We start from the raw sequence: 53,945 nt of genomic DNA, 5'->3' as shown, positions 1-53,945 counted from the left end.
TGGTGCGGTCCTCCTGTCCTGACGTGGCTGGCGGGCCGGCCGGTCTTCCCGGCCACGGCGCTAGATGCCGAGGATCCTGCTGCTCGGGCCGGCGTCCGGCGGGCCCTCGCCCGACAGCTCCCGTGCCTCGGCGGCGACGTCCACCGACTGCTGGGCCTTGCGCAGGCGCTGGAGCGTGTCCAGCTCCTGCGCCGTGAACCCGTCGCGGCTGAACCGGACGGCCTGTTCGAGGACGGCGAGGATCTCCCGGACGCGCACGGCGTCCTCGGCGACCCTGCGGTGCACCGCGCGGTACGCGGTGGCGGCCTCGCTCCTCCACCGGGCCTCGGCCCGGTCGACGAGCGCGTCCATCCGCCGGACCTGACCGTCCAGGTGCTGCTGCATCGCGTCCAGTTCGCCCGCGAGCCGGTCGAGGTCCTCGCCGGACACGTCGAGGTCGGCGCCGGTCACCATGTCGTTGCCTCCGTTCCGTCCCCGTGCGCTTCGGCGAAGTGGTCGAGGACCGCCCGCAGCAGCACCGTGAGGGTGTCGTGGGTCGCCCAGGGGATGGAGAACCCCAGGTTGGCGTCGAGCTCCGCCGGGGTGCGGTAGGCGAGCAGGGCCCGCTGGATCTCACCGGCCAGGGCGGCCGTCAGGGTGTGGCACTCGTCGGGGTGGCGGCCCGCGACCGAGATCCGCGCGGCCTCGGCCACCGTGTGCTCGCCCGACATGAACCGGGACGAGAACATGTTGATCGTCGCGTAGCGGACCCAGATCTCCCAGGAGGACTCGGGCAGGCGGGACGGATCCGGCGACGGCTCGGCGTCCTCGTCCCGGGTGTAGTCGGCCAGGAAGCGCAGCAGGTCCACCACCGGCCAGTCGTCGCCCGCGGCGCGGGTCAGCCTCTCGCGCGCGAAGGCCGGGAGGGAGGCCGTCCCCCTCTCGGCCACCAGGTCGGCGAGCTGGTCGAGCAGCGCGGACACGGCGGCCAGCGGCATGACCCAGGACGCCACGGAGGAGTCGCGGACGACCCGGCAGAAGCGGTCCAACTGGTCTTCGAGGCGGGGGCCGTCGGGTGCCTGCGCCCGGATCGCCAGGTCGAGCACCCTGCCGATCGGCCCGGCGTCGAAGAGCGCTTCGCTGTGATCGGTCACCTGCCGCATCCTACGTACGCTCCTTGGCAGGGTACGAGCTCAGCACGACGAACTGCTGGGTGGTCGGGTCGAACCTGAGGGTGAAGTGGATGCCCTTGACCTCCTGGGGCGCGCTGTCACCGGCGGCGACCGAGAGCCCGGTGACCTCCGGGAAGTCGAAGTTGTCGTCGAAGGTCCTGTTGGCCGGGTCGTAGTTCGAGGGTTCCCCCTTCTTCAGCTTCTCCTCGTGCTCCGCCCACTTCTCCCGCTGGTTCTTGAGCCACGCGTTGATCTTCCTGCCCATCTGGGTGTCGTCGAGAGCGGCCTGGGTGAACCTCTGCGCCGAATAGAGGTTCTCGAAGGACGAGGCCGGCGGCTGGGGGCCGCCTCCGGGCTTCGCCTGGTCCCGCAGCCGTGCCGCGAGCTGGTCGGGGGTCAGACCGACGTGCTTGTCGATGGTGTGGGCGTCGCTGACCCCCTCCATGGACGCCAGCTCGATCGGATAGCGGCGGATCGTCGTCTGCGCGTTCTCGTCGATCGGCAGGAACTTCGGGCTGAACTCGAACAGGGCGCGGGCGCCGAACGCCTCGGCGCGGGCCATCTGCGACTGGAAGGTGGGGACGGAGCGGCGCGCCTCCTCCAGGGCCTCGCGCTGGGCGCCGACGATCACCTTCTGGTTCCGGATCGCGAACTCGTAGTCGTCGACGGCGGCGTTGACCTTGGAGACGTCGATGTTGGCCAGGATCTGGGCGAGGACCTGCACGCCGAGCGTCCCCAGTGCCGAGGCCACCTTCTTGATGTTGTCCCAGATGCTCTTGTCGGGGTCGACGATCTGCAGGGCGTCCGTGATCGCCTTGTGGAGGATGTTCCGCAGGGTGGTGCGTACCGTCTCCGCGGCCCTGGCGTACTCCACGAGCGCGCTGTCGAGGGTCGACGCGGTCTTCGTCAGGACGCCGAGCACGGGATGGTTCATGCCGCCGCTGGTCGAGGTGTCGTGTGCCCACGAGTTCCCGAACCGGGTCTGCCCCCAGCTCGTGGTCCCCCAGAGCGAACTGCAGAACCAGCGCATCGCGTCGTACCAGGGCCCCTGCGAGGTGTCCGTGACGGAGGCGATGGTCTGGATCAGCTGCCCGTCGACGCTGCCCGCGGTGAAGACGTAGCCGCGCCAGAGATGGGCGACCTCCCGGACGTGGTGGTAGTTCGGCAGCGGCAGGATCTCCAGCGCCCGGCCGGCCCGGAGGGCGTGCTCGACGGCCGCGCGGACGACGTCCCCGGCGACCGTGCCGTCCAGCACGTCGAGGAAGTCCTCGACGGGGTTCGCGCCGCTGTCGCCGAGGGGGGTGGCCGGCCCGTACTGGGGCTCCGAGAACATCACCGGGGGCTGCCCGCGGGGGGTGAAGGGCGGCGCCTGCGGGTGGGTGGCGGCGTCCGCGGCGCCGAAGTTGTTGGCCGTCTCGTTGAAACCGACGGCGGCTCCGCCGATCGCGACCACCGTCTTCGCGTGCGTCTCCAGGAAGATCCCGACCACCGCCAGGTACTCCTGGGAGAACTCCACCGCCGCGCTCCCCTTGCCGCCCACCCGCGTGTAGGAGGCGAGCTCCCGCACCAGCCGGCCGGCCACGTCGTGGAACGAGTGCTGCTCGACGGCGAGCGCGTCCGTGACCTGGTACAGGTGGAGGGGCGTGACGTCGAGGACGCCGTTCACCACGATGGGGCCCACGGGCGGGGCGGGCGGGGGCATCGGCGGTGGCGCCTGCGTGCCCGTCGGCGGGGCCGCCGTCGCGCCGGGAGCGGCCGGCGACTGCTGCGCCGCCGGGGCCGGGACGGCCGGTGTGCCCGGACTCCGTCCCTGGGGCGGCAGCTGGGTGGCGCCGGGCGTGGGCGTACTCATCTCCCGGGCCCGACGGTCAGCTGCGTCGAGCGTGCTCCGGATGGTTCGGCGTACCTCGGCATGCGTCCCGCCCCCTGCTGTCCGCGTTGCGAGCGAACGTAGCAACTGGGCATGGATGGAAGGGAGTTACCTCAGGGAACATGGCCGGAATCGAGCTGCCGCCGAACCCCGGCGGGCGCGTTCCCGCCCTCGATGGGCCGGCCCCGCCGGGAGGGAGCGTGCCCGCAACGGGGGACCTGAAGGGGCGGAACCGTCCGAACCTTCGTATAAAGGGCAAGGGGTGCCCGCCCGGCGCCCCCGTGCGCTCAGGAGGTACGGGACATGCGGCAGACGGCTCCGGAAGGCCGTGGCCCGGTGCGCTACGGACCTCCCGCACCCGACACCGGCCTTCCCGTCCTGCCCGGACTCGCCGCGCTCGCCGCCGCCGCCGTCACCCGGACCGCCCCCGAGCCGCCCGGCGGCGGACCCGTGCTGCGCGAGGCCGCAGCCGGCTACTGGTGGCGCCGCGGCCTGCGCACCCACCCCGAGGACGTCGTGGCCGCCCCCGGCGCCCCGGTCCTCCTCCTCGCCCTGCTCGCCGCCCACGGCGGCGACCTCCTGCTGCCCCGCCCCTGCCCCGCCTGGTGGACCCCGCAGGCCCGGCTCCTCGGTCGCCCCGCCTACCACGTGCCCACCCCCGCGGAGGCGGGCGGCGTCCCCGACCCGTACGCCCTCCTGGAGACCGTGCGGCGGGTCCGCGCCGAGGGCGGCGACCCCCGCGTCCTGCTCCTCTCGGTCGCCGACGACCCCACCGCCACCGTCGCCCCGCCCGAACTCCTCCGCGAGGCCTGCGAGGCGGCCGTCGCCGAGGGCCTCCACGTCATCAGCGACGAGACCTGGCGCGACACCCTCCACGACCCGCACGACACGGTGCTCCTCAGCCCCGCCCAGATGTGCCCCGACGACGTCACCGTCCTCGCCGACCTCGGCGGCGCCCTCACCCCCGCCGCCTGGCCCTGCGCCGTCGCCCGCTTCCCGCCCACCGACCCGTCCCGCGCCGACCGCTGGGCCGACCGCAGGGCGCGGGTCCTCGACGTGCTCACCGCCCTCGGCGCCCTCGTTCCCGGACCCCTGGCCCCGGCCGTGGCCCACGCCCTCGACGAACCCGAGGACCTCACCGGACCCGCCCGCCGCGCCGCCGCCGTCCACGGCCGCCTCGCCGCCGCCGCGCACCGCGCCGTCCTCGGCGCGGGAGCGCTCGCCCGGCCCCCGCGCGCCGGCCGCCACCTCTACGCCGACCTCGGCCCGCTGCGCGCCGGGCTCGCCGCCCGGGGCGTCGCCGACTCCCTGGAGCTGGAGAGCCACCTCACCGCGCGGCTCGGCGCCCCGACGACCGGCGGCCACCGGTTCGGCGACGAACTCGGCGCGCTGCGCGTCAGGTTCGGCACCGGCATGTTCCTCGGCGCCGACGAGGAACGGCGCGCCGAGACCCTCGCGGCCGAGGACCCGGTGGAACTGCCCCACGTGGCCCGCGCGCTGGAGGAGTTCGGGGGAGCCCTGGAGGAACTCCGATGAAGACGGCCACCGGATCCCGCAGACCTGCCACGAACGAGCGGAACGGAGTCCGCAGATGACCGAACGGACGGCACCCCCCGCCCGGCCCGGACAGGCCCCGGACCACCCCGGCCAGGTCGCCCCCGCCCCCGTCCTGCAGCCCCTCGGCCGGCTGCGGCACGACTGGCCCCGCACCTTCGCCGACCGGCTCACCGCACCCCTCCCCGGTGTCCGCGCGCTGGCCCGTCTCGCCCGCGAGGGAGCCGTACGCCCCCGTCCCGAGGGTCTCCGCGACATCCCCCTGCTGCCCTTCGAGCCCGGCCCGCTGCCGCCCGCCGGGCCCGACACGCTCGCCGTCACCTGGGCCGGGCACGCCAGCTGGGTCCTGCGCGTCGGCGGACTCACCGTCCTCACCGATCCCGTCTGGTCCCGGCGCATCCTGGGCACGCCGGCCCGGCTCACCCCCGTCGGGGTCCGCTGGGAGGACCTCCCGCGCGTCGACGCCGTCGTCATCAGCCACAACCACTTCGACCACCTCGACGGCCCCACGCTCAAGCGGCTGCCCCGGCACACCCCGGTCCTCGTCCCGGCCGGACTCGGCCGCTGGTTCACCCGCCGCCGCTTCACCCGCGTCACCGAGCTCGACTGGTGGGAGGCCGCCGAACTCGACGGCGTCCGCTTCGACTTCGTCCCCGCGCACCACTGGTCCAAGCGCACCCTCCTGGACACCTGCCGCTCCCTGTGGGGCGGCTGGGTGCTCACCGACCGCGCCGGACGCCGGGTCCACTTCGCCGGGGACACCGGATACGGCCACTGGTTCGGCGAGATCGGCCGCCGCTACCCCGGGATCGATCTGGCGCTGCTCCCGATCGGCGCCTACGACCCCCGCTGGTGGCTCAGCGACGTCCACACCGACCCCGAGGAGGCGGTCCGCGCCCACCAGGACCTCGGCGCCCGGCGCATGGCGCCCATGCACTGGGCCACGTTCGTGCTGTCCTCCGAGCCCGTCCTCGAACCCCTCACCCGCGTCCGCGCCGCCTGGGAGAAGGCCGGTCTGCGGCGGGAGGACCTGTGGGACCTGCCGGTCGGCGGCTCACGGGTGCTCGTGCCCTGACGGCGCCTCGGGGCCCGCCTTCCGGGGCGTGCCCCGGACCCGCCGCCACAGCGCCGGGGCCGCGCTGACGAGCACCGTGAGGCCCACCGCCGCGACCACGCCCTGCCACGGCTCGGGGAAGAGGGAACCGCCCAGGATCCCGATCAGCTGGTACGTCGCCGCCCACGCCAGGCACGCGGCCGCGTCCCCCCGGACGAAGCGGCGCAGCGGCATCTCCGCGAGCAGGCACGCCAGCATCACGGGGATCCGTCCCGCCGGGACGAGCCGGGACAGCACGAGCACCGACACCTGGTGCGTGTCGAGCCGTTCCTGCGCGTGCGCGAGCCGCTCCGGCGTCACGCGGGACCGCAGCGCCGCCAGCCACCTCGAACCGTTGCGGGAGCGGACCCCGCGCTGCCCGAGCCAGTAGAGGGCCGTGTCGCCGAGCAGCGCGGCGGACGCCGCCACCAGGAACACGTACAGCAGCGCGAACGGCGCGGACTGGTGGAAGGCGACCACCGCCGCGGAACTGACGATCGCGCCCGTCGGCACGACCGGCACGAGCGCGCCGAGCGCGACGAGCAGGAACAGCGAGGGATATCCGACCGCCTGCTGCGTCGACTCCGGCGGCAGCTCGCGGACCGCCGTGACCATCCCGGTGAGCCCACCGATCACCGGGCGCCCTCCCGCGGCTCCGCCGTCATCGCGCGACCTCCGGCCGGACCCGGTCGCCCTGGGCGAGGAGGTGCACCGCCACCTTCGGTGCGAGCCGGGCCGCGTGGCGGACGAACTCGTCGCCCGGCGCGTGGAACTCGTGCGGCCGGACCCCGTCGAGGCCGATCGGCCAGTACGTGCCGTAGTGCACCGGCACCGCCGCCGCCGGGGAGAGCGCGGCGAGCGCCTCCGCCGCACGGCCCGCGTCCAGGTGACCGTGGCCCAGGTACGGTCCCCAGCCGCCGACCGGCAGCAGGGCCACGTCCACCGGGCCCACCGCGTCCGCCATGCCGTCGAACAGTCCGGTGTCCCCGGCGAAGTACGTCCGCGCCTCGCCCTCGACGACGTACCCGAGCGCGGGGGCGCGGTGCGGCCCGACCGGCAGCCGCCGCCCGTCGTGGAGCGCCGGGACGGCCCGTACCGTCACGCCCTCCACCGTCACCGCGTCGCCCGGCTCCACCTCGGTCAGCCGCAGTCCGCCCCGGTCGAGCCTGCGCAGTCCCGGTACGGCGGCGGGCGCGCCGCGCGGCACGAGGACCCGTGTCCCGGGCGGCAGCCGGGCCAGCGAGGGGAGGTGGAGGTGGTCGGCGTGCAGGTGCGAGACGAGCACGGCCTCGGCGCGGGCGGCCTCCGGCGGCGGCAGGGCGCCCCGGCGCCGGCGCAGATGGGCGAGCCGCCGCGCGAACAGCGGATCGGTGAGGAACCGGACCCCGGAGTCCTCGACCGTGCAGGTCGCGTGCCCCCACCAGGTGACCTCCACCGGCATGCCGCCCTTCCGTTCTCGGCCGTCCGTGCTCGTTCCGTAACGAGAGTAAATGTCCGGAGCGTGCTCCGGAGGATGTTCGGGCGTCACCTTCCGGCAGTAGGGTCGGCCCATGGACGACGTTCGGGTGGCGGCGATCGCCAGCCTCACCCCGCTCGAAGAGCTGGACAGCGACCCCTTCCTTGTCGACACGCGCGGTCAGCACGCGGTGTGCGCCCGCTGGGCGCGGGACAAGGGGTACGTGCTCGCCCGCCAGCTGCTCTGTTACGGGATCCGCCCGGACCACGCGGAGCTCTGGGCCGATGTGGAGGCCGGGACGGTGGACCTCTTCGTGGCGCCCAGCGAGCGGGTCCTCGCCCGCGCGCTGACGTCCGTGCCCGGCTTCCGCGCCGAGTGCGAGCGGCGCGGCGTGCGGGTGGAGACCGTCGGACTTGACGAACCCCCGTACGACACGGCGGCGAAGGCGGGGGTCCACCGCCGGCTCTCGATGCCGACGGCCGGATACGACGGCACCTGAGGCACGGCGTTCGCCGACGGCTCCTGACGCACGGCGTTCGCCGACGGCTCCTGACGCCCCGCCTTCGCCGACGGCTCCTGAGGCTCTGCCCGAAGGGTCCGAACTCCTTCCACCCCACCCGATCGCGGGCGTTGTGCCACGCTTGAGGCAGGAAACGGGCGAAAGGTGTGGCGGGCGTGGGTGACGGGCGATGGGGTGGCGCCGAACGCTGGCGGTCCGCGGGCAGAACGGTGTGGCGGATGGCCGTCGTGTGGGCGGTGTCCACCCTCACCCTGCTCCTCCTCGCCGGAATCCTCCCCGACTTCCAGCTCCAGTCCGCCGACGGCGACAGCTTCACCAGGACCGCGCTCACCGCCGCCTGGGCCGCGGGCGCGTTCGGCCTCCTCGGCGCGCTCGTGTGGCCGCTGCTCGTGCGGGCCCTGCTCCTCGTCCCGGCGCTCGTCCTCGGCCTGCTCGGGTTCTTCCTCAACGGCTCGTTGCTGCTCGTCGCCCTGTGGCTGATCCCCGACGGCCGGGGCGCCGCCGACCCTGAGACGGCGGTCGTGGTCGCCGCCGTGATGTCCGCCGTCGCCTCCGCGACCTCCACCGCGCTCGCCGTCCGCGACGACGACGCGTACCGGCGCCGGCTCTACCGGCTGACCGGACGCACCCGCCCCCGCGACCCCGGCTCCACGGCGGACGCCGTGCCCGGCACGGTCTTCCTCCAGCTCGACGGCGTGGGCCACCACGTGCTGCGCGGAGCCGTCGCCGACGGCCTGATGCCGACCGTCGCGGGCTGGCTGGACGCCGGCCACCGGCTCACCCCGTGGCGCACCGACTGGTCCAGCCAGACCGGCGCCAGCCAGCTCGGCATCCTGCACGGCTCCAACGAGGACGTGCCCGCCTTCCGCTGGTACGAGAAGGACACCGGCCGGCTCATGGTGTCGAACCGCCCGGCGAGCGCCGTCGAGCTCCAGCGCCGGGCCGTGCGCCGCACCGGCGACGGCGGTCTCCTCACCGTCGACGGGGCCTCCCGGGGCAATCTCTTCAGCGGCGGCGCCGACCAGCTCGCCCTGGTCCTGTCCATGGCGGCCCGGCGCGGCCGCCGCAACCGCTCCCGGGCCGGCTACTTCGCGTACTTCTCCGACCCGGCGAACGCCGTGCGCACCGCCGGCTCGCTCGTCGCCGAGTGCGTCCGGGAGGTGTACCAGTCGACGCGGGCGCGGCTGCGCCGCGAGACCCCGAGGGTGTCGCGCGGCGGCACGTACCCCTTCGTCCGCGCCTTCGCGACGGTCGTCGAGCGGGACGTCGTGGTCTCGGCCGTGATGGGCGACATGCTGGCCGGGCGGACCGCGGTCTACGCCGACCTCGTCGCCTACGACGAGGTGGCGCACCACTCGGGGCCGCACGGCCGTGACACGGACCAGGTCCTGAAGCGGCTCGACCGGGCGATCGCGCTCATCGCGACCGTCGCCGAGCACGCCCCGCGTCCGTACCGGATCGTGCTCCTGTCCGACCACGGGCAGAGCCCCGGCGAGACCTTCGCGTCGGCGTACGGGCTGACCCTGAAGGAGCTGGTACGGGCCGGGTGCGGGCTCCCGGTGCCGCGCCGGGTGCGGCGCACCCGGTGGGGGCGCCCCCGGGTGGAGTCCGGGGGAGGCTCGGAGGCGCGGGACGCGGCCAGGGACGCGCTGCGCAGCGCGCTGCACCGGCCGGTGGACGAGAGCGGCGAGTCGGCGCGGGAGCTGCCCGCCCGGCTGTCCGAGCCGGTGGTCCTCGCCTCGGGGAACCTGGGGCTCGTCTCCTTCCCCGACGTGCCGCACCGGATGACCCGGGAGGAGATCGACCGCCGTCATCCGGGGCTGCTCCGGACCCTGGCGCACCATCCGGGCATCGGCTTCGTGCTGGTGGCGAGCGCGGAGCACGGCTCGGTGGTGCTCGCCCGCGACGGGGTGGAGGTGCCGGTGGCGGAGCTCGCCGACGACGGGCCGCTGGCGGTCTTCGGGCGGGGCGCGGCGCGGGCGGTGCGGCGCACGGACGGGTTCCCGCACGTCGCGGACATCATGGTCAACTCGATGTACGACCCGGCGACCGGGACCGTGCACGCCTTCGAGGAACAGATCGGTTCGCACGGCGGGCTCGGCGGCGAGCAGTCGCACGCGTTCCTGCTGTCGCCGCCGGACCTCTCGCCGCCGGTCGGCGCGGGGGAGGAGCTGCTGGGGGCGGAGCAGGTGCACCGGGTGCTGCGGCGCTGGCTGCGGGAGTCCTCGGGGCCGCAGGTGCCGCTCGGTCCGCTGGAGATTTCCTCGTCACGAGCCGCTTCGGAATCACATCTTCCGGTTGACGGCCCGGTCGCGCAGGACAAAAACCACTGATTTGGACGCCTGTTCGCCGTTACCGGACGATGGCCCGGATTTGCACGACGGAAGGCGCACCACCCCATGAGCACGGCCACCACAACTCCACAGCGGGAAGCGGCACCACAGGAGGGCACCCAGCACGCCCGCCGCTTCGGGCTCCCGATCGCGACCGCCCTGGTCATGGGCAACATCATCGGCGGCGGAATCTTCCTCCTGCCCGCCTCCGTCGCCCCCCACGGCACCATCAGCCTCATCGCCTTCGGCGTCCTCACGCTCGGCGCGATCGCCCTCGCCCTCGTCTTCGGCCGGCTCGCCCACCGCCTGCCGCAGACGGGCGGACCCTACGTCTACGCCCGCGCCGCCTTCGGCGACTTCGCCGGCTTCCTCGCCGCCTGGTCGTACTGGATCACCGCCTGGGTCTCCAACGCCGCCCTCGCCGTCGCCGCCGTCGGCTACCTCGACGTCCTCGTGCCCGTCCACGAGTCCACGGCCGCCACCATCGCCGCCGCCCTGCTCTTCCAGTGGCTGCCCGCGCTGGCCAACCTGGCCGGCACGCGCTACGTCGGCGCCGTGCAGATCGTCGCGACCGTCCTCAAGTTCGTCCCGCTGATCCTCGTCGCCGTCGGCGGTCTGTTCTTCTTCGACAGCGCCAACCTCGGGCCGTTCCACCCCGGCGGGGGGAGCGCACTCGGCGCCGTGTCCGCCTCCGCCGCGATCCTGCTCTTCAGCTACCTCGGCGTCGAGTCCGCCGCCGTCAGCGCGGGCGAGGTCCGCGACCCCCGCCGCAACGTCGGCCGCGCCACCGTCCTCGGCACCCTCGGCGCGGCCGCGGTCTACCTGCTCGGCACCCTCTCCGTCTTCGGCACCGTCCCCCACGAGGCGCTGGTCACCTCCACCGCGCCCTTCTCCGACGCCACGGACATCATGTTCGGCGGCTCCTGGGGCGGCACGGTCGTGGCCTGCATGGCCATGGTCAGCATCCTCGGCGCGCTCAACGGCTGGACCCTGCTGAGCGCCCAGGCCCCCTACGCCGCCGCCCGCGACGGGCTCTTCCCGCGGGTCTTCACGGTCAAGCGGCGCGGTGTGCCGACGGCCGGCGTCCTCGTCACCGTCGTCCTCGCCTCGCTCCTGACGGTCTACAACTACACGGCGGGCACGCAGGGCGTCTTCGAGATGCTCGTCCTCGTCACCACCTTCACCGCCACCGTGCCCTACCTGCTGTCCACCGCGGCCCAGATCCACTTCCTGCTGTCCGGACAGTCCGAGAAGGTCTCCCGGGCCCGGCTCGCCCGCGACGGCGTCCTCGCCCTCGCCGCGTTCGGCTTCTCCCTCTGGCTGGTCGCGGGCTCCGGCTACGCAGCCGTCTACCAGGGCGTCCTGTTCCTCTTCGGCGGGGTGCTCGTGTACGCGTGGATGGCCGCCCGCAAGCAGCGCGCTGCCGCCCAGGGGGTGAATCCGGGGGCCGACGCGTAGGCCGCCCGAGCGGAACTCCGGCCCGGGCCGGAGGGTCCGCCGCCCGGCGGGGCAGTACGGATCTCCGTGAGCCCCGCGCGCCAGACGCCCGCCGTGCCCGCCACCCCGGCGGGGCGCCGGGCACGCCCGGACCGGGGCCGGCACGGGTGGATCGCGCTCCTCCTGGTCCTCGCCGCGCTGTTCGGCACCGGGGCCGCCGCCGCGCTCCCGACCGCCGAGACGCGCGCCGCGGCCGCCGCCGCCCCGGCCTCCGACCCGGGCGGCGAGATCCACGACCCGGCCGGCACCGAGGCCGGACTCCCCGGCCGGACCCGACGCCACGGCACGGGCCTGCGCCCCGTCGGGCGCGGGCGCCGCGCCCACGGGCTCCCGGCCCGGCGCCGGAAGCCGGCCCCCGCCCCCGTACCCGCCCCGCGCGGCGACGCGCTCCGGTGCGTGGTGATGCGCTGCTGAGAGGCCCTCGCCTCCCCGCAGTCACCCGACATCACCCCCGCACCACGAGGAGTTCCGTCATGCCCGTCGACCCCTACGCCGTCCTGCAGGCCCTGCTGCGCGCCGAGGCCGCCCGCGGCCGGCGCACCGACCGCACCGCCTCCGAACCGGCGGCCCCGGCGCCGGCGCCCCAGCGGCCCGCCCGCCGGGAGGACCGTCCCCGCCGCGAGGACCCCCTGGCCTGAACCGGCAGCGGCCTCCCGGGGCCCGTCCCCGGGAGGCCCGCCGCATCCGCCGACGTCAGGTCAGCACCGTGAACGCATGGGCCGTCAAGGTGCGTTCGAGGCGCACCCGCAGCCGCAGCGCCGTCGCCTCCAGGCGGTCCGCCTCGTCCGCCGGCAGCGAGAAGCCCACCGCCGCGTGGACCCCGCCGACCGCGATCGGCACGGCCCCGCAGACCGTGCCGGGCGCGTACTCCTCCCGCTCGACCACCGCCGCGCCCCGGCGGATCCCGGCGAGCCTGCGCATCAGCGCCTCCTCGTCCCGGACGGTCCTCGCCGTCAGCCGGGTCACGGGCCGTCGCGCCAGATACGCCCGGCGGGCCTCCGGGTCCAGCTGGGCGAGGAGGCACTGCCCGAGCGCGTGCGCGTGCGCCGTCGTGCGGAACTCCGCCCACTCCTCGGCGGCCGGACGCCCGGGGGAGTCGACGGTGACGACGGGCTCGACCTCGCCCCCGGCGAAGACCGCGTAATAGACGGGGGCGTCGAGCTCATCGCCCAGGGTGCGCAGCCACTCGCGCAACCGGGCCCCGTTCCCCGGCCCCTGTCCGGCGAGCCGGGGCGCGGCCGGCCCGAGCCGGAACGCCCCGCGCTCGTGCCGCAGATGCCCCTCGTGCACGAGCGTGCGGAGCAGGTGGTACGTGGTGGGCAGGGGCAGTCCGGCCATCCGCGAGAGGCGCTTGGCGGTGAGCTCGTCGTGGTCGGCGACGAGTTCGAGCAGAGCCAGCGCTCGACGGACGGAACCTATGAGAGTGGGGGTGGTGGGGGCCATGGGGCCAGTGTGACTTCGCCGCCGGGACGACGTGGCATTCTGATGGATCTTGTACGAATGTCCCGGAGCGCCACCACGAAGCCCCACGATCGTCCAACCCGCGCCCGGACGGCCAGGCCGTCCCGGCCCCCGCCCCCGGGCTCAGGCCGCCTCGACCGCCGCCAGGGTCCGTCCGCTCCGCCGGCTGTGCACGCCCACCAGGACCGCCGCCGCCGCCGCGAGGACCGTGAGGGCCACCAGGGCCGGGACGAGACCGACCAGCGGGCCCGCCGCCAGACAGCAGACCCCGCCCAGGGCCAGGGCGGTCGGCCGCCGCCCCGAGGTCCGCAGCACGATCGCGGCGGCGCCGAGCAGATAGACGCCGACACCCCCGGTCAGCGACCAGGCGACCACCCCGTGCAGCGGCTCCGCGAGGCCGTAGTGCCCCGTGTCGGCGACCTGTTGGAGGACCTTCTTCATCCCGAGCGCGCAGAGCACGACGCCCGCGACCAGCGGCAGGTGCAGGAAGGTGTAGACGTCCCGGGCGAAGCGCGTGCGCTCGTCGCCGTCGAGCGCGCCGAGACGGTGCTCGGCGGCCTCGCCGAGCTGCCGGAAGTACAGCCGCCACAGCCCGGCCGAGAGCAGCAGTCCGGCCGCCGAGGCACCGAGCACGGCGTACGAGAGCGGGAAGCCGCCCACGCCGACGCCCATCGCCACGATGGACTCGCCCAGCGCGATGATCACGATCAGACCGTGCCGTTCGGCGAAGTGCCCCGGGGAGTTGACCCGCCAGCCGGAGGAGCCGGTGACGTAGATCCCGCCGTAGTCGACGGCCACCGCGCCCAGCCACCACAGGAGCTGGATCCGGCCGTCGTACGCGCAGCCGATCAGGAGCAGCGCCAGCGGCGGCAGCACGGACGCCATGGCCGTACGCCGCAGGGTGACCCGCAGCGCGACGTCACCGGGGCTGGAGAGCCAGTACGAGGTCAGGTGCAGGACGCGCACCGCGCCGTAGCAGAGCACGAACACCAGCGGCGCCGACAGCCCGCCCGGAGCGTCCGCGAAGACCTCGGGCACGGCGAGGGACACGATGAGGACGACGGCCATGACGGTGACGAGGACGCCGAACAGGGCCCCGGAATCGGCCCGTACGACATTGCCCAGCCAGGCGAAGGCGCACCAGCACCACCAGAGGAGGGCGAGCACGACCATCGCGCCCACCATCCGCACCGGTGAGGGCGCCGCCGCCATCAAAGCGGTGACCTGGGTGATCGCGTACACGAACACCAGGTCGAAGAAGAGCTCCGCGGGCGTCACCTTGTGATCGTCCCCGGTGGCCACCATGCGGGCCCGTTCCCTGTTCCACGCCATGCGCGTTCTCCCCCTCCGGGGCACCGGTTCCGGCCACCCCGGCGCGAAGACTACTCACACCGGGGGACCGGTGACACGGCTGTCCGGAGACCGCCACGACCTCCCTCATGACCTCCGGCATTACCTCCGGCGTAATCGACCCCCTCCCCGCCGCCCGGCATGCTCGTGGACACCGGAACCCGGGCGGCGCACTCCGCTAGGGCTCCGGGCCCGCCACCAGCACGAACGTCCCCTCTGGAGGGTGATCCGCCATGTCCCGGACCCTGCTCGCCGGCCTCGCCCGCACCACCCGGCCCCAGGCCGCGGTACGCCGCTTCCTCGCTCTCGACGCCGTCGTCACCGGAGCCAACGGGATCGCCTACCTCGCCGCCTCCGGCCCCCTCGGCGAACTCCTCGGCGTCGACGCGGCGCTGCTCCTCGAACTCGGCTTCTTCCTCACCGCGTTCGCCGCGGGCGTGGCCTGGCTCGCGAGCCGGCCGCAGCCCCCGGCCCTCGCCGTGAAGCTCGTCGTCGACGCCAACGTCGTCTGGGCCGTCCTCAGCGTCGTCGCCCTCGTCGCCTGGCTGGAGCCGACCACCGCCGGTCTGCTGTGGACCCCGATGCAGGCGGCGACCGTCGCCGGCTTCGCCGGACTCCAGTGGGCCGCCCTCAGGGCCGCCGCGTCCGCGGCCCGCTGACGCTCAGCCGGCCGCCGGCGCGGCCGCGAGCGACCGCAGATACGCGACCGTCTCCGGGTCGGCCGGGAGGAACGTCTCGATGGCCAGCTCGGCGACGGTCACGTCCATCGGCGTGTTGAACGTCGAGATCGACGACACGAACGACAGCACCCGGCCCTCGTGCTCGATCCGCAGCGGCAGCGCGAAGTACGGGTACGGTTCCGCGTCCGGCCGGTCCTCCGGGTCGATCCGCTCCGGCAGCGGATAGGCCGCCACCTCCTCGTACAGCTCCCGCAGCGGCTCCGAACGGGCCAGCGCGATCTGACGGTCCATCTGGGCGAGGAGGTGGCCCCGCCATTCCCGCAGGTTCCGGATGCGGGGCGCCAGGCCCTCCGGGTGCAGGGTGAGCCGCATCGCGTTCATCGGCGGGGTCAGCAGGTGCTCGGGAAGCCCGCCGAGCAGCAGCTCGATGCCCCGGTTGGCCGCCACCACCGTGTACGTGCCGTCGACGACGAGCGCCGGATACGGCTCGTACCCGTCGAGGAGCTGCTGGATGCCCCAGCGCAGCGTCTCCAGGCGCGGCGCGTCGAGCGGCGACTCCGCGTACCGCGGCGCGTATCCCGCCGCGAGCAGCAGCGCGTTGCGGTCCCGCACCGGCACGTCGAGGTGCTCGGCGAGCTTCAGGACCATCTCCTCGCTCGGCCGGGAGCGGCCGGTCTCCACGAAGGAGATGTGCCGCGCCGAGGAGTCCGCGCGCAGCGCCAGCTCCAGCTGGCTCAGTCGCCGCTGCTCACGCCAACCGCGCAGCAGCGGCCCCACCCCCGTGTCGGTCACGACAGTCGTCATGGCCAGACGGTATCCCAGAGGGGTGCCCCGGGTAGTTTCCCCCCCGGGGCCCCTGACCGTCACCCCGCGCACCACCGACCGGAGGGAGCACCGCCGTGCCCACACAGCCGCTGTCGCAGAAGGAGATCGAGGACCGCCTGCGGGAGCTTCCCGGCTGGTCCGTCGACGCGGACCGGCTCACCCGGACCTACCGTCTGGGCGACCACTTCGCCGCGACCGCGCTCGTCGTCCACGTGGCGCAGATCCAGCAGGAGCTCGACCACCACTCGGACCTCACCCTCGGCTACAACACGGTCGCCGTCGCCGTGAGCACCCACTCCGCCGGCGGCGCCGTCACCGAGAAGGACTTCGAACTCGCCGACCGCGTCGAACGGATCGCCCCCGGCCACGGCGCGAACTGACCCTTCGTTAGGCTCGCGGGCATGGCGGACACCGTGCTCGACTACGAGGCAGAGGCAGCGCGCTACGACCGGACCCGCGGCGGCGTGCCCCGGGCCGAGGCCGCCGCGGAGGCCGTCCTCCGCCTCGTGCCGCCCGGCGCCCGCACCCTGCTCGACGTCGCCTGCGGCACCGGGCTCGTCACCGAGCGACTCACCCGGCCGGGACTCCGGGTCTACGGGGCCGACGCGGCGCACGCCATGGCGCGGGTCGCCGCCGGGCGGGCCCCCGGCCGCGCCGTGCGCGCCGACGCACGGCGGCTGCCGCTGCCCGACGCCTCCGTGGACGCCGTCACCGCCGTGTGGCTGCTGCACCTCGTCCCCTTCGCGGCGGACGTCGTCGGCGAGGCGGCCCGGGTGCTCCGCCCGGGCGGGGTCCTCGTCGTCACGGTCGACAAGGACGCGGCCCACGACGTCGGCAGCGACATCGACGCGATCCTCCGCCCGCACCGCTCCGCCGCGGCGGCCCGGGACCGCGCCGACCTGATCACCGCGTGCGCGGCCGCCCACGGCCTCGACCCCGCCCCCGGCACCCGCTTCACCGGCCACGGCCAGGGCGGTACTCCGCGCGACACCGTCCGGAAGCTGCGCGCCGGCTACTTCGCCTCCTGGTTCGACGGCGGCCCGGAGGCCGTCGACGCCCTCGCCGCCGCCCTGACCGCCCTCCCGGACCAGGACCGCCCCCGAGCCGACCCCCGTTACCGGCTCGCGAGCTTCGTCAGGCGCGGCTGAACTCCCTCACCCGGTTCGTCACCCGCGTCCCGGTGCGGACCCGCCACCGGCCGTCGGGAAGGAGAAACCGTCGTCTCTCACCCGCGGCCTCCCGTCGTGCCCGAGGGCAGCGCGTCGGCGAGGTAGCCCGCCAGGTCCGGTGTCCGCGGAGACAGCATGTGCCGTACCCAGGCCTCGCGTTCGTGGCCGAGCGGCGGCAGCTCCCACACGCAGCCGATCCACGAGCGGTCGACCCGCACGAAGTGCGCCGGGTCGGTGTCGGGGCAGTCCAGGGCGGGCTGCCCGGCGGCCCCGCCGCCGAAGTGGAGCACGTTGTCCCACACCCAGCTGTACGCGTTCAGGTACGCCCCGGTGTCACCGCCCCGGTGCAGCACCACGAAGCCCGCCGCAGGGGTGCCGTCCGGCTCCGGCAGCAGCTCCGGGAGCAGCGCGTACGCCGCCTCCTCCACCTCCGGTTCGATGCCCGCCGAGCCGGAGGAGACGTGGTAGCGCTTGAGGTGCCGCCCGGCGATCTCGACCGGCGGCAGCGCGAGGATGTTCTTCTCTGCGAAAGCCATGGCTGGACTGTAGGAAGCCTTCACTGACACCTTGTGTCAGTGAAGTCCAGCCGTCTTCTCTCGATCCTGCTCCTGCTCCAGACCGGCGGCCGGACGACCGCGGCCCGGCTCGCCGAGGAGCTCGGCGTCTCCGTCCGCACCGTCTACCGCGACGTCGAGGCGCTGCACGCCGCCGGCGTGCCCCTCTACGGCGACGCCGGACACCGCGGCGGGTACCAGCTGCTGCCCGGCAGCCGCAGCCGCCTGACCGGCCTCTTCGCCCAGGAGGCCGAGGCCCTGGTCCTCGCCGGCATGCCGGGGGCCGCCGAAGGACTCGGGCTCGGCCCGCACTTCGCCGACGCCCGCCTGAAACTGCGCGCCGCCCTCCCGGCCGAGCTGCGCGAGCACGTCGACCGGCTCGCCGCCCGCTTCCACATCGACGCCCCCGGCTGGTACGACGAGGGCGACGAGACCCCGTTCCTGCCCGAGGTCGCCGACGCGGTCCGCGCCGGACGCGTCCTGGAGGTCCGCTACCGCCGCTGGAAGGAGCCCACCGACGTCGACCGGCGCCTCGAACCGTACGGACTCGTCCTCAAGGCCGGCCGCTGGTACCTGGTCGCCGGACCCGGACCGCGCACCTACCGCGTCGACCAGATCCTCGCCCTCACCGTCACCGGCGAAGAGGTCACCGTCCCGGAGGACTTCGACCTCGCCGCGCACTGGCGGGCGAGCCGCACCGACTTCCACCGGCGGCTCCACCAGGGCGATGCCCTCGTACGGATCTCCCCGCGCGGCGCCGGCCGCCTCACCGGCGCCGCGGCTCGGGCCCTCGCCGCCACCGGCACCGCCGAACCCGACGGCTGGACGCGCGCCACCCTCCCCGTCGAGTCCGCCGACCACGCCCATGACGCCTTCCTCGCTCTCGGCGCGGAGGTGGAGGTCCTCGCACCCGAGGACCTCCGCGAGCGGATCGCCGCGACCGTACGGACCCTGGCCGCGCGGTACGCCTGAACCTCAGGCCCGCCGTCCGCCCCAGGTCTCCGCCGCGAACGCGGAGAAGGAGCGCGGCTCACGGCCCAGGACCCGCTTCACCCCGTCCGTCGCCGAGGCGTTGTGCCCGTCGAGGAGCGTCGCGAACAGCCCCGCCAGCCACTCCGCCTCCGGAGCCGGCAGCCCGAACCCCGCGAGCAGGCCCGCGTACTCGGCCTCCGACACCGGCGCGTACACGACCGGGCGGCCCGAGGCGCGGGAGATCTCCGCCGCCACCTCCGCGAAGCCCACCGGCCGGGGGCCCGTCACCACGTGCACCCGCCCGGCGTGCCCGTCCGCCGTCAGCGTCTCCACGACGACGTCCGCCAGGTCGTCGGCGTCGACGAACGGCTCGGCCGTGTCCCCTGCGGGGAAGACCACCGCGCCTTCGGCGACACCCTCCGCGAGCAGGCCCTCGGAGAAGTTCTGCGCGAAGAACGAGGCCCGGACCACGGTCAGCTCCACCCCGACCGCCGCCGCCCGCAGGGCCTCCTCGGCCAGGACCGCCTCCGGCTCCCCCCGCCCGGACAGCAGGGTCAGCCGCCGCACCCCACCCTCCGCGGCCAGCCGGCCGAAGGTCTCCATCGCCGCGACCGCCCCGGGGGCGGCCAGGTCCGGGTAGTACGCCACGTACGCGGCGTCCGCGCCCCGCAGCGCGGGCCCCCAGGTTTCCGGGGCCTCCCAGTCGAAGACCGTCGCCCCGCTCCGGGACCCCGCCCGGACCGTCACGCCGCGGGCGGCCAGTCGCTCGGCCACCCGCCGCCCCGTCTTGCCGGTGGCGCTCGTCACCAGGATCGTCGTGTTCAGCGGGTTCTGGGTGTCGTTCGTCTGCGTCGTCATGGCTCAAGACTCCCGCCCCGAGGCCCGCCCGCCCATGCTGCGCCGTCTCACCCGCCTACGCGTACGTCTCGGGAACACCCCGCGGAGGCCCTACCCTTGCCCACCATGGACGCACTCGCCGGACTCCTCGACGGGCCACGCGCCAAGGGCGCCTTCCTGCTCCGCATGGTCATGGAACCGCCGTGGTCCGTACGCATCGAGGACGAGGCCCCGATCTGCCTCATGTGCGTCACCGAGGGCGAGGCCTGGATCGTCCCCGGCACCGGCGCACCCGTCCTGCTGCGCCCCGGGGACATCGCCATCGCCCGCGGCCCCGAGCCGTACACCGTCGCCCACGCCCCCGACGCCCCGCCGCACGCCAGGATCGGCCCCGACGGCCGCTGCACCACCCTCTCCGGCGAGCCGCTCGCCCAGTCCATGCGCCTCGGCGTCCGCACCTGGGGCAACGCCCCCGACGGCGGCACCACGGTCCTCGTCGGCACCTACCTGATGGACGGCGAGGTCGGCCGCAGACTCCTGGACGCCCTCCCGCGCCTGGTGCACCTGCCCGCCGACGTGTGGAACTGCCCCCTCATGCCCTTCCTCGACGAGGAGATCTCCCGCGACGAACCCGGCCAGAGCGTCGTCCTCGACCGGGTCCTCGACCTGCTGCTCATCGCCGCCGTCCGCGCCTGGTTCTCCCGGCCCGGCGCCGAACCGCCCGCCTGGTACCGCGCGATGGGCGACCCGGTGGTCGGCCGGGCCCTCAGGCTGCTCCAGAACGACCCCGCCCACCCGTGGACCGTCGCCTCCCTCGCCGCGAAGTCGGGCGTGTCCCGTGCCGCACTCGCCCGCCGGTTCACCGAACTCGTCGGCGAGCCCCCGATGGCGTACCTCACCGACTGGCGGCTCGCGCTCGCCGCCGACCTGCTCCGCGAGACCGACGCCACCGTCGAGTCCGTCGCCCGGCAGGTCGGCTACAGCGGGGCCTTCGCCCTCAGCGCCGCCTTCAAGCGGGTACGGGGGATCAGCCCGCAGGAGCACCGGGGGCGGGCCTGAGGACGCGCACGTTGTTGCCGTACCGGCAATTTTTCTCGCGCTCCGGGCCGTACCGCCGCACTCTGGAAGCATGAGTCAGCATCACGCCTCCCACCCGGCCCACGCGGGCGACGGGCGCCCCGCACACCAGCCGGGCCCGTCACACCCGTCGGGCGACGGCCACCACTCGGGCGACGGCCCCCACTCGGGCCACGGCCACCAGCAGGGTCACGGCCACCACCACGACGACACGCACCTCGACTGGAGCGAGATGGCGTCGCTCCTGGAGCGGCAGGCCGAGATCGCGAGCCCCGCCTACGCGGAGGCCGCCGCCTGGCTGGGCACGCTCGCGCCGGTGCAGGGCGTCCGCCGGATCCTCGACGTCGGCAGCGGCCCCGGCGTCGTGACCGCCCTGCTCGCCGAGGCGTTCCCGACGGCCGAGACGGTCGCCGTCGACGGCTCCCCCGAGCTCCTCGCCCGGGCCGGCGACCGCGCCGAGGCCCGTGGTCTCGCCGCCCGGGTCTCCACGCTCCACGCCGAACTCCCCGGAGCCATCGGCACCCTGGGGAGCGCCGACCTCATCTGGGCGGGCAACTCCCTGCACCACATGGGCGATCAGGGAGCCGCACTCGCCGCGCTCGCCGCCCGGCTGAACCCCGGCGGTCTCGTCGCCCTCGTCGAGGGCGGCCTGCCCCGGCGCCACCTGCCCCAGCACATCGGGATCGGCCGGCCCGGCCTGGAGGCCCGCCTCGACGCCGTCCACGCCACCTGGTTCGGCGAGATGCGCGCCGAACTCCCGGACGCCAAGGACGAGCCCGACGACTGGCGGGCCCTGCTCACCGCCGCCGGCCTCACCCCCGCCGGCACCCGCACCTTCCTCGTCGACGTCCCCGCACCCGTCTCCCCGGCCGTCCGGGAGCTGGCCCTCGCCCACTACGGGCGCCTGCGGGACGGTCTGGCCGCCCGGCTGGACGCCGACGACAAGGAGACGCTCGACCGGCTGCTCGACCCGGCCGACCCGCTGTCCCTGCACCACCGCACGGACCTGTTCCACCTGACGGCACACACGGTCCACACCGCCCGCAAGGGCTGAGCGCCCCCGTCGTCCGGGTCAGGACACCGGCTCCAACCGCCACCACTGGAAAGGCGAGTCGGTGTCCTCCCACTGCCGGACGTCCCCTCCCTCCTCCATGGACCCGTCCGCCACCTCCAGCAAGAGGCCGCTGACGAAGCTCACCAGGGCCACCGTCCCCGGCGACTGGAGGTCCTGCTCGATGATCCACTCCTGCGCGCCGAAGTTGTTCGCCCGCCACTGCTGGACGGGGGCGCCGTTCTCCGTGGACGCGTTCGCGACGTCGAGCCGCTTGCCGCTCGCCGCGTTCACCAGGTGGTGCAGCCCGCCGCCGTTGGGCACGGGCGTGACGTGCCAGTGCTGCCCGGGCGTGCCGTTCCCGGTGCCCTGCTGCACCTTCGCGCCGCTGCGGCCCGAGCCCTGGTACACCTCCAGGAGCAGGCCGCTGGCCACGTTCCGCACCCGGTACAGGCCCTCCTCCACGGGCTCCGGGGCACCGCTCACGTACCGACTCCTTCTCCTCGCCGGGCAGTTCCGCCGCGCCGCCGACACCTCGCGCGCACCCCTCGTGGGCGGTCTCCGACTCTACGACCCGGGTACGACAACGCCCCCGGGCCGCCACCCTGCCCGGCGCGGCGGCCGGCTCGACGGGTCTTCCGCCGGCGGCGACGCCTCTTCCCGCTCGTCCGGGACCCGGCGTCCTCCGTCCGGTTCCTGGAAGGCGTCCGCCGTCACAGGGGCGCTCGGCGTCGACGGCCACGGAGCCGGCGCGCCGCCGAAGCGGCCCGCCGGCTCCACCCCCCGCGCCTCCTTCAGGCGCCGACGTTGAACTCCGCCGGGTCCGGGCCGAGCCGGCGGCTCTCGTCGAGGGCGGCGATCGCCGCCAGGTCCTCGGCGTCCAGCTCGAAGCCGAAGACGTCGATGTTCTCGCGGATGCGCGAGGGGGTGACCGACTTCGGGATCACCACGTTCCCCAGCTGGAGGTGCCAGCGCAGCACCACCTGGGCCGGCGTCCGCCCGTGCTTGCGGCCGATCGCGACGATCGCCGGGACGTCCAGGAGGCCCTTGCCCTGCCCGAGCGGCGACCAGGCCTCGGTCGCGATGCCGTGCCAGGCGTGCGCCTCGCGCGACCCGGACTGCGCGAGCTGCGGGTGCAGCTCGATCTGGTTGACGGCGGGCACGACCGAGGTCTCGCCGATCAGCCGCTCCAGGTGCTCCGGGAGGAAGTTCGAGACGCCGATCGCGCGGGCGCGCCCGTCCGCGAGGATCTTCTCGAACGCCCGGTACGTGTCGACGTACGCGTCCTTCGCCGGCACCGGCCAGTGGATCAGGTACAGGTCGACGTAGTCGAGCCCCAGCTTCTCCAGCGAGGCGTCGAAGGCGCGCAGCGTCGAGTCGTGGCCCTGCTCGCTGTTCCACAGCTTCGTGGTGACGAACAGCTCCTCGCGGGCGATGCCCGAGTCGGCGACGGCACGTCCGGTACCCCGCTCGTTCTCGTAGATCGCGGCGGTGTCGATCGAGCGGTATCCGGCCTCCAGGGCCGTCGACACGGCAGCCGTCGCCTCGTCGTCCGGCACCTGCCAGACACCGAAGCCGAGCTGCGGCATGCTCACGCCGTTGTTCAGGGTGATCGAGGGGACGGTGCTGTCCGTGCTCACGTGGAAGGGTTCCTTACGTCGTCGAAGGTCGTACGTCCATGGTCAACGGGCGAGCGACCTCTCGCATTCCTGCCGTCAGCCGTACAGGGCCGCGACCTCCACCGCGTACGCCCGCTCGATCGCCTTCCGCTTCAGCTTCAGCGAGGGGGTGAGCAGCCCGTGCTCCTCGCTGAACGGATGCGCCAGGATCCTGAACGTCCGGATCGACTCCGCCTGTGAGACGAGTGTGTTCGCCGCCACCACCCCGCGCCGGATCTCCGTCTCCAGGGCCGGGTCGCGCACCAGCTCGGCGGGGGAGAGCGGCGCCCGCCCCTGCATCGCGAGCCAGTGCTCCACGGCCTCCTGGTCGACCGTCACCAGCGCCGCGATGTACGGCCGGTCGTTGCCGACCACGATGCACTGGGCGATCAGCGGATGCGCCCGCACCCGCTCCTCCAGGGCGGTGGGGGAGACGCTCTTGCCGCCCGAGGTCACCAGGATCTCCTTCTTCCGCCCGGTGATCGTCAGATAGCCGTCCGCGTCGAGGGCGCCGATGTCCCCGGTCGCCAGCCAGCCGTCGTTGAGGACGGCGGCCGTCGCCTCCGGGGCGTTCAGGTAGCCGGAGAAGACCTGGCCGCCGTGCAGCCACACCTCGCCGTCCTCCGCGATGTGCACCGTCGTCCCCGGCACCGGCTGCCCCACCGTGCCGTACTTGGTCCGCCCCGGCGGGTTCGCCGTGGCGGCGGCCGAGGACTCGGTCAGGCCGTACCCCTCGAAGACCGTGACACCGGCGCCCGCGAAGAACAGTCCCTGCCGCCGGTCCATCGCCGAACCGCCCGACATCGCGTGCCGCACCCGCCCGCCCAGGGCCGCGCGCACCTTCCCGTAGACCGTCTTCTCGAAGAACTGGTGCTGCATCCGCAGCGCCGCCGACGGCCCCGGGCCGGTCCCGAAGGCCTTCTGCTCCAGTGCCTCCGCGTACGCGACGGCCACCTCCACGGCCTTGTCGAAGGGGCCGGCCTTCCCGTCCGCCTCCGCCTTGCGGCGGGCCGCGTGGAAGACCTTCTCGAAGACGTACGGCACGGCCAGCACGAACGTCGGCCGGAACGCCGCCAGGTCCGGGAGCAGCTCCGTCGCCGCCATCACCGGCTGGTGCCCCAGCTTCACCCCGCCCCGGACCGCCGCGACCTCCACCATCCGCCCGAAGACGTGCGCCAGCGGCAGGAACAGCAGCGTCGACGCCTGCTCGTCGGGCCGGGAGCGGAACACCGGCTCCCAGCGGCCCATCACCATGTCCGTCTCGAACATCAGGTTGGCGTGGGTGATCACACAGCCCTTGGGGCGGCCGGTCGTCCCCGAGGTGTAGATCACCGTCGCCACCGTCTCCGGGGTGACCGCCCGCCGGTGCCGGTGCACGACCTCCTCGTCGATCTCGGCCCCCGCCGCCGTCAGCTCGCCCACCGCGTCCGCGTCCAGCTGCCACAGCCGCTGGAGCCGGGGCAGCCGGTCGATCACCGAGCCGATCGTCATCGCGTGGTCCTCGTGCTCCACCACGCAGGCCGTGACCTCGGCGTCGTACAGCATCCAGTAGACCTGCTCGGCGGACGACGTCGGGTAGACGGGCACGGGCTGCGCGCCGACCGCCCACAGGGCGAAGTCGAAGAGCGTCCACTCGTACCGGGTGCGGGCCATGACGGCGACCCGGTCGCCGAACCGCACGCCCTCCGCGATCAGCCCCTTCGCGAGGCCCATGACCTCGTCGCGGAACCGCGCGGCGGTCACGTCGTGCCACTGCCCGTCCGGGCCCTTCCGGCCGAAGGCGATCCGGCCCGGATCGGCGAGGGCGTGGTCGAACACGGCGTCCGCCAGGCCGCCGACCTGAGGCGCCGCCTCGACGGGCGGCACGGTGAACTCGCGCACTGACCTGCTCCTCGACGGCTCGATGGCTGGAAAAGCCCGTTGTCGCACTCCGTACGGCGCCGGTGACGGTACCCCACGGGACGGGCCCGTGGGAGGGCCTTCACCAAGCCGGGACATTCCGCGTTCGCACAGGTCAGGACAGGTGAGACGGCCAAGTCGGTGACGTCCCCGGGCCGTTGCAGACCGGACGGTACGTCCTCCGGGGGCGAATCTCCACGGAATCTGTACCGGCCGCTCACGGACCGCCCCCGAGACCGCACCGTGGCGCCTTCTCGCCGTCCGCTCAGCGGGACCTCCCCACCCGGTCACCGCCCACCCACCGCCGGCCGCCGCCGGGACCGGGCCGGCCCGTGGACCCGGTCGGCGCCCGGCCCGTGGAGCGGTCGCCGCCCGGAGTTCAGCGTGGCGCGTCGAGCCGGTCGCCGCCCGGCCGGTGGAGCGCTCGACGCCCGGAGTTCAGCGTGGCCGGTGGAGTCGGTCGCCGCCCGCCAGGATGGCCTCCGCCAGCGCGTCCGCCGCCTCCTGGGTCTCCCCGCCCCGCCGCCCCTTGCGCAGGACGAAACCCACGTCCCCGAGCTCCGGCAGCCCCGCGCGGGCCGGCACCGGGACGAGACCCGGCGGCACCAGGCCCCGCGTGTGCGCCATGACCCCGAGCCCCGCGCGGGCCGCCGCCACGTTCGCGCTCAGGCTGGAACTCGTACAGGCGATCCGCCACGCCCTGCCCTGGGCCTCCAGGGCCTCCAGGGCCCGCGCCCGGGTGATCCCCGGCGGCGGGTACAGGATCAGCGGCACCGGGCGGTCCGGATCGAGCCGCAGCCCCGGCGCCCCGATCCAGACGAGCGCGTCCTCCCACACGAGCCGGCCCTCGCTCTCGGCCCCGCGCCGTTTCGCCAGGATCAGATCCAGCCGGCCGGCCGCCAGCCGGGCCTGCAGCGTGCCGGAGAGTTCGACCGTCAGCTCCAGGTCGACCTCGGGGTGCTCGCGCCGGAAGGACTCCAGGATCTCCGGCAGCCGGGTCGTGACGAAGTCCTCCGACGCGCCGAACCGCAGCCGCCCCCGCAGCCGCGTCCCGCCGAAGAAGGCCGCGGCCCGCTCGTGCGCCTGGAGGATCGTCCGCGCGAAGCCCAGCATCGCCTCGCCGTCCTCCGTCAGCTCCACGCGATGCGTGTCCCGGGCGAACAGCGGACGGCCCGTGGCCTCCTCCAGGCGGCGCACGTGCTGGCTGACGGTCGACTGGCGCAGCCCGAGCCGCTCCGCCGCCCGCGTGAAGCTCAGCGTCTGGGCGACGGCGAGGAAGGTGCGCAACTGCGCGGGCTCGTACATCCCCCGAGGTTATCGCGAAGCGTGATGACAGTCAGAGCACTGTACGGGATTCCCGATCACCGGGCCGTGGAGCAGGATGGACGGGCGCGATCCCCCGTAGGAGTCCTGGAGCCCATGACCCCCCGCACGCCCGGCCGTACCGCCCGCCGCCCGCTTCGCCTGCCGTCCTGGCTGCCCGTCGACGGGTACGTCCTCGCCCTCCTCGGCACGGTCGCCCTCGCCGCGCTCCTCCCCGCCTCCGGGACCGCCGCGCGCGTCACGGAAGGCGCGTCGACCGGGGCCGTCGCCCTGCTCTTCTTCCTCTACGGCGCCCGGCTCTCCACCCGCGAGGCCCTCGACGGCCTCCGGCACTGGCGGCTCCACCTCACCGTCCTCGGCGCCACGTTCCTGCTCTTCCCGCTCCTCGGCCTCGCCGCGCGCGGACTCGTCCCCGGCGTCCTCACCCCGCAGCTCTACAGCGGCCTCCTCTTCCTCTGTCTGGTGCCCTCCACCATCCAGTCCTCGATCGCGTTCACCTCGATCGCCCGGGGCAACGTGCCGGCCGCGATCTGCGCCGGCTCGTTCTCCTCGCTCGCCGGCATCGTCCTCACCCCGCTGCTCGCCGCGCTCCTCCTCGGCCACGACGCGGGGGGCCTCTCCGCCGACGCGCTCCTGAAGATCGTGCTCCAGCTCCTCGTGCCGTTCCTGGCCGGACAGTTCCTGCGCCGCTGGGTCGGAGCGTTCCTCGTCCGGCACAAGAAGGTCCTCGGACACGTCGACCGGGGATCGATCCTCCTCGTCGTCTACACCGCTTTCAGCCAGGGCATGGTCGCCGGCATCTGGCACCTGGTGACCCCCGCGCGACTCGGCGCGCTGCTCGCCGTCGAGGCCGTGCTCCTCGCGGTGATGCTCACGCTGACCTGGTACGGGGCCCGGCGCATGGGCTTCGACCGGGCCGACCGGATCGCGATCCAGTTCGCCGGCTCCAAGAAGAGCCTGGCGGCAGGACTGCCGATGGCGAGCGTGCTCTTCGGCCCCCAGGCCTCGCTCGCCGTGCTGCCGCTGATGCTCTTCCACCAGATGCAGCTGATGGTCTGCGCGGTCCTCGCGAAGCGCCGTTCCCGGGACCCGGAGGCCGCGGGGACGTCCGGAACGGTTCCCGCACCCGTACCCGCGGGCCGCGAGGTCCCGTCGGCCGGCACCTGACCCCGGGCGGTGCCCGGCGGCCGGATCACACCGTGCGCCGACCGCGATGATCATCCGGGCCGCTACGGTGCTCCCATGCCCGCACTCGCACCCGGCAGCACCGCGCTCGTCCTCGTCGACCTGATGGAACGCATCGTCGCGCTGCCCCTCGCCCCCCGCCCCGGCACGGACGTCCTCGCCGCCTCCGCGCGGCTCGCCGACGCCTTCAGGGCCGTCGGCGCGCCCGTCGTCCACATCCGCGTGGAGCGGCCGAACGTCGACGCCCAGCCGCCCGGCAGCGAGCTCGTCCCCGACCTCGTCCACGACGGAGACCCCGTCGTCGTCAAGCGCACGATCGGCGGCTTCCAGGACACCGGACTCCACGAGCTGCTCTCCGGACTCGGCGCCACCACCCTCGTCCTCGGCGGCATCGCCACCAACCTCGGGGTCGAGTCCACCGCCCGCGCCGCCTGCGACCTGGGCTACGAGCTGGTCTTCGCCGAGGACGCCATGGCCGCCCTCACCGCCGACGAGCACCGCGCCTCCGTCGACCTCGACTTCCCGCGCCTCGGCACCGTCGCCCCCGTCTCCGCGATCACCCTGGACGGCCCCGAGTGACCCCGGTGCCGATACGGTACGGGGCCCGCCCCTGCTCCCTGGTCGTCTGCCGCGGCTGCTGCTGCGGCGACGCCCGCAAGAACCCGGGCATGGACCACGCGGGCCAGCTGGCCCGCCTGCGAGCGGCCGCCGCGGCCTCCGGGGGCCGCCTGCTCGTCCGTACGAGCGACTGCCTCGGCCCCTGCGCCCAGGCCAACGTCCTCGTCGTCCAGCCCTCCACCGAGGGACGGCGCCGGGGCGGCCGGGCCGCCTGGATCGGCTGGAGCGCGGACGACGACTGCCTCGACGAGGTCCTCGCGTGGACCGAGGCCGGCGGCCCCGGCGTCAGCCCGCCCCCGGCCACCCTCGCCCTCCAGATGATCGACCCGCCGAAGAACTGACCCGGCGAAGAACCGATCCGCCGAACAACCGACCCGCCGAACAACCGATCCGCTCAAGAACCGACCCGCCCGAGAACCGACCCCTCAGAGCGCGATCCGGTGCTCGCCCGCGTACACGTTCATGTCCGGTCCCCGCAGGAAGCCGACCAGCGTCAGGCCCGTCTCGGCGGCCAGGTCCACGGCGAGCGAGGACGGCGCGGACACCGCGGCGAGCACCGGGATCCCCGCCATCACGGCCTTCTGCGCCAGCTCGAACGACGCCCGCCCCGACACGAGCAGCACCGCGCGCTCCAGCGGCAGCAGCCCCTCGCGCAGGGCCCGCCCGACCAGCTTGTCCACGGCGTTGTGCCGGCCCACGTCCTCCCGTACGTCGAGCAGCTCGCCGTCCTCCGTGAACAGCGCCGCCGCGTGCAGCCCGCCCGTGGAGTCGAAGACCCGCTGGGCCGCCCGCAGCCGCTCCGGGAGGAGGGACAGCAGCTCCGGCGCGATCCGGAGCGGGGGAGCGTCGGCGATGGGGAAGCGCGCCGTGGTGCGGACCGCGTCCAGGCTCGCCTTGCCGCACAGCCCGCACGAGGACGTCGTGTAGACGTTCCGCTCCAGCGAGATGTCCGGGACCACGACACCGGGCGCCAGCTGGACGTCCACCACGTTGTACGTGTTCCGGCCGTCCTCCGTGGCGCCCGCGCAGTACACGATGTTCCGCACGTCCGAGGCCGCCGCCAGGACCCCCTCGCTCACCAGGAAGCCGGCCGCGAGCGCGAAGTCGTCACCCGGCGTGCGCATGGTGATCGCGATCGGCCGTCCGTTCAGCCGGATCTCCAGCGGCTCCTCCGCCACCAGGGTGTCGGGCCGCGTGTTCACCGCACCGCCCCGGATCCGCACGACACGCCGCCGCTCGGTGACCCGTCCCATCGTGACCGCACTCGATTCTCTCCACAGGGAGGCCGGAAGGCCCTGACCGCCCCATTCTCCGCCACGCCCCACCCCGGGGCACGATCCCGTCCCCTCCCGGGCCGTTGTCACGGTCGGCCAAGCGATTCGGGGGAATGTTGGTGGTTTACGTCACCTGTTACTGATCAGTCGCTGGCAAGACTGGGGGGTCCTGCCGGACGAACGAACCACCTAGGGGGTCCCGGGTATGACGGGCACTCGCATCGCCGCGCTCGGGCACTACCAGCCCGCCAAGGTGCTGACCAACCACGACCTCGCCGAACTGGTCGACACGAGCGACGAGTGGATCCTCAGCCGGGTCGGCATCCGCACCCGGCACGTCGCCGGACCGGACGAGCCCGTCGACGAGCTCGCCGCCCACGCGGGCGGCAAGGCCCTCGCCGCCGCCGGGCTCTCCGCCGGCGACGTCGACCTCGTCCTCGTCGCCACCTCCACGGCGATCGACCGCTCGCCCAACACGGCCGCCCGGGTCGCCGCCCGCCTCGGCATGGGCTCGCCCGCCACCATGGACCTCAACGTGGTCTGTGCCGGTTTCACCCACGCGCTCGCCACCGCCGACCACGCCGTCCGGGCCGGTGCGGCCCGTCGCGCGCTCGTCATCGGCGCCGACAAGATGACCGAGATCACCGACTGGACCGACCGCACCACCTGCGTCCTCACCGGTGACGGGGCCGGCGCCGCGATCGTCGAGGCGACCGAGAGCGACACCGGCGCCATCGGGCCCGTCCTGTGGGGCTCGGTCCCCGAGATGGGCCACGCCGTCCGCATCGAGGGCACCCCGCCCCGCTTCGCGCAGGAGGGCCAGTCCGTCTACCGCTGGGCCACCCAGCAGCTGCCCGCCCTCGCCCGGCAGACCTGCGAGCGCTCCGGCATCGCGCCCGAGGACCTCGCGGGCGTCGTCCTGCACCAGGCCAACCTGCGGATCATCGAGCCGCTCGCCGCGAAGATCGGCGCCGTCAACGCGGTCGTCGCCCGCGACGTCGTCGACTCCGGCAACACCTCGGCCGCCTCCATCCCGCTGGCCCTGGCCAAGCTGGTCGAGCGCGGCGAGCTGCCCTCCGGCGCCCCGGTCCTGCTCTTCGGCTTCGGCGGCAACCTCTCGTACGCCGGTCAGGTGATCCGGGTCCCGTAGTCCCAGGGTGCGAGGGGTCCGCGGGGTGTCGCCCCCGCGGGCCCCTTCGTGGTCCGCGTGCCCCGTTCGGCGGAGCCCGGTGGCGGGGTGCCGGGGGCGGACCTAGCTTCGATCGCGGTGAGGGTCGTCCCTTTCCGGACGCGGAATCGCTCCGCGACCGGGCCCTCGCGTGATCTGGAGGACCGCCATGCGCGCGATACGCGTCGCTTCCGCCGCCCTGCTCAGCGCCGTCGCCGTCGTGTCGGTCGCGCCCCTGGCCCTGGCCGGTGACGGCGACGGCAACGTCACGTCGTTCGGCTACTCCGTCACCCCGACGACCATCGCCCCCGGCGGCACCGTCACCCTCACCTCCGACGGCTGCGAAGTGCCCTCGGTGACCGTGACCTCCGGCGTGTTCGAGACCGTGACCCTCAGCGAGGGCCGCACGGGCACGGCGACCGTGGACGTCGACGCCAAGGCCGGCGCCCAGTACGAGATCACCTTCGACTGCAAGGGCGAGCGGGGCACCACCCCGCTCACCATCGCACCGCAGGGCGGCGACACCGGCACGCAGACCGGCACGCACACCGGGGCGCACAAGGGCGTGAAGGCCGGTTACGGCACCGCCTCCGCCGATGGCGACGGGCTCGGCACCACCGAGACGGTCACGGGCGTCCTGCTGATCGGCGGAGCGCTCGCCGCCGCCGTCGTGCTCGCCCGCCGCCGCGCCTGACCCCGGGACGCGGGGACCCGAAGCGGCCCCTCCGCCCCGGAGTGACGAGGTCCGGGACGGAGGGGCGCCAGTACGAGGAGGGTGGACGTGGGGCGTGCGGACGGCACGGCGCGGGACGGGGGAGCGCGCCCGGAGGTCACCGGCCGGCGCGGCGCCTGGGGCGTCATCGCCGTCGTCCTCCTCGTCGGGGTGCACCTCGTGCGCGGCGGCACGGGGGAGCTCCAGGCGGCCGGACCGCCCCAGCCCCTCGCGGCGGCCGCCGCCGACGGGGCGCGGACCGGGCTGTCCTCCCTCGCCCACATCCCCGTACCGGATCCGCTGCCCGCTTCGCCGCCGGTACGGGTCCGCGTCCCCGCCGTCCGGATCGACGCGCCCGTCACCGCGGTCGGACTCGACGCCGACGGCTGGATCGAGCCCCCGCCGCCCGAGGAGGACCGGCTCGCGGGCTGGTTCACCGGGGCGGTCACGCCCGGCGAACGCGGCACCGCCGTCCTCGTCGGGCACGTCGACACCCCGGGCGGACCGGCCGTCTTCTACGACCTCGGCGCGCTCGCCGGGGGACGCCGCGTGGAGGTCGTCCGGCGCGACGGCGCGACCGCCGTCTTCGCGGTGTACGGGGTCGAGGTCGTCCCCAAGGAGGGCTTCCCCGCCGAGCGCGTGTACGGCGACTCCGGCGTCCCCGAACTGCGGCTCATCACCTGCGGCGGCACCTTCACCCAGGAGAGCGGCTACGCGGGCAACGTGGTGGTCTCGGCCCGCCTGGTGGAGGTGCGCCGCCCGGCGACCTGACGGACTCAGGCCAGGGGGTTGGCCTGGACCAGGCCGTGGTCGTCAGTGTGGCCTCCACGGAGCCGGCGTCGGGGGGCGCCGAGCTCCCACCCGCCCGGGTGACGCCACTGACCACGGAAAACGCTGGTGAAAGGCGCGTCAAACCCCTGGTAGAGTTATCTCTGTCGCCGCGGGGGAAACCCCGGAACGACAATCACACCTAGTCCGGGTGGCGGAATGGCAGACGCGCTAGCTTGAGGTGCTAGTGCCCTTTATCGGGCGTGGGGGTTCAAGTCCCCCCTCGGACACCACACGAAAGTGCCGGTCGATCTCGTATCGACCGGCACTTTTCGCATGCTCAGGAGGGTGCGGCGACGCCCGCGGTCTTCCGGGCCACCACCAGCCTGCACCGCGGGCTGCCGTCCTCGCGGTGGCCCAGGGGCTCGACGGGGGTGAGGGAGACCTCGAAGCCCGCTCGTTCCAGGCGGGTGCGGACGTCCGCGAGGCGGAAGGTGCGGTAGTACATGACGAACCGGGGACGCCAGACGGCGTTCCTGACGCGCATCGCCGCGTCGAAGCCCCACAGGGTCCAGTAGAGGCGGGAGCCGACCGGGGGCGGGGCGGGGAGCGGGAAGGCGAAGGTGCCGCCGGGGCGCAGGGCGGAGTGGACCTGGGCGAAGAGGGCCCGCTGCTCGGCCGGGAGGAAGTGGCCGAAGGCGCCGAAGCTCACCGCCAGGTCGAAGACGGGGGCGAACGGCAGGGCGAGGGCGTCCGCGCGGACCAGGTCGGCGGCCGGGTGGGCGTCGCGGGCCCGGGTCAGCATGCCCGTACTGAAGTCGACGCCCGCGATCCGGCCCGCGCAGACGGAGCGGAGGACGCCGAGGCCGGCGCCGGTGCCGCAACAGACGTCGAGCCCGGAGTCGAAGGGGCCGAGGGTCTCCAGGGTGCGGGCGACCGAGGCCAGGAGACGGTCGGAGGTGCGGAAGGGGGTCGCGTCGAACTTGTCCGCGAGCAGGTCGTAGCCGTGCTCGACCGAGGAGAGGGCCTGGGCGGTCAGCTCGCGGAGACTGGGACCCTGCGGGGTGAACATGGCACCGAGCCTAGGGCCTGTCTTTCGGATCAGGCCGGATCAGGGAGCGGGGTCTGGTGCGTGCGCTCGCAAGGCGGAGGAGGGAGGCAACGCGGAGCGTTGTCGACCGACGACAACGCGGCGAGCGCGCGTGCCAGGCCCCGCGAGCCCGGCCTGATCCGAGGGACAGGCCCTAGGGCCTGTCCCTCGGATCGTGCCGGGCTCGCTCCGGAGGACACGCCCCCGGAGGCGTGCGGGTCAGAGCGCGCTGCCCACCGGTGGTGCCGGCCACGACGGGGCCGTGCCCGTGAGCTGGCAGACGAGGAGGTAGAGGGGGATCGGCGGGGTGTAGGGCGAGGTGCCGTCGGGGTGGTGGATGAGGCGGGGGCCGCGGTCCGGGATCTCGGCGCCGGGGGCGTAGCAGGCGGGCAGCGGCCAGGTGAGGTCCTGGTCGGAGCCGGCGGGGACGAGCCACCACCACCAGTCGGAGTCGGCGTAGACGCAGCCCTTGGCGGGGAGCCGGGACAGGATCTTGAAGCCGAAGCGGGCGGGGACACCGACGGCGTCGCAGCCGAGGCCGGTGTGGAGTCCGACGGGGACGGTGAGACGGGTGGCGCCGAGCTCTCCTGTCCGGGTCCGGGTGCGCAGGGACGCGGGTGAGCGGCGCTGGGGCGGTACGGAGGCGGCGTCGAGGGTCCGGAGGGTGCGCGGGATCAGGCGGAGGGGCCTCAGCACGGTTCCCCCATGCCGTGGGCGAGCTCCGCCCAGACGACCTGCGCGGTGCCGTGGCCGGTGCGCTCGGCGCCCCAGGCGGTGCAGAGCGCGTCGACGATGAGGAGTCCGCGGCCGCGTTCCTCCTCGCCGCAGTCGCGTATCCGGGGTCCGGCGGGGCCGCCCTCGTCCCGCACGGCTATCCGCAGGGTCTCCTCGCCCTCGCGGATCTCGCAGACGACGCGGTCGCTGGCGGTGTGGACGACGGCGTTGGTGACGAGTTCGGAGACGACGAGGGCCACGGTGTCGCGGATCTCGGGGCCGCAGCCCCAGAGTATGAGCCGCTCCTCGGCGAGCCGGCGGGCGCGGGCGACCGAGCCGGTGAGCGCCGGGAGCTCGAAGGCGAAACGGCGGACGGGATCGGCGTGCAACGGTGGGCGCGGGGCCATGACCCGAGGGGCTCGAGGGCTCATGAGACCTGAGGGCTGCGCGTTACCAGAAGCCACGACCGGTTCCTCACAACAGTGGGCAGGACTGCCGTACGGCGCTGTCGCCGTGGCGCGGTGGCGCACGGCGGCAGCGTGTACTGGTTCACCGGAACACTGTCCTCCTGAGTCGGACACTTGGCAAGTGGCACTCTGAAAATTGCAGAGTGCTGTGTTCTCTCTGGCCCGGCTTCGTGGCACACTCGTCGAAACAGTGCGTCGGGGAGGTCTGAGAGTGAGCGAGCCGCGGTCCGCCCCCACGGTGGGACAGGTCGTCCTCGGGAAGCGACTGCAGGACCTGCGCGAGCGGGCCGGCATGAAGCGGGAAGAGGCCGCGAAGATCCTCCGGGTGGCTCCGGCCACCGTCCGGCGGATGGAGACCGCCGAGGTCGCGCTGAAGATCCCCTACGTACAGCTGCTGTTGCAGGCGTACGGGATCACGGACTCCGAGGCGGAGGGCTTCATCGCCCTCGCGGAGGAGGCCAACCTCCCCGGCTGGTGGCAGCGGTTCCACGACGTGCTGCCCGGCTGGTTCTCCATGTACGTCAGCCTGGAGGGGGCGGCCGGGCTCATCCGGGCCTACGAGCCCCAGTTCGTCCCCGGTCTGCTCCAGACCGAGGAGTACGCCCGCGCCATTCTGCGCAGCGGGGCGGTCGGTGGCGGCAGCGATGCCGGCAAGGACGAGGACGCCGAGCGCCATGTAGCCCTGAGGATGGAGCGCCAGTCCCTGCTGACCAGGGACGACGCCCCGAAGTTCTGGGTGATCATGGACGAGACGGTCTTCCGCCGACCGGTCGGTGACGGGCCCGAAGTGATGCGCGACCAGCTCGACCGGCTGCTCGAGGCGTCAGAGCTGCCGAACGTCACCCTGCAGATCGCGGAGTTCGCGTCCGGCCACCACCCCGGCACCTACGGACCGTTCGTCCTCTTCCGCTTCGCCATGCCCGAACTCCCGGACATGGTCTACAGCGAGTACCTGACCGGCGCCGTCTATCTCGACGCGCGTCCCGAGGTGGCGTCCCACCTCGAGGTCATGGACCGCATGGCGGCGCAGGCCGCGACTGCACAACGCACGAAGGAGATTCTCCGGAATCTCCGCAAGGAGCTGTGAATGGATCGCATATACAACGGCATGCCCGCCGCGGAACTCGGTGCCGAAGGCTGGCACAAGCCGTGGAGCGGCGGGAACGGGGGCAACTGCGTGGAGGCCATGAAGCTGGCCGACGGCAGAGTCGCCGTGCGACAGTCCGCAGACCCTGAAGGACCAGCGCTCATCTACACCCACGGGGAGATCGCCGCTTTCATCCAGGGCGCCAAATCCGGCCAGGCTGACTTTCTGCTCACCTGAACCCTTCCGCCCCACCCCTACCATCGCGTAACTCTTGTTGTAGTGCCACCCGTTCATCCCGACCAGGAGAGCCGATGACCCAGGACCCCGCATCCGTTCGGATCGACACCAGCAAGCCGCATCCGGCGCGGATGTACGACTGGTTCCTGGGCGGCAAGGACAACTACCCGGTCGACGAGGCGATGGCACGCCAGCTCCTCACCGTCGACGCCCGGGGCCGCGACATGGCCCGCGTCAACCGGGCCTTCATGCACCGCGCCATCCGCTGGCTCAGCGCCCACGGCGTCCGGCAGTACCTGGACGTCGGCACGGGCATCCCGACCGAGCCCAACCTGCACCAGATCGCGCAGGAGGCCGCGCCGGAGTCCCGCATCGTCTACTGCGACAACGACCCGATCGTGCTCGCCCACGCGGCCGCCCTGCTGCGCTCGACCCCGGAGGGGGCCACCGAGTACATCCAGGCGGACGCCCGCGAGCCCGAGGCCATCCTCGAAAGGGCCGGAAAGGTCCTTGATTTCGACCAGCCCATCGCTCTGTCGATGCTTGCCCTGCTGCACTTCGTGGGCGACGAGGACGGCGCCTACGACCTGGTCTCCAAGATCGTCGACAAGCTCGCGCCGGGCAGCTACCTCGTCCTCTCCCACGTCACCGGGGACTTCAACCCCGAGGGCGCGGCGCAGGCGGCCGCCATGTACAAGGCGCGCGGGCTGACCCTGCGCCCCCGCTCGCGCGACGAGCTGGCCGCGTTCTTCGACGGGCTCGAGTTCGTGGAGCCCGGGGTCTCGCTCACCGCCGAATGGCACCCGGAGCTGGGCGAGCCCGTCCCGGTCCAGGGCGACGACCCCATCCCGGGCTGGGCCGCGGTGGCCCGCAAGCCCTGACCCGGTCCGTACGCGAGAGGGGGCCCGCCGACGATGCCGGCGGGCCCCCTCTCGCGCCGCGTCCGGGCTACGGCCTCACCAGCGTCACCAGGAAGCTCCCGGGTCGGCCGACGTTCCCGGCCGCGTCGATCGTCCGGTACTCGACGGTGTGCGTGCCGTAGTCCGGGGTGGCGTCGTCCCACGGCACCGCCCGGCTGCGGCCCAGTTTCCCGTACACCAGGTCGTCGATCACCGTGCCGCCCGGCGAGAAGCGGAAGGGCGCGCCGGCATCCGTCGGCCAGCCGTAGTACGTGTACCAGCCGTCGCCGTCGACCCGGAACTGGCTGACCACGGCGCCGGCCCGGTCGTCCCGCGCGGTCAGCCGCATCGTGAACACGCCGTCGTAGACGTACTCCACGGGCCGCCCGGGACGCCGCACCGTACGCAGCGGCTCGGACAGCTCGTACGCGGCCGTGGCGGGGCGGGCGTCCACCGTCCAGCTCAACTCCTCCCCGGTGCCGGCGATCCGCGCGGTCAGCGTGTGGGTGCCGGGCGCCATCCGCAGCGAACGGAGGTCCAGGTCGCGGTCGTCGCGGCCCTCCGTCGCGACCGGCCGCCCGTCGAGGCGCCAGCGGACCGCGGGAGTGCCGTCCGCCGTGTGCGTGGTGTCCGCGTGGACGACGCTCCGGGCGCCGACGGGGGAGCCGGTCGGCGTGTGCCCGGTGAAACGGGGCTCCTCGGCATCCCGGGCCGTGGTCAGCGCGGGGTCCACCGTCCAGGTGACGGCCCGGGTGAGCGCGGCCGAGGCGCGGACGGCCGGGTCGCGGACGAAGGGCGTCGGATCGGTGACCGTCGCGGTCAGGGCGTGCGCGCCGGGGGCGAGCCGCAGCCGCCGCAGGTCGACGGTGCGGGCGCCCCGGGTGTCGAGGCTCCGCCCGTCGAGCGTCCACGTCACGGCGAGCGCGCCGCCCACCGGGTGCAGGGTGTCCACCCACACCGCGCGGTCGGCCCCGATCGGCGCCGCGTTCGGGGTGTGGTCCTGGACCAGGTCCACCTTCGCCGCGATCGCCCGGACCATCACCTCCCGCTCCACCTGGTCGAAGGCGTAGCCGAGGGTCTTCATGAGGGAGTGGCGGCTCGGCCGCCACACGCCCTTCGTGCCGTACAGGCCGCCCTCGTGGCGGCCGATGACCCCGCCGGACTCGCTCTCCTCGCCGAGCCACCGCCACCACTTGGCCCGCTGCTCCCGCAACTGGCGTTCCGTCAGCAGCGTGTGGTGGGCGGAGGCCGGTTCGGGGCCCTCGTACGCGCCGCCGGGGACCCCGCGCGCGTAGTAGTCGTACTCGTCCTGGAGCCCGCCGAGCGAATGCCCGATCTCGTGCGGGGTGATGAGCGAGGAGAGCGCGTTGCCGCCGGAGGCCGTGGCGTAACTCCCGCCCGCCCCGCCGTAGGTGGAACTGTGGGCGAGGGCGACGATCTGACGGTTGGCGCGGCTCGTGCCGGGGACGAGGTCGGCGAGCGCGGCGGCCTTCCGGCTGTCGACGGTGAGCAGCCGCTGCACGCTGTCCGGGTCGCAGCCGCCCCAGAAACCCATGTCGAGCGCCGTGTCGCGGGCGGGCGCGGTGAGCCCCGGGTCGCAGTCGACGCCGGACTCCGCCGAGGGGGACTCGACCGCCCACACGTTGACGTACGAGCGGTAGGAGGCGAAGGGCTCGATGCTCCACAGGGTGTTCAGGTGCCGTTCCAGGTCCGCCCGGAAGGCGGGCATCTCGGCCGCGGTGTAGCCGTCGCCCAGGAACACCAGGTTGAACCGGCGGTCGGCGGGCCCCGTGGTCTGGACGGGGACGACGGCCGGCCCTTCGCCCGGGGTGGGCGTCCCCGCGGCCGCCGGGGTGGTTCCCACCAGGCCCGCGGCCAGCAGACAGACCGCGGCGATGCGGGCCACCGCACATCGAACACCCTTGCGCTGTGAGGTCATGGGGCGCGAGCCTAGGCCGCGCCCCCGACCTCGTAAAGGCGTTCGTCAGCCGACTGTTCGCGGCTCCGTCATCTCAGCTTCGCAGCCAGGCCAGGCCGGGGTGCTCCGCCGCGTAGCCCTCCACCAGACGGCGCGCCACCGCCACCGAGTCCACCAGGGGGTGCAGCGCGAAGGCCTTGACGGCCGTCGCCCGCGAGCCGCTCTCCACCGCCGCGAGGACCTCCCGCTCCACCGCCTTCACGGAGGTCACCAGACCGACGGCGTGGTACGGCAGAGGGGCCACCGACACCGGGTGGGCGCCGTTCGCGTCCACGAGGCAGGGCACCTCGATCACCGCGTCCGCGTCGAGCACGGCGAGCGTCGAACCGTTGCGCACGTTCAGGATCAGGGTGGCCCGCTCGTCCCGCGCGATCGCCCGCATGAGCGCGAGCGCCACCTTCTCGTAGCCGCCGGACTCCAGGTCCTCCTCGTCGCGGTCCCCGGTCCCGGCGGCCTCCCGGTTGGCCGCCATGTAGGTGGCCTCGCGGTCGGCGAGCGTGCGGTGCCAGGCGTCGAGGGCCGGGGTGCCGGGCTTGCCCATCTCCTCGTAGAACGCGCCCTGCTGGTCGCGCAGATACGCCCCGCGCGTCCGCTCGGCCGTCCGGTAGGCGTGCACCGCCTCCCGGTTGAAGTAGTAGTAGTGCAGGTACTCGTTGGGGATCGCGCCGAGCGAGCGCAGCCACTCCGGGCCGAAGAGCCGCCCCTCCTCGAACGAGCCGAGCGCCTCCTCGTCGGCGAGCAGCCGGGGCAGCACGTCCTGCCCGCCGATCCGCAGTCCCCGCAGCCAGCCCAGGTGGTTGAGGCCCACGTAGTCGATCCACGCCTCGTCCGGGTCCGCGCCCAGGATGCGGGCGACCCGGCGGCCGAGGCCCACGGGGGAGTCGCAGATGCCGAGGACCCGGTCGCCGAGCACCCGGGACATCGCCTCCGTGACCAGGCCCGCCGGGTTCGTGAAGTTGATGACCCAGGCGTCGGGGGCCAGTTCGGCGATCCTCCGGGCGATCCGCACCGCGACCGGCACGGTCCGCAGACCGTACGCGATGCCGCCCGCGCCCACCGTCTCCTGGCCGAGCACGCCCTCGGCGAGCGCGATCCGCTCGTCCGCCGCCCGGCCCTCCAGACCGCCGACCCGGATCGCGGAGAACACGAAGTCCGCCCCGCGCAGCGCCTCGTCCAGATCCGTCGTGGCCGTCACCGCCGGCGCGTCCGGCACCCCCTCCGCCTGGTCCGCGAGGACCCGCGCGACGGCCGAGAGCCGGCCCTCGTCGAGGTCGTACAGGGTGACGTGGGTGACCCGCCCCTCGGCGTGGTCGCCGAGGAGGGCGCCGTACACCAGCGGCACCCGGAATCCGCCGCCTCCGAGAATCGTCAGTTTCATGTCTGCACGCTACTCGGAGGAGTCCTCTGAGCAGGGGGATTCGGGGCCGCCGTCCACACGGGCGTCCACATGCCGGGCGGCCCGCCGTGCGCGGAGGGTGGGGGACAATGGCCCCATGTCCCGACGCAAGACCCGCCCCCGCACCGCCCCGGCCGCTCCCGCGCCCGCCGTGACCGCGACCTCGCCCTGCCCCTGCGGTCTCGACGCCGCGTACGGCGCGTGCTGCGGGCGGTTCCACACGGGCGGCGGCGGTACGGCTCCCACCGCCGAGCTCCTCATGCGGTCCCGCTACAGCGCCTTCGTCGTCCGCGACGCGGCCTACCTGCTGCGCACCTGGGCCCCGGAGACCCGGCCGGGCGAGGTCGACTTCGACCCGGGTACGCGGTGGGCCGGTCTGGAGATCGAGGGGGCCGCCGAGGGCACCGCCTTCCACCAGCGCGGCACCGTCACCTTCACGGCCCGCTACGTCCACGACGGCGAAGCAGGGTCCCTGCACGAGCGGAGCCGCTTCACCCGTCACGAGGGCGCGTGGGTGTACGTGGACGGCGACTTCCTCGACTAGAACCTGTCGCGACCGACCGACCGACCGACCGACCGCCGGCCGGTCAGCGCACCCCCGCGCCCGTCGTGGCCCGGGTCCGAGGGAGGCCGGCCGCGAGGTCCTCGGCGACGATCCTCTTGGCGATGGCGTCCGTCGCCACCCGCAGCTCGGGCCCGGTGGGCCGCCCGCGCTCCTGGGCGAGGGTGTCGGAGAGCCAGTCGCCCCAGGCATGGGTGATGACGTCCGCCTCCCGCTTGCCCGCCGCCGTGTGGGAGAGCAGGTTCCCGTCGCGGGTGAGGAACCCCTCGTCGACCATCCGCTCGAAGACCGGCAGCAGCACCTCGGGCGGCACCCGCCGTCCGGCCGAGATCAGCCCGAGGCTCGCGTGCCCGACGGTCCGCGTGAAGAGCTCGACCTGCATCACCGCCCAGGCGCCGGCCGTGTCGAGCCGGGTGTCGGACGCGTCGACGATCGTCCGGGCGGTGTCGTAGTCGGTGCGGCGCAGGATGCGGCCGACGGCCAGTTCGAGGAGCTTCTCCGAGTCGCCGGTCGCGGCGGGGGAGCTGAAGCCCTCGCCCATGTCGGGGGCCGCCGCGCGCGCCGAGTCGTGGAGCGTCACCTGCTTCAGGAAGAGGGCCACCACGAAGCCGACGGCCGCGACGGGCACGGTCCAGAGGAAGACGGTGTGGAGGGTGTCCGCGTAGGCCTGGACGATCGGTTCCGCGACCCGGTCGGGCAGTCCGTGCAGCCCGGCCGGGCTCTGCGCGGCCTGTGCGATCCCGGCCGGCGGGATGCCGAGGCTCCCGGCGATCGCGGAGGCCTCGGCGACGCCCGCCGTGAGGTTGGGCTTCAGCGAGTTGGCGTAGATGGTGCCGAAGACGGCCGTGCCGAAGGAGCTGCCCAGGGTGCGGAAGAAGGTGACGCCCGAGGTGGCGGTGCCGAGGTCGGCGTAGTCGACGGTGTTCTGCACGGCGATGGTCAGGACCTGCATGCACAGCCCGATGCCGACGCCGAGCACGAACATGTACAGCGACTCCAGCCAGGTGCCGGTCTCCGGCCCCATGAGGGACAGCAGGAAGAGGCCGATGCCCATCACCAGACAGCCCACGATCGGGAAGATCCGGTAGTGGCCGGTCTTGCTGACGACGTTGCCGCTGAAGATGGACGCGATCAGCAGGCCGACGACCATGGGCAGGGTGCGGATGCCGGACATGGTCGCCGACTCCCCGTCGACGTACTGCAGGTACGTCGGCAGGAACGTCATCGCGCCGAGCATGGCGAAGCCGACGACGAAGCTGAGCACGGAGCAGACCGTGAAGACGGGGTTCCCGAAGAGCCGCATGGGCAGCATGGGTTCGGCCGCCCGGGTCTCCGCCCAGCAGAACAGGGCCAGGGCGATGAGCCCGCCCGCGAAGAGCCCGATGATGACGCCGGAGTTCCAGGCGTACTCGTTGCCGCCCCAACTGGTCGCCAGGATGAGGGCGCTGGAGCCGACGGCGACCAGCGCGATGCCGAGGTAGTCGATGACCGGCCGGCTCGCCGAGCGCACCGAGGGGATGGTGCGGGCGGCGGCGATGACGACGAGGATCGCGATCGGCACGTTCACGTAGAACGCCCAGCGCCAGCTCGCGTGGTCGGTGAACAGGCCGCCGAGGAGCGGCCCGATGACGGTCGAGACGCCGAACACGGCCCCGATCGCGCCCTGGTACTTGCCGCGTTCGCGCAGGGGGATCACATCGGCGATGAGCGCCATCGAGGTGACCATCAGACCGCCGGCGCCGATGCCCTGGAGCCCGCGCCAGACGATCAACAGCGTCATGTTCGTGGCGAGTCCGCAGAGGAACGAGCCGGTGATGAACACGACGGCGGAGATCTGGAAGATCACCTTGCGGCCGAAGAGGTCGCCGAACTTGCCGACGAGGACGGTCGCGACCGTCTCGGCGAGCAGGTACGAGGTGACCACCCACGACATGTGGGCGGCGCCGCCGAGGTCCGAGACGATCGTGGGCAGGGCGGTGCCGACGATCGTCTGGTCGAGGGCGGCGAGGAGGACGCCCAGCATGATCGTGCCGAAGACGATGTTGCGGCGGCGGCTGTCGAGCACGGGCGGCTCGGTGGCGGTCGGGGGCGCGGGCGCTGCGTCGCTGGTCGTGGTCACTCTCGCAGCGTCACACCGCCACCACCCTCATGCATGCGGGGGACGGCCGAACAGGTGTACCGCGTCAGGGGGTGACGGGCAGTCGGGGGTGGTGCTTCGCGAGGATCTTGTTGGCCCGCGCGAGGGCGGCGAGCGCGTGCTCGCGGTCCGCCCGGTCCTCCGCGCAGAGCGGCCCCCGGAACCGGTACACCTCGCGCGCCGCGCAGTCCGCGTCGACCTCCGCCTGGAGGACGTGCAGCGGCAGGCAGGCGCCGATCATCGCGGCCACGCTGTCGGGGATCGGTACGGGTACGAGGCGCGAGGGCGAGGTGATCACGGGTCAGTCCTAGTCGGTCCGGGGAGGGTACGGAAGGGTCTCCTCTCCAATACGTACCGGATCGCGGTACGGGTTCCGGTACGGCGTTGTCGCGGGCGGGCAACGGCCGGGCGCGCCCCCGGGGGAGCGGAGGGGCCGGACCGGGCGGTTCCGGCCGCCGGTGGCCGGTGCGTTCTCGCAGGTACGGGGCGGGACGGCGGTCGGCGGCGCGCACCCGGTCCGCGCGTCTCGCCCTGAAGCGCCGTGCGGGCGCGCCCGGTTGGGGGAGGGCGAGTGTGTGGCATATCACGTTGCGATCCGGCCGGGAGTGCATGATCGCTTCCGTGTGCCCTTCCCGTCGCCGTGTCCCGCCTACGTGAGGATCTCGGACAGGTCGTACGAGACGGGTTCGTCCAGCTGCCCGTAGCCGCAGGACTCCGGCGTCCGGTCCGGGCGCCACCGTTTGAACTGCGCGGTGTGGCGGAAGCGGTCGCCCTCCATGTGGTCGTAGCCGACCTCGCAGACCCGCTCGGGCCGCAGCGCCACCCACGACAGGTCCTTCTTGCCCGACCAGCGGCTCGGAGCCCCCGGCAGCCGCGCGCCCGCGTGCGCCGCCTCGTCCGCCCACGCCGCCCAGGGGTGACCGTCCGGGGGGTCCATCCGGAGCGGCTCCAGCTCCTCGACGAGCTCGGCACGGCGGGCGGCGGTGAAGGCCGCGCACACGCCGACGTGCTGGAGGGCGCCCCCGGAGTCGTACAGGCCGAGCAGCAGCGAGCCGACGATCGGTCCGCTCTTGTGGAAGCGGTAACCGGCCACGACCACGTCGGCCGTCCGCTCGTGCTTGATCTTGTACATGAGGCGGGCGTCCGGCCGGTACGCCAGGTCGAGCGGCTTGGCGATCACTCCGTCCAGCCCGGCGCCCTCGTACTGCTCGAACCAGCGGGCGGCGAGCTCGGGGTCCCGGGTCGCCGGTGCCAGGTGGACCGGCGCGTCCACCCCGTCGAGGACCCGCTCCAGGGTCGCCCGGCGCTCGCTCAGCGGGGTGTCGAGCAGGGCGTCGTCCCCGAGGGCGAGCAGGTCGAAGGCGATGAACCGGGACGGTGTGGTCTCGGCGAGCATCCGGACCCGGGAGTCGGCCGGGTGGATCCGCTCGGAGAGCCGGTCGAAGTCGAGCCGCCCGTCGTGCTCGATGACGATCTCCCCGTCGGCGACGCAGCGCTCCGGCAGCCGGGCCGCGAGCGCCTCGACCAGCTCGGGGAAGTAGCGGGTGAGGGGCTTGCCCGTACGGCTGCCGATGACGAGCTCCGGCCCGTCCCGGTGCACGATCGCGCGGAAGCCGTCCCACTTCGCCTCGTACTGCATCCCGGGCGGGATGCGCTTCACGGACTTGGCGAGCATCGGTTTCACGGGCGGCATCACCGGAAGATCCATGGATCGATTGTCCGGTATGCGGGAGTTGTCGGCGAGCCCTAGGCTGACCGGCATGGCAGGCAAGGCGGCAGCGGTGGAACTGGAAGTCGGCGACCGGACCGTGCGGGTCTCCAACCCCGACAAGGTGTACTTCCCCGAACCCGGCTACACCAAGATGGACCTGGTCCAGTACTACCTGGCCGTGGGCGACGGCGTGACCCGCGCGCTGCGGGACCGCCCCACCACCCTGGAGCGCTACCCCGACGGGGTGACCGGCGAGTCCTTCTTCCAGAAGCGCGCCCCGAAGTACCTGCCCGACTGGATCCCCACGGCCCACATCACCTTCCCCAGCGGCCGGTCCGCCGACGAGATGTGCCCGACCGAGCCGGCGGCCGTGCTCTGGGCGGCCAACCTCGGCGCCGTCACCTTCCATCCCTGGCCGGTGCGCCGGGAGGACACCGACCATCCCGACGAGCTCCGCATCGACCTCGACCCGCAGCCCGGCACGGACTACGCCGACGCCGTCCGCGCCGCCCACGAGCTGCGCGCGGTCCTCGACGAGCACGGGCTGCGCGGCTGGCCGAAGACCTCGGGCGGCCGGGGTCTCCACGTCTTCGTGCCGATTCTCCCCGAATGGACCTTCACCCAGGTCAGGCGGGCGGCGATCGCCTGCGGCCGGGAGCTGGAGCGGCGGATGCCTGACCGGGTCACGATCAAGTGGTGGAAGGAGGAGCGCGGCGAGCGGATCTTCGTCGACTACAACCAGACGGCCCGGGACCGCACGATCGCCTCCGCCTACTCCGTACGCCCCCGCCCGCAGGCCCCCGTGTCGGCGCCGCTGCGGTGGGAGGAGATCGACGACGCCGTGCCGCGCGACTTCGACATCAGGACGATGCCGGTCCGGTACGCCGAGGTGGGTGACGTCCACGCGGACATGGACGACGAGCGGTTCAGTCTGGAGCCGTTGCTCGAACTGGCCCGGCGGGACGAGGCGGAGCACGGTCTGGGCGACCTGCCGTATCCGCCGGAGTACCCGAAGATGCCGGGTGAGCCGAAGCGGGTGCAGCCGAGCCGGGCCAGGAAGGAGCCTCCCTCGCAGGCCTGAGGGGTGAGGGCCGGGGCGCTTCCGGGTGGGCGCCGCCGGCCCTCTACGCTCACCCTAAAACAACACGAACGGTCGTGCTAGCATTTTTGCGTACCCAGGACGACCGAGGAGATCCGGCATGTACCCGATGGCTCCGCTCATCCGCACCGCCCTGAACACCACCGCGCGTCTCGCCCCCGGCACCGCCGGCCACTGGGCCTTCCGTCTCTTCGTCCGCCCCCTCGGCCGCGCGAAGGCGAGACCCGCGGAAGCCGCGCTCCTCGCCGCCGCCCGCACCGGGGTCCTCCACGTCCACGGCAAGGACGTCGTCACCTACGCCTGGGGCGACGGCCGGCGGCCCGTCCTCCTGGTCCACGGCTGGTCGTCCCGCGCCTCGCGGCTCGGCGCCTTCGCCGAGGAGCTCCTCGCGCGCGGCTACAGCCCGGTCGCCTTCGACTGCCCCGGCCACGGCGACTCGCCCGGCCGGGCCACCAACATCGTCGAGTACCGCGAGATCATCCGCCGACTGCACGCCCGCCACGGCGACTTCGAGGCCGTCGTCGCCCACTCCTTCGGCGTCCTCGCCTCCCTCTTCGCCCTCCGCGACGGCGTCCGCACGGCCCGCTTCGTGGGGATCGGCGGCGTCGGCTCCTTCGCCATGCTCACGGAGGGCTTCCGGGCCGGACTCGGTCTGGACGACCGGGTGGTGCGCGCCATGCGCGGCCATGTCGAGCGGCGTCTCGTCCCCGGCGAACCGGGCGTCTGGGACCGCTTCGGCGCCGACCACGCGCCGGAGGAACTCGGCGCGCCCGTCCTGCTGTTCCACGACGAGGACGACGACATGGTGCCGCCGGCCCACGCGCGGTTCCTGGCCCGGGCCCACGGCGACAGGGCCCGGCTCGTCGTCACCCGGGGCCTCGGCCACCGGCGCATCCTCACGGACCCCGGGGTCGTGGCCGAGGCCGTGGCGTTCGTGACCGCCGGCTCCGTCCCGGAACCGGCGGTCACGGTACGCGGGGGCGTCAGTCCAGCGGCGTCGTGATCGCCGCCGTGTTGTTGCCCGCCCGGGGGTCGGGGGTGGAGGCGGTCGCGGAGGCGCCGTGGGTGACGGACGTCGTGGACCGCACCATCACCTTGAGCGTGAGGGTGGCCGTCGCGCCCGTGGCCAGGGTGCCGAAGCGGCAGGTCACGGTGTCCGTACTGCCCGGTGCCGGGGTGTCGCAGGCGCCCGCGGACGGCGTGGCCGAGGTGAACCGGACGTTCGCCGGCAGGTTGTCGGTGAGGACCACCTCCTCCGCCGCGGTCGGACCGTGGTTCCGGACCCGGACCGTGTAGGTGAGGATCCCGCCGTTCGCCACCGGCTCCGGGCTCGCCGCGATCGACGTGGCCAGGTCGGCGAGCGGGCGGAACACGGCGATCCCGTGCGCGTTGCCGGCGGCGAGCGAGGTGACCCCTTCGAGATACCGGAGGCAGGGCGAGGTCTGACCGACGGCGCACACCCGGATGGGCGTGACACGGTCGAGCGTGGTGCCGTCGCCGAGCTGGCCGCTCGCGTTGTACCCCCAGGCGCGGACGGATCCGTCGGAGCGCAGCGCGAGGCTGGACAGGCCCGAGGGGCCGCCGGCAACCGCGACGACACCCGTCAGGACCCCCGAACAGCCGCCCGGCGCGCACACCGGGGCGGGGGACTTGAGAGGGGCGCCGCTCCCGATGCCGAGCTGGCCGTTGTTGTTGTAACCCCAGGACAGGGCGGCGCCGTCGCCGCGGGCCGCCAGGCTGTGGTAGGCGCCGGCCCCCCACGGACTTCACGCCCGTGAGGAAGGAGCCGCAGGGCGCCGCCTCCCCCACCGCGCAGACCTGCACGGGGATCGAGGTCTGCGCGCCCGAGCCGTCTCCCAGGGCGTCACCGGAGCCCCAGGTGAAGACGGTGCCGTCGCTCTGGGCCACGATGCTGTGCCGGACGCCGGCCGCCGCGGAGACCACGTCGGACACACCGCCGACGGAGACGGGGGAGAAGCGGTGAATGGTGGTGCCGTCGCCGAGCTGGCCGTCCTCGTTGAGGCCCCAGGAGCGTACGGTGCCGTCGGAGAGCACCGCGAGGCTGTGCTGGTAGCCGCCGGCGATGCTGACCACGTCGGTCAGGAAGGACGAGCACGGGGCGGTGCCGTTCGGGGCGCAGACCCGGACCGGTGACGTCTCGTGGTTGTCCGGACTGCCCTCGCCGAGCTGGCCGTAGCCGTTGTTGCCCCAGGACACGACGGTGCCGTCGGTGAGCAGCGCCAGGCTGTGGACGCTGCCCGCCGCGACCGCGACGACGCCCGTCAGGAAGGACGAGCACGGCGCGGACTCCCCGACGGCGCACACCTTGACGGGCGTGGTGCGGTCGCTGGTCGTCCCGTCGCCGAGCTGACCGCTGAGGTTCTCGCCCCACGCGAGGACGGATCCGTCCTCCAGGAGGGCGATGCTGTGCCCGTCGCCGCCCGCGACCTGCACGGCCCTGCCCAGCGAGGTCGTGCAGATCGCGTTCCCGCACACCCGCCCCGGGATGCTGCTGTGCCCGGCGGTGCTGCCGTCGCCGAGCTGGCCGGAGGCATTGCTCCCCCAGGTCAGGACGCTGCCCGGCGGGGCCGTACGGATGTCCCGTGCCGCCGCGCCGTCGGCGTGCGCGGGGAGCGGGGCGGACAGGCCGGGGCCGGGCAGCAGCAGGGCGGTGGCCAGGGCGGCGACGGTCGCGAGCGTTCTTCGCACGGTGGGACTGCGACGGGTGCCGGGCGGGGAGTCCGGGACGGACATGCGCGCTCCTCTCTGGAGGCGGGCCGGACAGCGGGCGGGGTGCCGACGGTTCCGGCCGACCCGCCCACCATGGGGTCGGGCCCGGAGCCCCGGTCCCGAGCGACACCGCGCCTTCACTCGATCAGCGAGTGCGCCGTAGCCGGGCGGGCGGCCCGGGGTGCGGCGGGCGCGCGGGCATGAGAGGAAGGAGCCTTGGTGCGGTGCGGTGCGGTGCGGTGCGGTGCGGTGCGGTCCGGTCCGGTCCGGTGCCGGTCCGGTCCGGTGCGGTCCGGTGAGGTGTCCGGGCGGGCGGGCTGCGGGCCCGTGCCGGTCAGGCCTGGGCGGTCAGGCCGGGTCGGTCAGGGCCTCGCGGCCGCGTTCCGTGGCCGAGGCGAGCAGCCGGGCCGTGATGCCCCGGTCGGCGCGGGCGTACACCCCGGGGTCGCCGAAGAGCACCGACTGCGCGTTGGCCGCCTCCATGAGGGCGATCACCTCGAACGCCAGCTGCTCCACGTCCAGGTCCTCGGCGAACTCCCCGACGGCACGCGCCTGCGCCAAGGCCCCCTCCACGTACGCCGTCCAGTCGCGGCGGGTCCCCGCGACGGCGTCGTGCACCGGACCCGTACGGGCGTCGAACTCCGCCGAGACCGCGTAGAAGAAGCAACCCCCCGCGAAGACCCGCTCCGAGGAGTAGGCGAGCCAGTTCCGGCACAGCTCGCGCACCCGCCGCGCGCCCGGGGGGACGTCCGTCAGCGGGGTGACGACCCGGTCGGCGAAGACGGCGACGGCGGCCCTGACGGTCGCGAGCTGAAGCTCCTCCTTGGAGCCGAACAGGGCGAAGACACCGCTCTTGCTCAGTTCCAGCTCGGTCGCGATCCGCCCCAGGGACAGGCCTTCGAGGCCCTCGACCGAGGCGATGTCCATCGTCCGGCCGAGCACGAGGCGCCGGGTCTGGTTGCCCCGCTCGACGCGTCCGTCGGTCTTGGTGCCGCTGCCGCTCATGACTCCATCGTACTGAACGCACGACCGTGCGGACATCCGGGACGTGCGCCGGCTACCCCGCCCGCTCGCCCGGGTTCCGCCGCTCCGCCGGCGCGAGCAGCAGCACCTCAAGGGCCCGCGCACAGGCCCGCGCCTGGGTCAGGTGCCAGTCGAGCCGCGCCTCCGTGATCACCTCGGGTGCCGCGCGGACCGCGAGCGCGAAGCGCGCGTGGCCCGCACGCTCCAGGACCGGTACGGCCACCGTCCGCACCCCGAGGGCCGGCCCGCCGTCGTCCACGGCGTACCCCGCCTCCCGTACGCGCCCCAACTCGGCTGCCAGGGAGGGAGGTTCGCCAGTGACCCGGTCCGTGAGCGCGTACGGCGGCGGCAGCGAGCGCGATCCGACCTCGCCCGCCCGGGGCCACGCGAGCAGCACCTTCCCGAGCGCCGTCGAGTGCAGCGGCCGGCGCAACCCCACCTTCGGAGTCACCGAACCGCCGGCCACGATCACCGCGTGCGGGCCGCTGCGCAGCGCCAAGTCCACCGTGGCGCCGGTCCGTTCGGCCAGATCGGAGAGTTCGGGCGCGGCCAGGTGCAGTCCGCGCTGGTGATACGAGAGCCGGCCCAGCTCGGTCATCGCCGGCCCGAGCCGGTACCGCGCGGTCCGGGCGTCCTGCTCCAGGAAGCCCGCGCCGAGCAGGGTGCGGGCGAGCCGGTGCGCGGTCGAGGTGGAGAGACCGAGCCGGCGCGCGAGGTCGGAGGCGCTCAGATCGGGTCCGTTGTCGTGGAAACAGTGCAGCACGTCGAGTGCGCGGCGGACCGCCTGGGCGCCCGCCGGGGGTCGGACGGTGCCGGCCTCGGTCGTCATTGGGTTCGCTCCCCGTGGGTGATCGGGCTCCCACGCTCCCACATGGCGGGAGCCGAATCAGGCGTCCGGCGAGGTCGGAAACACTCTGTTCACAACCAATCCCGCATGGTGGGAGCCGAGTTGTGGGGGGCGGAGCGGTGATGGCCAGGTTCCGGCCAACTGCGACGGTCGTCCCGGGGCCGGGCGTCACGCACGGAGTGCGGTGTCCTGCGGCGCGCCGCATTGATCATTGATCGAACGTTGATGGCTCGTTTACGGCGCGTCGGCAGGGTGGAGGCCATGCAGACCTACACGAACGTACTGACCGCACCGGAGCCCGACATGACCTGGCGCGAGAACGCCCTGTGTGCGCAGGCCGGGCCGGAGTTCTTCTTTCCGGCGCCCGGCTCGTCGACGCGGGAGGCGAAGCAGCTGTGCGGGGCGTGCGAGGGGCGGGTGGCGTGCCTGGAGTACGCGCTCACCCACGACGAGCGGTTCGGGGTGTGGGGCGGACTCTCCGAGAAGGAGCGCGGGCGGCTCAAGCGGCAGGGCCGCTGAGCCGCAACGGCGCCCCGGTGGCGGGCGGGCTCAGCCGGCCGCGCGCGCGGCCATCCGCGCCTTGCGGGCCGCGAGCTTCTCGTCGAACTTGGAGGCCTCGCTGTCCAGGCCGTTCATGTACAGCCCCAGTTCCTCCTGGGCGCGCAGACCGTCCGGGCCGAGGCCCTCGATCTGGAGGACCTTGAGGAAGCGCAGGACGGGCTGCAGGACGTCGTCGTGGTGGATGCGCATGTTGTAGATCTCGCCGATCGCCATCTGCGCGGCCGCCCGCTCGAAGCCCGGCATGCCGTGTCCGGGCATCCGGAAGTTGACCACGACGTCCCGCACGGCCTGCATGGTCAGGTCGGGGGCGAGCTCGAAGGCCGCGCCCAGCAGGTTGCGGTAGAAGATCATGTGCAGGTTCTCGTCGAGCGCGATGCGGCTGAGCATCCGGTCGCACACCGGGTCGCCGGACTGGTGGCCGGTGTTGCGGTGCGAGATGCGGGTGGCGAGCTCCTGGAAGGCCACGTACGCGACGGAGTGCAGCATCGAGTGCCGGTTGTCGGACTCGAAGCCCTCGCTCATGTGCGCCATCCGGAACTGCTCCAGCTTGTCCGGGTCGACGGCGCGCGAGGCGAGCAGGTAGTCGCGCATCACGATGCCGTGGCGGCCCTCCTCGGCGGTCCAGCGGTGCACCCAGGTGCCCCAGGCGCCGTCGCGGCCGAAGAGGCTGGCGATCTCGTGGTGGTAGCTCGGGAGGTTGTCCTCGGTCAGCAGGTTCACCACGAGGGCGATCTTGCCGATGTCGGTGACCTTGGACTGCGACGGGTCCCAGGCCTCGCCGTCCTCGAAGAAACCGGGGAAGTTCCGGGCGTCGGACCACGGCACGTACTCGTGCGGCATCCAGTCCTTGGTGACCTTCAGGTGCCGGTTGAGCTCCTTCTCGACGACCTCTTCCAGCGCGTAGAGCAGGCGCGCGTCGGTCCACTCCGCCGAGCTGCCGAGGTGGGGAGAGGTGAGCGTCACGGGAACTCCTGGGGACGGAGAAGGGCATACGGGCATACCTACGGATTCGTAGGTTACGAGACCGTAGGTTAAGGCTCCGTAAGGCGTCGGCCAAGCCCGTCCCGGCGATGTCCGGTTACGTTCCGTTATGTGTGCTGCTCCGGTGTGGTGCCGGAGACGCAGGTCACGTCCTGACCGGTGGCCCTGACCCCTGGTCGTCGACTACGCAGCGCAGGCGCCCGGCAGCTCAGAGCAGGTGGTCGGCGGCGCCGGCCTTCACCGCCGAGATGAGCGCCCGCAGCGCCTCGACGGAGTCGCTGACGTACTCGCCGGGGGAGAGCGTCGAGCCGATGTACGCGCGGCCGGAGTCGTCCAGGCCGAAGCGGAAGCAGTTGGCGCCCTCGCTGCAGAAGGCCTGGTACCAGTCGATCGCGGCGGCGGCGGCGGCGGGGGTGGACGGGGCGACGGGGGCGTCGGTCGGGACGTTCATGGTGTGGGGGCCCTTCACAGATCCTGGGATATGGCGCGGACGAACGCGCGGGATTCGGTCGCCGACAGCGCGAGCCCGCGCAGCCGGTCCAGCAGCCCTCGGTACCTCCGGAGTTGCATGTCGGTGTCGAGGAGGAGCGAGCCGTGGGAGGAGTCGAGCTGCACGGTGTCGAGCTGCGGCACCGGCGCGGACACATAGGTGAACGACTGGCCCGCGCCCGGGAAACCCCCGGCGGTGAAGGGGATCACGCGTACGGAGACGGTGTCCCGCTCCGTGTGGGCCAGGATGTGCTCCAGCTGGGCCCGCGTGACCGCCGGTCCGCCGAACCGCATGCGCAGCGCCGCCTCGTGGATCACGGCCTCGTACCGTACCGCCCGGTCGCGCTCCAGGACCTGCTGGCGCCGCAGCCGCAGGGCGAGCCGGGCCTCCAGGTCGGGGCCGGGCAGCGCGGGGACGGCCGTGTCGAAGACCGCCCGCGCGTGCTCCTCGGTCTGCAGCAGGCCCGGGATGTGCGTGGTGACCGAGGTCTCCAACTCCGAAGCGTGGAACTCCAGTTCGGCGATGTCGATCAGGGCGGGCGGCAGGAGTCCGCGGTGCTCCTCCCACCAGCCCCGGTCCCGCTCCTGGGCCATGCCGGCGAGCTGGTCGACGAGTGCGGCGTCCGGGCAGCCGTAGTTGAAGGCGAGCGTGCGGACGCGTTCGGCGCTGATCCCGAAGCGGCCGGACTCGATGTGGGGGATGCGGGTGCGGTCCACGCCCAGCAGGGCGGCGGCCTGCTGGGCAGGCATCCCCGACTGTTCGCGCAGTCTGCGCAGCTCGCTCCCGAGCCGCTGCTGTCGTGCGGTCGGGCTGCTCCTGGGTGGCACGCTCCGTCTCCCTTTCGCTCCGTGACGCCGCGACTCCGGGCGCGGCGCCGATATGGCCGGAATGGCACGAGTACCCGCAAGTAGTAGCACTGTGCTCCGGACGTGCGCTACGGTCGGTTACGCAAGTCTCACACGGGGCTACCGTGACCGTGTGCAGGTACCCCCGCATGCACCAGGAAATGTGAGCAAACCGATGAAGGGCGCCCTGCGTTGCCTCCCGACCGCCGCCGCGGCCGGGCCCATACCCCCTGCCACGGAGAACCTCAGCTACTCGATGCTGCTCCCCGGCGGCGCCTACTGCGCGGGCCTCGCGCGCGAGGCGGTCCGCTCGCTCCTCGACCGTCACGGTCTGTCCGACCTCTGCGAGACCGCCACCCTCGCCGCCTCCGAACTCGTCTCCGGGGCCTACCGGTTCACCCCTGACCGGGAGATGGTCCTGCGCGTCCGCTGGCAGTTCGAAGCGCTCCGGATCGTCCTCTACGACCAGCATCCGGCCCACGCGTCGCCGCACGCGGCCGAGGAATGCCGCGACCGCCGCAGCCGCAGCATGTGGCTGCTGGCCGCGGCGGTCGACGCGCACGGCGGGGACTGGGGGCTCGCCCCCGTCCTGACACCCGGCGGCGGCACGAAGTCCTGGGCCTTACTCCACCGGTAGAGCGCGGCGCCCGGCCTGACCCCGCCTTCGGCCCCGGCGCCCACCCCTGCGCCCCACGGCCGCCGCGCCTGACCCCGCGCCCGGACCCGGCGCCCAGACCCAAGCGCCCGACCCCGGCGCCGCGACGCACGCCCTGCCCCACCGCCCGACCCCGGCGCCTGACCCCGCGCCCCGACCCCGGCGCCTGACCCCGCGCCCCGTCCCAGGCGCCCCGACCCCCGCGCCCCGTCCCAGGCGCCCGACCCGGCGCCCCGGTCCGTTCCGTTCCCGGGTGGCGGCGCCTAGGGCCTGTCTTTCGGATCAGGCCGGGCTCGCGGGGCCTGGCACGCGCGCTCGCCGCGTTGTCGTCGGTCGACAACTCCCCCAGCTACCGCTGGGAGGTGCCCCCACCGCGTTGCC

The 53,945-nt window shown here is 73.9% G+C and carries 57 protein-coding genes, 1 tRNA gene and 2 pseudogenes (1 of these 60 running past the window's edge); 28 read left to right on the top strand and 32 right to left on the bottom strand.

Annotated features, from left to right (window positions below; translation table 11 throughout):
* The 4 genes in view from ABTY59_RS28850 to ABTY59_RS28835 are tightly spaced (at most 59 nt apart) and all read right to left on the bottom strand, a layout consistent with a single transcriptional unit that may run on beyond the window.
* Position 1, bottom strand: partial view of a WXG100 family type VII secretion target gene (locus ABTY59_RS28850; RefSeq protein ID WP_352021975.1) — a 1-nt sliver only. 299 nt of this gene lie to the left of the window's left edge; only 1 of the gene's 300 nt is visible here; its start codon straddles the left edge of the window (only 1 of its three bases is visible, at position 1); its stop codon lies off the left edge, out of view.
* A gap of 59 nt (positions 2–60) precedes the next feature.
* A complete protein-coding gene (locus ABTY59_RS28845) occupies positions 61–453 on the bottom strand; it encodes a WXG100 family type VII secretion target (protein WP_352021974.1) in 393 nt (130 codons plus the stop codon).
* The gene (locus ABTY59_RS28840; protein WP_352021973.1) at positions 447–1,133 is read right to left on the bottom strand and encodes a hypothetical protein; all 687 of its coding nucleotides are present in this window, start codon (positions 1,131–1,133) and stop codon (positions 447–449) included. The genes ABTY59_RS28845 and ABTY59_RS28840 overlap by 7 nt, the downstream gene beginning before the upstream one ends.
* Positions 1,134–1,143: 10 nt before the next feature.
* On the bottom strand, positions 1,144–3,003 hold the full coding sequence (locus tag ABTY59_RS28835) for an RNase A-like domain-containing protein (RefSeq protein WP_352021972.1): 1,860 nt from the start codon (positions 3,001–3,003) through the stop codon (positions 1,144–1,146).
* Positions 3,004–3,324: 321 nt separating this feature from the next.
* On the opposite strand from ABTY59_RS28835, the gene ABTY59_RS28830 reads away from it, so the two are divergent.
* On the top strand, positions 3,325–4,557 hold the full coding sequence (locus tag ABTY59_RS28830; RefSeq protein ID WP_352021971.1) for an aminotransferase class I/II-fold pyridoxal phosphate-dependent enzyme: 1,233 nt from the start codon (positions 3,325–3,327) through the stop codon (positions 4,555–4,557).
* Between the two features lie 55 nt (positions 4,558–4,612).
* Complete coding sequence (locus ABTY59_RS28825) at positions 4,613–5,650, top strand: MBL fold metallo-hydrolase (protein WP_352021970.1); 1,038 nt, start codon at positions 4,613–4,615, stop codon at positions 5,648–5,650.
* On the opposite strand, the gene ABTY59_RS28820 is transcribed toward ABTY59_RS28825, so the two are convergent.
* Positions 5,630–6,283 (bottom strand): DedA family protein, encoded by a 654-nt coding sequence (locus ABTY59_RS28820; protein WP_352022063.1) that lies wholly within the window; start codon positions 6,281–6,283, stop codon positions 5,630–5,632. The genes ABTY59_RS28825 and ABTY59_RS28820 overlap by 21 nt on opposite strands.
* Before the next feature lie 46 nt (positions 6,284–6,329).
* Entirely contained in the window at positions 6,330–7,109 is a 780-nt protein-coding gene (locus ABTY59_RS28815; RefSeq protein WP_352021969.1) for an MBL fold metallo-hydrolase, read from the bottom strand.
* 109 nt (positions 7,110–7,218) lie between these two features.
* Between ABTY59_RS28815 and ABTY59_RS28810 the strand changes: the two genes are divergently transcribed.
* The 5 genes from ABTY59_RS28810 to ABTY59_RS28790 all read left to right on the top strand — a co-directional run bounded on the left by ABTY59_RS28810 (position 7,219) and on the right by ABTY59_RS28790 (position 12,112).
* A complete protein-coding gene (locus tag ABTY59_RS28810) occupies positions 7,219–7,623 on the top strand; it encodes a hypothetical protein (RefSeq protein ID WP_352021968.1) in 405 nt (134 codons plus the stop codon).
* Between the two features lie 176 nt (positions 7,624–7,799).
* The gene (locus ABTY59_RS28805; protein ID WP_502995439.1) at positions 7,800–9,977 is read left to right on the top strand and encodes a phage holin family protein; all 2,178 of its coding nucleotides are present in this window, start codon (positions 7,800–7,802) and stop codon (positions 9,975–9,977) included.
* Positions 9,978–10,043: 66 nt separating this feature from the next.
* Positions 10,044–11,435 carry an amino acid permease gene (locus tag ABTY59_RS28800; protein ID WP_352021967.1) on the top strand — a complete coding sequence of 464 codons (1,392 nt, stop codon included), beginning with the start codon at positions 10,044–10,046 and terminating at the stop codon, positions 11,433–11,435.
* Between the two features lie 66 nt (positions 11,436–11,501).
* The gene (locus ABTY59_RS28795; RefSeq protein WP_352021966.1) at positions 11,502–11,888 is read left to right on the top strand and encodes a hypothetical protein; all 387 of its coding nucleotides are present in this window, start codon (positions 11,502–11,504) and stop codon (positions 11,886–11,888) included.
* 59 nt (positions 11,889–11,947) lie between these two features.
* On the top strand, positions 11,948–12,112 hold the full coding sequence (locus tag ABTY59_RS28790) for a hypothetical protein (protein WP_352021965.1): 165 nt from the start codon (positions 11,948–11,950) through the stop codon (positions 12,110–12,112).
* Between the two features lie 55 nt (positions 12,113–12,167).
* Here the strand turns inward: ABTY59_RS28790 and ABTY59_RS28785 are convergent, their stop codons facing one another.
* Positions 12,168–12,917, bottom strand: coding sequence for an IclR family transcriptional regulator (locus ABTY59_RS28785; protein WP_352021964.1), 750 nt, complete (start codon positions 12,915–12,917; stop codon positions 12,168–12,170).
* Positions 12,918–13,058: 141 nt separating this feature from the next.
* Positions 13,059–14,267, bottom strand: coding sequence for a low temperature requirement protein A (locus ABTY59_RS28780; protein WP_352021963.1), 1,209 nt, complete (start codon positions 14,265–14,267; stop codon positions 13,059–13,061).
* 251 nt (positions 14,268–14,518) lie between these two features.
* Here ABTY59_RS28780 and ABTY59_RS28775 point away from each other — a divergent pair, with 251 nt between their 5' ends.
* Positions 14,519–14,944, top strand: coding sequence for a hypothetical protein (locus ABTY59_RS28775; RefSeq protein ID WP_352021962.1), 426 nt, complete (start codon positions 14,519–14,521; stop codon positions 14,942–14,944).
* A gap of 3 nt (positions 14,945–14,947) precedes the next feature.
* Here ABTY59_RS28775 and ABTY59_RS28770 read toward each other — a convergent pair whose 3' ends face one another.
* Positions 14,948–15,769 (bottom strand): helix-turn-helix domain-containing protein, encoded by an 822-nt coding sequence (locus tag ABTY59_RS28770; RefSeq protein ID WP_352021961.1) that lies wholly within the window; start codon positions 15,767–15,769, stop codon positions 14,948–14,950.
* Between the two features lie 95 nt (positions 15,770–15,864).
* Between ABTY59_RS28770 and ABTY59_RS28765 the strand changes: the two genes are divergently transcribed.
* Positions 15,865–16,170, top strand: coding sequence for a 4a-hydroxytetrahydrobiopterin dehydratase (locus ABTY59_RS28765; protein WP_352021960.1), 306 nt, complete (start codon positions 15,865–15,867; stop codon positions 16,168–16,170).
* A 21-nt stretch (positions 16,171–16,191) separates the two neighbouring features.
* Positions 16,192–16,938, top strand: coding sequence for a class I SAM-dependent methyltransferase (locus ABTY59_RS28760; RefSeq protein WP_352021959.1), 747 nt, complete (start codon positions 16,192–16,194; stop codon positions 16,936–16,938).
* 77 nt (positions 16,939–17,015) lie between these two features.
* Here ABTY59_RS28760 and ABTY59_RS28755 read toward each other — a convergent pair whose 3' ends face one another.
* Positions 17,016–17,495, bottom strand: coding sequence for a hypothetical protein (locus ABTY59_RS28755; protein ID WP_352021958.1), 480 nt, complete (start codon positions 17,493–17,495; stop codon positions 17,016–17,018).
* A gap of 39 nt (positions 17,496–17,534) precedes the next feature.
* Here ABTY59_RS28755 and ABTY59_RS28750 point away from each other — a divergent pair, with 39 nt between their 5' ends.
* Positions 17,535–18,485 carry a helix-turn-helix transcriptional regulator gene (locus tag ABTY59_RS28750; RefSeq protein WP_352021957.1) on the top strand — a complete coding sequence of 317 codons (951 nt, stop codon included), beginning with the start codon at positions 17,535–17,537 and terminating at the stop codon, positions 18,483–18,485.
* A 3-nt stretch (positions 18,486–18,488) separates the two neighbouring features.
* Here the strand turns inward: ABTY59_RS28750 and ABTY59_RS28745 are convergent, their stop codons facing one another.
* Entirely contained in the window at positions 18,489–19,343 is an 855-nt protein-coding gene (locus ABTY59_RS28745) for a Rossmann-fold NAD(P)-binding domain-containing protein (protein ID WP_352021956.1), read from the bottom strand.
* 105 nt (positions 19,344–19,448) lie between these two features.
* Here ABTY59_RS28745 and ABTY59_RS28740 point away from each other — a divergent pair, with 105 nt between their 5' ends.
* On the top strand, positions 19,449–20,381 hold the full coding sequence (locus tag ABTY59_RS28740) for an AraC family transcriptional regulator (protein ID WP_352021955.1): 933 nt from the start codon (positions 19,449–19,451) through the stop codon (positions 20,379–20,381).
* Between the two features lie 70 nt (positions 20,382–20,451).
* Positions 20,452–21,453 carry a class I SAM-dependent methyltransferase gene (locus ABTY59_RS28735; protein ID WP_352021954.1) on the top strand — a complete coding sequence of 334 codons (1,002 nt, stop codon included), beginning with the start codon at positions 20,452–20,454 and terminating at the stop codon, positions 21,451–21,453.
* Positions 21,454–21,471: 18 nt separating this feature from the next.
* On the opposite strand, the gene ABTY59_RS28730 is transcribed toward ABTY59_RS28735, so the two are convergent.
* From ABTY59_RS28730 to ABTY59_RS28715, 4 genes are all read right to left on the bottom strand, one after another.
* Positions 21,472–21,936: an RICIN domain-containing protein gene (locus ABTY59_RS28730; RefSeq protein ID WP_352021953.1), complete on the bottom strand. Its 465-nt coding sequence runs from the start codon at positions 21,934–21,936 to the stop codon at positions 21,472–21,474.
* Between the two features lie 308 nt (positions 21,937–22,244).
* Entirely contained in the window at positions 22,245–23,039 is a 795-nt protein-coding gene (locus ABTY59_RS28725) for an aldo/keto reductase (RefSeq protein WP_352022061.1), read from the bottom strand.
* A gap of 126 nt (positions 23,040–23,165) precedes the next feature.
* Positions 23,166–24,989, bottom strand: coding sequence for an AMP-dependent synthetase/ligase (locus tag ABTY59_RS28720; RefSeq protein WP_352021952.1), 1,824 nt, complete (start codon positions 24,987–24,989; stop codon positions 23,166–23,168).
* Between the two features lie 456 nt (positions 24,990–25,445).
* Complete coding sequence (locus tag ABTY59_RS28715) at positions 25,446–26,312, bottom strand: LysR substrate-binding domain-containing protein (protein WP_190159330.1); 867 nt, start codon at positions 26,310–26,312, stop codon at positions 25,446–25,448.
* Between the two features lie 114 nt (positions 26,313–26,426).
* Between ABTY59_RS28715 and ABTY59_RS28710 the strand changes: the two genes are divergently transcribed.
* The 3 genes from ABTY59_RS28710 to ABTY59_RS28700 all read left to right on the top strand — a co-directional run bounded on the left by ABTY59_RS28710 (position 26,427) and on the right by ABTY59_RS28700 (position 28,474).
* A complete protein-coding gene (locus ABTY59_RS28710; RefSeq protein WP_352021951.1) occupies positions 26,427–27,497 on the top strand; it encodes a bile acid:sodium symporter family protein in 1,071 nt (356 codons plus the stop codon).
* A 75-nt stretch (positions 27,498–27,572) separates the two neighbouring features.
* Positions 27,573–28,094 (top strand): isochorismatase family protein, encoded by a 522-nt coding sequence (locus tag ABTY59_RS28705; protein ID WP_352021950.1) that lies wholly within the window; start codon positions 27,573–27,575, stop codon positions 28,092–28,094.
* The gene (locus ABTY59_RS28700) at positions 28,091–28,474 is read left to right on the top strand and encodes a (2Fe-2S) ferredoxin domain-containing protein (RefSeq protein WP_329853864.1); all 384 of its coding nucleotides are present in this window, start codon (positions 28,091–28,093) and stop codon (positions 28,472–28,474) included. Before ABTY59_RS28705 ends, ABTY59_RS28700 begins: the two co-directional genes overlap by 4 nt.
* A gap of 84 nt (positions 28,475–28,558) precedes the next feature.
* Here ABTY59_RS28700 and fdhD read toward each other — a convergent pair whose 3' ends face one another.
* Positions 28,559–29,386, bottom strand: a complete 828-nt coding sequence (gene fdhD / locus ABTY59_RS28695) for a formate dehydrogenase accessory sulfurtransferase FdhD (RefSeq protein WP_352021949.1) — start codon at positions 29,384–29,386, stop codon at positions 28,559–28,561.
* A gap of 226 nt (positions 29,387–29,612) precedes the next feature.
* Between fdhD and ABTY59_RS28690 the strand changes: the two genes are divergently transcribed.
* The 4 genes from ABTY59_RS28690 to ABTY59_RS28675 all read left to right on the top strand — a co-directional run bounded on the left by ABTY59_RS28690 (position 29,613) and on the right by ABTY59_RS28675 (position 32,348).
* Positions 29,613–30,557, top strand: a complete 945-nt coding sequence (locus ABTY59_RS28690; protein ID WP_352021948.1) for a beta-ketoacyl-ACP synthase III — start codon at positions 29,613–29,615, stop codon at positions 30,555–30,557.
* 187 nt (positions 30,558–30,744) lie between these two features.
* On the top strand, positions 30,745–31,269 hold the full coding sequence (locus ABTY59_RS28685; RefSeq protein WP_352021947.1) for a hypothetical protein: 525 nt from the start codon (positions 30,745–30,747) through the stop codon (positions 31,267–31,269).
* An 87-nt stretch (positions 31,270–31,356) separates the two neighbouring features.
* A complete protein-coding gene (locus tag ABTY59_RS28680; RefSeq protein ID WP_352021946.1) occupies positions 31,357–32,058 on the top strand; it encodes a class F sortase in 702 nt (233 codons plus the stop codon).
* A 202-nt stretch (positions 32,059–32,260) separates the two neighbouring features.
* A tRNA-Leu gene (locus ABTY59_RS28675) sits at positions 32,261–32,348 on the top strand.
* A 47-nt stretch (positions 32,349–32,395) separates the two neighbouring features.
* On the opposite strand, the gene ABTY59_RS28670 is transcribed toward ABTY59_RS28675, so the two are convergent.
* The 3 genes from ABTY59_RS28670 to ABTY59_RS28660 form a co-directional block, all read right to left on the bottom strand.
* On the bottom strand, positions 32,396–33,127 hold the full coding sequence (locus ABTY59_RS28670) for a class I SAM-dependent methyltransferase (RefSeq protein ID WP_352021945.1): 732 nt from the start codon (positions 33,125–33,127) through the stop codon (positions 32,396–32,398).
* A 237-nt stretch (positions 33,128–33,364) separates the two neighbouring features.
* Positions 33,365–33,754, bottom strand: a complete 390-nt coding sequence (locus tag ABTY59_RS28665) for a hypothetical protein (protein ID WP_352022060.1) — start codon at positions 33,752–33,754, stop codon at positions 33,365–33,367.
* 80 nt (positions 33,755–33,834) lie between these two features.
* Positions 33,835–34,266, bottom strand: a complete 432-nt coding sequence (locus tag ABTY59_RS28660) for an ATP-binding protein (RefSeq protein ID WP_352021944.1) — start codon at positions 34,264–34,266, stop codon at positions 33,835–33,837.
* Between the two features lie 271 nt (positions 34,267–34,537).
* Here ABTY59_RS28660 and ABTY59_RS28655 point away from each other — a divergent pair, with 271 nt between their 5' ends.
* The 3 genes from ABTY59_RS28655 (at position 34,538) to ABTY59_RS28645 (ending at position 36,531) form a co-directional block, all read left to right on the top strand.
* A complete protein-coding gene (locus tag ABTY59_RS28655; RefSeq protein ID WP_352021943.1) occupies positions 34,538–35,413 on the top strand; it encodes a Sco1979 family transcriptional regulator in 876 nt (291 codons plus the stop codon).
* On the top strand, positions 35,414–35,650 hold the full coding sequence (locus ABTY59_RS28650; RefSeq protein WP_015037566.1) for a DUF397 domain-containing protein: 237 nt from the start codon (positions 35,414–35,416) through the stop codon (positions 35,648–35,650).
* A gap of 74 nt (positions 35,651–35,724) precedes the next feature.
* Complete coding sequence (locus ABTY59_RS28645; protein WP_352021942.1) at positions 35,725–36,531, top strand: SAM-dependent methyltransferase; 807 nt, start codon at positions 35,725–35,727, stop codon at positions 36,529–36,531.
* Positions 36,532–36,598: 67 nt separating this feature from the next.
* On the opposite strand, the gene ABTY59_RS28640 is transcribed toward ABTY59_RS28645, so the two are convergent.
* Both ABTY59_RS28640 and ABTY59_RS28635 read right to left on the bottom strand, forming a co-directional pair.
* Positions 36,599–38,488 (bottom strand): M64 family metallopeptidase, encoded by a 1,890-nt coding sequence (locus tag ABTY59_RS28640; protein WP_352021941.1) that lies wholly within the window; start codon positions 38,486–38,488, stop codon positions 36,599–36,601.
* A 73-nt stretch (positions 38,489–38,561) separates the two neighbouring features.
* Positions 38,562–39,905: a 6-phospho-beta-glucosidase gene (locus ABTY59_RS28635; RefSeq protein WP_352021940.1), complete on the bottom strand. Its 1,344-nt coding sequence runs from the start codon at positions 39,903–39,905 to the stop codon at positions 38,562–38,564.
* A 115-nt stretch (positions 39,906–40,020) separates the two neighbouring features.
* Between ABTY59_RS28635 and ABTY59_RS28630 the strand changes: the two genes are divergently transcribed.
* A complete protein-coding gene (locus tag ABTY59_RS28630) occupies positions 40,021–40,467 on the top strand; it encodes a YchJ family protein (protein WP_352021939.1) in 447 nt (148 codons plus the stop codon).
* A 43-nt stretch (positions 40,468–40,510) separates the two neighbouring features.
* Here ABTY59_RS28630 and ABTY59_RS28625 read toward each other — a convergent pair whose 3' ends face one another.
* The 3 genes from ABTY59_RS28625 to ABTY59_RS28615 all read right to left on the bottom strand — a co-directional run bounded on the left by ABTY59_RS28625 (position 40,511) and on the right by ABTY59_RS28615 (position 44,330).
* Positions 40,511–42,604 (bottom strand): MDR family MFS transporter, encoded by a 2,094-nt coding sequence (locus ABTY59_RS28625; protein WP_352021938.1) that lies wholly within the window; start codon positions 42,602–42,604, stop codon positions 40,511–40,513.
* Positions 42,605–42,668: 64 nt separating this feature from the next.
* Positions 42,669–42,863 carry a hypothetical protein gene (locus ABTY59_RS28620; RefSeq protein WP_221518607.1) on the bottom strand — a complete coding sequence of 65 codons (195 nt, stop codon included), beginning with the start codon at positions 42,861–42,863 and terminating at the stop codon, positions 42,669–42,671.
* Between the two features lie 408 nt (positions 42,864–43,271).
* The gene (locus ABTY59_RS28615) at positions 43,272–44,330 is read right to left on the bottom strand and encodes an ATP-dependent DNA ligase (RefSeq protein WP_352021937.1); all 1,059 of its coding nucleotides are present in this window, start codon (positions 44,328–44,330) and stop codon (positions 43,272–43,274) included.
* 52 nt (positions 44,331–44,382) lie between these two features.
* Here ABTY59_RS28615 and ligD point away from each other — a divergent pair, with 52 nt between their 5' ends.
* Both ligD and ABTY59_RS28605 read left to right on the top strand, forming a co-directional pair.
* Complete coding sequence (gene ligD, locus ABTY59_RS28610; RefSeq protein ID WP_352021936.1) at positions 44,383–45,414, top strand: non-homologous end-joining DNA ligase; 1,032 nt, start codon at positions 44,383–44,385, stop codon at positions 45,412–45,414.
* 118 nt (positions 45,415–45,532) lie between these two features.
* On the top strand, positions 45,533–46,435 hold the full coding sequence (locus ABTY59_RS28605) for an alpha/beta fold hydrolase (RefSeq protein WP_352021935.1): 903 nt from the start codon (positions 45,533–45,535) through the stop codon (positions 46,433–46,435).
* On the opposite strand, the gene ABTY59_RS28600 is transcribed toward ABTY59_RS28605, so the two are convergent.
* The 5 genes and pseudogenes from ABTY59_RS28600 to ABTY59_RS28575 all read right to left on the bottom strand — a co-directional run bounded on the left by ABTY59_RS28600 (position 46,416) and on the right by ABTY59_RS28575 (position 50,014).
* A complete protein-coding gene (locus ABTY59_RS28600; RefSeq protein WP_352022059.1) occupies positions 46,416–47,000 on the bottom strand; it encodes a DUF11 domain-containing protein in 585 nt (194 codons plus the stop codon). The genes ABTY59_RS28605 and ABTY59_RS28600 overlap by 20 nt on opposite strands.
* A 21-nt stretch (positions 47,001–47,021) precedes the next feature.
* Positions 47,022–47,177: pseudogene (locus ABTY59_RS28595) on the bottom strand (RCC1 domain-containing protein); the annotation flags it as partial.
* A 121-nt stretch (positions 47,178–47,298) separates the two neighbouring features.
* A pseudogene (locus ABTY59_RS28585) lies at positions 47,299–48,186 on the bottom strand (RCC1 domain-containing protein); the annotation flags it as partial.
* 324 nt (positions 48,187–48,510) lie between these two features.
* A complete protein-coding gene (locus ABTY59_RS28580) occupies positions 48,511–49,167 on the bottom strand; it encodes a TetR/AcrR family transcriptional regulator (protein WP_352021933.1) in 657 nt (218 codons plus the stop codon).
* A gap of 52 nt (positions 49,168–49,219) precedes the next feature.
* Complete coding sequence (locus ABTY59_RS28575) at positions 49,220–50,014, bottom strand: IclR family transcriptional regulator (RefSeq protein ID WP_352021932.1); 795 nt, start codon at positions 50,012–50,014, stop codon at positions 49,220–49,222.
* Positions 50,015–50,293: 279 nt separating this feature from the next.
* Here ABTY59_RS28575 and ABTY59_RS28570 point away from each other — a divergent pair, with 279 nt between their 5' ends.
* Positions 50,294–50,551, top strand: a complete 258-nt coding sequence (locus ABTY59_RS28570) for a WhiB family transcriptional regulator (RefSeq protein WP_352021931.1) — start codon at positions 50,294–50,296, stop codon at positions 50,549–50,551.
* 30 nt (positions 50,552–50,581) lie between these two features.
* Here the strand turns inward: ABTY59_RS28570 and ABTY59_RS28565 are convergent, their stop codons facing one another.
* The 3 genes from ABTY59_RS28565 to ABTY59_RS28555 all read right to left on the bottom strand — a co-directional run bounded on the left by ABTY59_RS28565 (position 50,582) and on the right by ABTY59_RS28555 (position 52,891).
* Positions 50,582–51,556, bottom strand: coding sequence for an acyl-ACP desaturase (locus tag ABTY59_RS28565; RefSeq protein WP_352021930.1), 975 nt, complete (start codon positions 51,554–51,556; stop codon positions 50,582–50,584).
* A gap of 226 nt (positions 51,557–51,782) precedes the next feature.
* The gene (locus ABTY59_RS28560) at positions 51,783–52,025 is read right to left on the bottom strand and encodes a hypothetical protein (RefSeq protein WP_352021929.1); all 243 of its coding nucleotides are present in this window, start codon (positions 52,023–52,025) and stop codon (positions 51,783–51,785) included.
* A gap of 14 nt (positions 52,026–52,039) precedes the next feature.
* Positions 52,040–52,891 carry a helix-turn-helix domain-containing protein gene (locus tag ABTY59_RS28555; protein ID WP_352021928.1) on the bottom strand — a complete coding sequence of 284 codons (852 nt, stop codon included), beginning with the start codon at positions 52,889–52,891 and terminating at the stop codon, positions 52,040–52,042.
* A 181-nt stretch (positions 52,892–53,072) separates the two neighbouring features.
* On the opposite strand from ABTY59_RS28555, the gene ABTY59_RS28550 reads away from it, so the two are divergent.
* Positions 53,073–53,546 (top strand): ATP-binding protein, encoded by a 474-nt coding sequence (locus ABTY59_RS28550; RefSeq protein ID WP_352021927.1) that lies wholly within the window; start codon positions 53,073–53,075, stop codon positions 53,544–53,546.
* Positions 53,547–53,945 lie beyond the last annotated feature (399 nt).

The organism is Streptomyces sp. NPDC096079 (assembly GCF_040303145.1).
Taxonomy (GTDB): Bacteria; Actinomycetota; Actinomycetes; order Streptomycetales; family Streptomycetaceae; genus Streptomyces.
This window is presented reverse-complemented; position numbering and strand designations above follow the sequence as displayed.

Excerpts from the sequence above, each read along its gene's own strand:
- ABTY59_RS28845 (WP_352021974.1), bottom strand. The coding sequence starts at position 453 with ATGGTGACCGGCGCCGACCTCGACGTGTCCGGCGAGGACCTCGACCGG.
- ABTY59_RS28835 (WP_352021972.1), bottom strand. The coding sequence starts at position 3,003 with ATGAGTACGCCCACGCCCGGCGCCACCCAGCTGCCGCCCCAGGGACGG.
- ABTY59_RS28830 (WP_352021971.1), top strand. The coding sequence starts at position 3,325 with ATGCGGCAGACGGCTCCGGAAGGCCGTGGCCCGGTGCGCTACGGACCT.
- ABTY59_RS28825 (WP_352021970.1), top strand. The coding sequence starts at position 4,613 with ATGACCGAACGGACGGCACCCCCCGCCCGGCCCGGACAGGCCCCGGAC.
- ABTY59_RS28820 (WP_352022063.1), bottom strand. The coding sequence starts at position 6,283 with ATGGTCACGGCGGTCCGCGAGCTGCCGCCGGAGTCGACGCAGCAGGCG.
- ABTY59_RS28815 (WP_352021969.1), bottom strand. The coding sequence starts at position 7,109 with ATGCCGGTGGAGGTCACCTGGTGGGGGCACGCGACCTGCACGGTCGAG.
- ABTY59_RS28810 (WP_352021968.1), top strand. The coding sequence starts at position 7,219 with ATGGACGACGTTCGGGTGGCGGCGATCGCCAGCCTCACCCCGCTCGAA.
- ABTY59_RS28800 (WP_352021967.1), top strand. The coding sequence starts at position 10,044 with ATGAGCACGGCCACCACAACTCCACAGCGGGAAGCGGCACCACAGGAG.
- ABTY59_RS28790 (WP_352021965.1), top strand. The coding sequence starts at position 11,948 with ATGCCCGTCGACCCCTACGCCGTCCTGCAGGCCCTGCTGCGCGCCGAG.
- ABTY59_RS28785 (WP_352021964.1), bottom strand. The coding sequence starts at position 12,917 with ATGGCCCCCACCACCCCCACTCTCATAGGTTCCGTCCGTCGAGCGCTG.
- ABTY59_RS28780 (WP_352021963.1), bottom strand. The coding sequence starts at position 14,267 with ATGGCGTGGAACAGGGAACGGGCCCGCATGGTGGCCACCGGGGACGAT.
- ABTY59_RS28775 (WP_352021962.1), top strand. The coding sequence starts at position 14,519 with ATGTCCCGGACCCTGCTCGCCGGCCTCGCCCGCACCACCCGGCCCCAG.
- ABTY59_RS28770 (WP_352021961.1), bottom strand. The coding sequence starts at position 15,769 with ATGACGACTGTCGTGACCGACACGGGGGTGGGGCCGCTGCTGCGCGGT.
- ABTY59_RS28760 (WP_352021959.1), top strand. The coding sequence starts at position 16,192 with ATGGCGGACACCGTGCTCGACTACGAGGCAGAGGCAGCGCGCTACGAC.
- ABTY59_RS28755 (WP_352021958.1), bottom strand. The coding sequence starts at position 17,495 with ATGGCTTTCGCAGAGAAGAACATCCTCGCGCTGCCGCCGGTCGAGATC.
- ABTY59_RS28745 (WP_352021956.1), bottom strand. The coding sequence starts at position 19,343 with ATGACGACGCAGACGAACGACACCCAGAACCCGCTGAACACGACGATC.
- ABTY59_RS28740 (WP_352021955.1), top strand. The coding sequence starts at position 19,449 with ATGGACGCACTCGCCGGACTCCTCGACGGGCCACGCGCCAAGGGCGCC.
- ABTY59_RS28735 (WP_352021954.1), top strand. The coding sequence starts at position 20,452 with ATGAGTCAGCATCACGCCTCCCACCCGGCCCACGCGGGCGACGGGCGC.
- ABTY59_RS28725 (WP_352022061.1), bottom strand. The coding sequence starts at position 23,039 with ATGCCGCAGCTCGGCTTCGGTGTCTGGCAGGTGCCGGACGACGAGGCG.
- ABTY59_RS28715 (WP_190159330.1), bottom strand. The coding sequence starts at position 26,312 with ATGTACGAGCCCGCGCAGTTGCGCACCTTCCTCGCCGTCGCCCAGACG.
- ABTY59_RS28710 (WP_352021951.1), top strand. The coding sequence starts at position 26,427 with ATGACCCCCCGCACGCCCGGCCGTACCGCCCGCCGCCCGCTTCGCCTG.
- ABTY59_RS28705 (WP_352021950.1), top strand. The coding sequence starts at position 27,573 with ATGCCCGCACTCGCACCCGGCAGCACCGCGCTCGTCCTCGTCGACCTG.
- fdhD (WP_352021949.1), bottom strand. The coding sequence starts at position 29,386 with ATGGGACGGGTCACCGAGCGGCGGCGTGTCGTGCGGATCCGGGGCGGT.
- ABTY59_RS28690 (WP_352021948.1), top strand. The coding sequence starts at position 29,613 with ATGACGGGCACTCGCATCGCCGCGCTCGGGCACTACCAGCCCGCCAAG.
- ABTY59_RS28685 (WP_352021947.1), top strand. The coding sequence starts at position 30,745 with ATGCGCGCGATACGCGTCGCTTCCGCCGCCCTGCTCAGCGCCGTCGCC.
- ABTY59_RS28670 (WP_352021945.1), bottom strand. The coding sequence starts at position 33,127 with ATGTTCACCCCGCAGGGTCCCAGTCTCCGCGAGCTGACCGCCCAGGCC.
- ABTY59_RS28660 (WP_352021944.1), bottom strand. The coding sequence starts at position 34,266 with ATGGCCCCGCGCCCACCGTTGCACGCCGATCCCGTCCGCCGTTTCGCC.
- ABTY59_RS28650 (WP_015037566.1), top strand. The coding sequence starts at position 35,414 with ATGGATCGCATATACAACGGCATGCCCGCCGCGGAACTCGGTGCCGAA.
- ABTY59_RS28645 (WP_352021942.1), top strand. The coding sequence starts at position 35,725 with ATGACCCAGGACCCCGCATCCGTTCGGATCGACACCAGCAAGCCGCAT.
- ABTY59_RS28640 (WP_352021941.1), bottom strand. The coding sequence starts at position 38,488 with ATGACCTCACAGCGCAAGGGTGTTCGATGTGCGGTGGCCCGCATCGCC.
- ABTY59_RS28635 (WP_352021940.1), bottom strand. The coding sequence starts at position 39,905 with ATGAAACTGACGATTCTCGGAGGCGGCGGATTCCGGGTGCCGCTGGTG.
- ABTY59_RS28630 (WP_352021939.1), top strand. The coding sequence starts at position 40,021 with ATGTCCCGACGCAAGACCCGCCCCCGCACCGCCCCGGCCGCTCCCGCG.
- ABTY59_RS28620 (WP_221518607.1), bottom strand. The coding sequence starts at position 42,863 with ATGATCGGCGCCTGCCTGCCGCTGCACGTCCTCCAGGCGGAGGTCGAC.
- ABTY59_RS28615 (WP_352021937.1), bottom strand. The coding sequence starts at position 44,330 with ATGGATCTTCCGGTGATGCCGCCCGTGAAACCGATGCTCGCCAAGTCC.
- ligD (WP_352021936.1), top strand. The coding sequence starts at position 44,383 with ATGGCAGGCAAGGCGGCAGCGGTGGAACTGGAAGTCGGCGACCGGACC.
- ABTY59_RS28605 (WP_352021935.1), top strand. The coding sequence starts at position 45,533 with ATGTACCCGATGGCTCCGCTCATCCGCACCGCCCTGAACACCACCGCG.
- ABTY59_RS28580 (WP_352021933.1), bottom strand. The coding sequence starts at position 49,167 with ATGAGCGGCAGCGGCACCAAGACCGACGGACGCGTCGAGCGGGGCAAC.
- ABTY59_RS28575 (WP_352021932.1), bottom strand. The coding sequence starts at position 50,014 with ATGACGACCGAGGCCGGCACCGTCCGACCCCCGGCGGGCGCCCAGGCG.
- ABTY59_RS28570 (WP_352021931.1), top strand. The coding sequence starts at position 50,294 with ATGCAGACCTACACGAACGTACTGACCGCACCGGAGCCCGACATGACC.
- ABTY59_RS28560 (WP_352021929.1), bottom strand. The coding sequence starts at position 52,025 with ATGAACGTCCCGACCGACGCCCCCGTCGCCCCGTCCACCCCCGCCGCC.